We start from the raw sequence: 56,870 nt of genomic DNA, 5'->3' as shown, positions 1-56,870 counted from the left end.
CGCGCGCCCTGGTCCTGCCTGATGGCGTTCCGGCCGTGGCGGCGGATGGCATTGACTAGGCCTGTCCGGCCGCAAAGAGGCTGAACGGACGGGCGGGCGACATCCTCAGATCCGCCGCACAAGGTGCCTTCGATCACGCGTTCTTCGGAGTTATCCTTCTGATCGTCGTGCTCGACACGGTTTCAACCTTCGGTATCTGGAGAATGGCCAGAACATCAGGTGTCACGCAAACAACTCCTTGAATGCGTCCCTCAAAAGATTCTTCTGCACCTTGCCCATGGTGTTGCGCGGCAGGCTGTCGACCACCACCAGACGGCGCGGATGCTTGAACCGGGCGAGTGGCTTCTTGATCTTCTCCATGATCCCGTCCGTATCCAGCGACGCACCGGCGCGGGGCACCAGAACGCCGACAACCGTTTCGCCGAAATCGCGATGCGGCACGCCGATGACCGCGCTTTCCAGCACGCCATCCTGTTCATCCAGCACAAGTTCGATTTCCTTGGGATAGATGTTATAGCCGCCGGAGATGATCAGGTCCTTGCTACGGCCGACGATGCTGACGTAGCCATCGGCATCCATCTGCCCAAGATCGCCGGTGATGAAGAAACCGTCCGCGCGCAACTCGGCGGCTGTCTTTTTTGGCATTTGCCAGTAGCCCTTGAAAACATTCGGCCCCCGGACTTCGATCAGCCCAACCTCTCCCTGCGGCAGGGCCTCGCCTGTCTCGGGGTCGGTGATCTTCAATTCGACCCCGGGCAAGGGGAAGCCGACAGTCCCAGCCCGGCGCTCGCCCTCATACGGGTTCGACGTGTTCATGTTGGTTTCGGTCATGCCGTAGCGCTCCAGAATGCGCTGCCCGGTGCGCTTCTCGAATTGCACATGGGTTTCGGCGAGCAGCGGCGCGGAGCCGGAGATAAAGAGCCGCATGTGCGCCGCCGCCTCGCGCGTGAAGCGCGGATCGTCCAGTAACCGTGTGTAGAAGGTAGGCACGCCCATCATCGCCGTGGCCTTCGGCATCTGCTCCAGGATCTGGTCGAGGTCGAAGCGGGGCAGGAAGATCATGCTGCCCCCGGCGACCAGCGTCACGTTGGTCGCCACGAACAGCCCATGCGTGTGGAAGATCGGCAGGGCGTGCAGCAACACGTCCTCGACCGTGAACTGCCACTCCCGGGCGAGTGTCTGCGCATTCGACAAGAGGTTGGCCTGCGTCAGCATCGCCCCCTTGGAGCGGCCGGTCGTGCCGGAGGTGTAGAGAAACGCTGCCAGATCGTCCTCGCTGCGCGATACGGTGTCGAACTGCCGTGGCGCCTGCCCGGCCTTGTCGGTCATCGATCCGCTCCCATCCGCATTCAGCGTCTCGACCCTTGCGCCAAGACCTTCCACCACGGGAGCCAAAGCATCGCGTTTGCCGCCGTCGACTATGACCAGCGCGGCGCCGCTGTTCTCGATGAAATAGGTAAGCTCATCCGTCGTGTAAGCGGTGTTCAAAGGCAGGAAGACCAGTCCGGCCTGCGCACAGGCGGCATATACCGCCAGCGCCTGCGGTGATTTTTCAATCTGAACAGCGACCCGGTCGCCCGCCGAAAGTCCCAGCCCGATAATCACATGCGCGATCTGCGCGGCACTTTCGAGGAACGCACCGTAGGAGATCGTACTGCCGTCCGGCAGATGCAGGAACGGGGATGCGCGACCGACATGCGCACCGAAAAGCGTATCGTAGAGAGGGTTGGCCATTGTCTTACCTTTCCGCCGTCACCGCGTTGGCGCCTGTCCTGGCCAGCGAGGTGACCTCGGAGCTGGCCTTGATCTTCTGTTTGGTCTGGAAGTCTTCGTGATTGGCCGCGACCTGTGCGAGATCGTAGAGATAGTTGACCATCACCCCGCCCGATTGCGCCTGCCCGTTGGGCGAGGCGTCGGCGTCCGCATGAACCGCATGGACCAGCGCCCCGTTCCCCAGGTGGAACCGGGCAACGGGATCGTAAGGCGCATCGCCCCGCCCCTTGGCATTCAGCAGGTAATGCGCGGCCAGGGCGCGGCGCGCCTCTGGGTCGTCCGGCATCGGGATGCCTTCCGCCTCGGCCCATTTCGTGAGCAGAGGGATCGGCGAGAGCGTCACGAACCGGCTCAACCCCGGCAGCTCAGCCGACAGATCGGCCGCGACCTGCTTGATCAGCGAATTGCCGAAAGAGACGCTTGCCAGGCCGGCCTGACAGTTCGAGATGGAATAGAAAACCGCCGTGTCGCAGGTCTCGGGCGCCAGCGTCTTGCGGTCTTCCGCCAGAAGTGCCTGGACCGAGCCGGGGATGCCCTTGGTCAATGCCACTTCGACGAAGATCAGCGGCTCATCCGGCATGGCCGGGTGGAAGAAGGCAAAGCACCGGCGGTCCCGCGGTTGCAGGCGACGACGCAGGTCATCCCAGCTCTGGATCGCATGGACCGCTTCGTAGGCGGTGATCTTGTCCAGGATATGCGCCGGGCTTTCCCAGCTGATCGGGCGCAGGACGAGAAAGCCGCGGTTGAACCACGAGGCAAAGAGATGCCGGAAATCCAGATCGAGCGCCGCCAGCTCGGGATCGTCGCCCGCCAGCCTCAGAAGGTCCGCACGCATCCGCACCAGAGCCCCGGTGGCACCGGGCACCCGGTTCAGACGGCGGATCAACTCCTGCCTCGGCGGTTCTGCGGTCTGCATGAACGTGCGATAGCTTTGTTTCGACGGGGCCTTTTCATAGGCATCCAGGGCGGACCGGACTGCCTCCGGGTCGATGGCCATGTCATGCGCAAGGTGCCGCAGAAAATCGAGTTTTCCCGCGTCGTCGAGGCTGGCGTAATGGTCCAGGATGTCCTGCGCAAGGGCCAGCTCGGACATCTCGCCCGCACTTCCCAACAGATCCGCCATCAGGCGTTTCACCGGCCGTGAAGATGCCCGCCCCTGTCCGGTTGCGCGGGACCGGCGGTCAAGCATGGTGGACAGAAAATCGGCCAGTAACGTCATGTGGCAGGTCCTTGTCGCAAGGGCATGAAGCCTCCGGACCGCATCACGCCGTCGTCGGTGTCCAGGCACGACACCGACAACGGCAAACGCTGGCGGAAAGGCTTGTCGTGTCGATCATAGGAGACTCATGTTTCACAGGTCAATGTTTTTGTATACAAGAGTTTTATTATTGCGTGCCTACGATCACGCGGCTAGCTTCACGGCATGGAACAGCGCAGCGCGGTGAATATCGCCAACTCTCTTGAGCAGATGATCTTTGACGGCACCTTCGCCGACGGAGATCGCCTGGACGAAGTTCGGCTCGCCGACCAGTTCGGCGTATCTCGCACGCCCCTGCGCGAGGCGCTGCAACGGCTGGAAAGCTCGGGATTGGTGACGCTGATCCCGCGCCGCGGTGCCTTCGTGCGCCAGCCGGGGCCGCTAGAGCTGCTGGAGATGTTCGAGGTCATGGCCGAGTTGGAGGCGGTCTGCGGCCGTCTTGCCGCGCGCCGGATGTCCAACGCGGCGCTGGACGAGTTGCGCGAGGCCAACAAACGCTGTCAGGCGGCCTCGGATGCGCAGGACCCCGACCTTTATTACGCAGAGAATGAGCGCTTCCACGCGACGATCTACCGGGAATCCGGCAATGGCTTTCTTGAACAGGAAAGCCTGAAACTGCAGCGACGACTGCGCCCCTTCCGGCGTCAGCAACTGCGTTTCCGGGGGCGGTTGAAGCAATCCATGTCCGAACATGAAGTCATTGTCGCGGCACTGGCCGAGGGCGATTCCGTGGCCGCCGCCAACGCTCTGCGCACGCATGTGGCCGTTCAGGGCGAGCGGTTCCAAAGCCTGATGGCCAGCCTCAGGGCCGCCGCCTCCTAGGCGCGGAACACGTCACTCTGCGTGTCTCTGGTCGCGGGACTCCTCCCGACGATGGCGCTCACCCGCGCTGGGGCAAGGTGTGCCTCGACGCCAAATGGGCCACATGCCTAAATGGTAGCCGTTGCCTATCCATGAGGCACTGGTCGGCCAAAAAAGTTCAGGATTTGCTTGACGGATTATAACTCGTTCCTGTTGTATACAAGAATAACGATCAAAAATACACCCAACAGCTACGCCAACAGAGAGGACGACCATGGAACTGAAGACCCTGATGATGGGCACCGTGCTGAGCCTGGCAACCGCCGCGCCCGCCTTTGCCAACAAGGCCGATGACACGCTTCGTCTCGCTTTCCTCAAGGAGCTGGAATCGGCTGACAACTATTTCAACTCGGCCCGCGAAGGCATCCTGATCGCGCGCGCGGTCTGGGACGGACTGCTCTACCGCGACCCCGACACCGGCGAGTTCAAGGGCAACCTGGCGACGGAATGGACCTGGGTCGACGATGTCACGATCGAACTCAAGCTGCGCGAAGACGTCACATTCCACAACGGCGAGCCGTTCAACGCCGACGACGTTGTCTATACCGTCAACTTCGTGACCAACCCGGATAACGGCGTCAAAGTCTCGACCAACGTCAACTGGATGAAAAACGCGGAGAAAATCGACGATTACACCGTGCGCATCAACCTGGTCGCGCCCTTCCCGCCGGCCGAGGAGTATCTGGCCGGCCCGGTCGTCATGTATCCGGATGAATATTACGCCAAGGTCGGCCCGACCGGCATGGCAACCGCTCCCATCGGCACCGGCCCCTACAGGGTCGATCGGGTCGAGCCGGGCAAACTGTACGAGCTGTCCAGGTACGACGGCTACCACGACAGCCCCAAGGGTGAAGCGCAGATCGGCAAGGTCGAGATCAAGACGATCCCCGACATGAACACGCAGGTGGCCGAGCTGTTCAACGGCGGCCTCGACTTCCTGTGGAACGTCCCCGCCGACCAGGCCGAAAAGCTGGCCGAAATGGAAGACCGGTTTGACGTGGTCAACGCACAGGCGATTCGCGTCGGCTATATCTCGATGGATGCGGCGGGCGCCTCGGACCCCGACGGTCCGATGACCAATCCGAAGGTCCGCCAGGCGATCTACCACGCCATCGACCGTCAGGCGATTGTCGATGCGCTGGTCAAGGGCTCGTCCGAAGTGATCAACGCGGGCTGCGCGCCGATCCAGTTCGGCTGTGACCTGAGCGTGACAACCTACGACTACGATCCGGAAAAGGCCAAGGCCCTGCTGGCCGAGGCGGGATACCCGGACGGGTTCGAGATCGACTTCTACGCCTATCGCGACCGGCCCTATGCCGAAGCGCTCATGGGGTTCCTGAACGCCGTCGGGATCAAGACGAACTTCAGCTATCTTCAGTACGCCGCCCTGCGTGAAAAGCGCGAAAAGAAGGAGGTCCCGATCTCCTTCCAGACCTGGGGTTCGTATTCGCTGGCCGACGTGTCCGCGATCACCGGCGAGTTCTTCACTGGCGGATCGCTGGACGATGCGATGGACCCCGAAGTGATCGAGTGGGTCAAGGCCGCGGGAGCGACCACCGACCGAGCCAAGCGCGAAGAGCTCTACTCGAAGGCGCATGCCAAGATCGCGGACGAGGCCTACTGGGTGCCGCTCTGGACCTATAACGTGAACTACGTGCTGACCAAGGAGCTCGACTTCGATCCCACGGATGACGAACTCGTCCGCTTCGTGGACTTCTCCTGGAAGTAACTCCCGGACGGGTCGCGCCATGCTGCGCGCGACCCGTCGCCCTGACCTGTCCGGAAGGTGACGCACGATGGCCGTCTTCATACTCAAACGTCTCGGTCTGGCCCTTCTGGTCGCGCTGACCGTGTCTTTCATCAGTTTCAGTCTGCTGTTCATGGCAGGCGACCCGGCGGTGGCCATAGCTGGCGAAAATGCTACCGATGCGGATATCGCCCTGATCAACGAGCGTTTCGGCTTCGACCGGCCGATGATTGTCCAATACGGGGACTGGCTGGGATCGGCGGTCTCGGGCGACCTCGGCAACTCCTGGTATTTCGACATGTCCGTGACCGAGCTGATCGGCGACCGCCTGAAGGTCACGATGAAGCTGGGGATCCTCGCGATCACGCTGGCGCTGCTTGTGGCCATCCCGCTTGGCGTGGCTGCCGCAGCCAATCCCAATTCGCTGATCGACCGCTTCGCGCTGTTTCTGTCCGTGGTCGGACAGGCCATTCCCTCCTTCTGGTTCGGCCTGATCCTGATCGTCGTCTTCTCGATCAACCTCGGTCTTCTGCCTGCTTCGGGTAATGACACCTGGCGGCACTTCGTGCTGCCCACGGTGGTGCTGGGCTACTACGCGACGCCCGCGATCATGCGGCTGACCCGCGCCGGGATGATGGAGGTGCTGTCCTCGGACTATATCCGCACCGCAAAGGCCAAGGGTCTCGGCACCCGCAAGGTGATGTTCAAACACGCGCTGCGCAACGCGATCATCCCGGTGGTCAGTCTGGCCGCGGTGCAGATGGGCTTCATGCTTGGCGGCTCCATCGTGGTTGAGACGGTCTTTGCCCTGCACGGCGCGGGCTACCTGGCCTGGGAATCCATCGCGCGCAACGACCTGCCGACCATGCAGGCGCTGATCCTGATCTTCTCGACCTTCTATATCCTGTTCACTTTCCTGGCCGACGTCCTGAACGCCTGGCTGGATCCACGGCTGCGCGTGGGCTGAGGACTGACATGGCCGATATATCCAACACCACTCCGCTGGCTGCGCAGGAGACGCGCGACGTCCCGCTGACACCGGGCCAGGCGATGCGCAGACGGGCCCTGCATCACAAGGGCTTCATGCTCGGCTCTGTCGTGATGCTGATCGTCGTGGCAATCGCGGTCTTTGCGCCGCTGCTGACCCAATACGATCCCTATCAGCAAAACCTGCTCGCCCGGATGAAACCTCCCGTGTTTCTGGACGGCAGCTGGGACCATTGGCTGGGCACCGACGGGCTTGGCCGCGACTTCTGGGCCCGGCTGGCCTATGGGGCGCGGATCTCGCTGTTGATCGGCATCTCGTCCGCGGTGATTTCCTGCATCATCGGCTCGACCCTCGGGATCCTCGCCGGATATTTCGGCGGCAAGGTCGACATGGTCGTGACGTTCCTGATCAACGTCCGGCTGGCCATGCCGGTCGTTCTTGTGGCGCTGGCCGTCGTGGCGCTCTTTGGCGGCTCGCTCTTCGTGGTGGTCTCGGTGCTGGGCCTGCTGCTCTGGGACCGTTTTGCCGTGGTTCTGCGTTCGGCCACGATGCAGGTCCGCAAGCAGGAATATGTTGCCGCCGCGGAGGTTCTGGGCGCCTCGCTGCCGCGCATCCTGGTCAAGGACATCCTGCCCAACGTGATGAACCACCTGATCGTGATCTTCACGCTGGAAATGGCCCACGCCATCATCCTGGAGGCCGCGCTGTCGTTCCTCGGTCTTGGTGTGCAGCCGCCCACTCCCTCCTGGGGCCTCATGATTTCCGAAGGCAAGGAGATGCTGCTGTTCGAACCCTGGCTGATCACGATCCCGGGCGTGGCGCTGTTCTCGCTCGTTCTTGCCATCAACATGCTGGGCGATGGCCTGCGCGACATCACCGCACCGGAGGGCCGCAACTGATGACCGATCCCATCCTGTCCATCAAGGGCCTCACCGTCGCCCTGCCCAAGGCCGCCGACCGGCCCTATGCCGTCGACAATCTGTCGCTCAAGGTGATGCCCAAGGAGATCGTCTGCATTGTCGGCGAAAGCGGGTCAGGCAAGTCGATCACCGCCTTTACCACCATGGGTCTGCTGCCCAAGGCGCTGACCCCGACCGCAGGCGAAGTGCTCTTCGACGGTCACGACCTCCTGACCCTGCCCAAACGCACCCACGCCTCGCTGCGCGGTCGCCGCATGGCGATGATCTTCCAGGAACCGATGTCGGCGCTCAACCCGTGTTATACCGTTGGCGACCAGATCGAAGAGATGTTTCAGCAGCACACCAGCCTCAGTGCCCCGGAGCGCCGGGCGCGCACGATCAAGCTGCTGGAAGAGGTGCATCTGCCCGATCCGCCGCGGGTCTACAGCTCCTACCCGCACCAGCTGTCGGGCGGCCAGCGGCAACGGATTGTCATCGCCATGGCGCTGGCGCTCGACCCGGCGCTTCTGATCGCGGACGAGCCGACCACCGCGCTGGACCTGTCGACGCAGCAGCAGATCCTGCACCTGTTCAAGGAACTGCGCGAAAAACACGATGCGGGCATCCTGTTCGTGACACATGATTTCGACGTCGTGGCGGAGATTGCGGATCGCGTCGTGGTGATGCAGCACGGCAGGATCGTCGAGCAGGGCAGCGCCGAAGAGGTTCTCAATCGCCCGCAGCATCCCTACACGCGGCTGCTGATCGACGCCGTGCCGCGCCGCACCCGCGTGGCCCCCGCACCAATCACCACCCCGGACATGCTGAAGGTCTCGGGCCTGAACAAGACCTATCACATCACCGGCGGCATGTTTCGCAAGGCGCGCGAGGTCCATGCCTGCAAGGACGTGGATTTCACCGTCCGCAAGGGGGAGACCCTTGGTATTGTCGGTGAAAGCGGCTCGGGCAAGTCGACGCTGGTCAAATGTCTGATCCGACTGGAAAATCCCGAAAGCGGTGTGGTCGCGGTCGAGGGCAAGGACATCGCCCTGATGTCGCGCCAGGCCCTGCATCCCTATCGCAAGCATATCCAGATCGTGTTCCAGGATCCCTATGGCTCGCTCAACCCGCGCCGCACCATTGGCGACCAGCTGGTCGAGGGGCCGGTGAACTTTGGCGAGAACCGCGCCAAGGCGATGGACCGCGCCCGCGAATTGATGAAGATCGTGCGCCTCGGGCCTGACGTGCTGAACCGCTATCCGAACCAGTTCTCGGGGGGGCAGAGGCAGCGGATCTGTATCGCCCGCGCACTGATGGTCGAGCCGAAGATCCTGATCGCCGACGAAGCGGTCTCGGCGCTGGACGTCTCGGTGCAGAAGGAAGTGCTCAAGCTGCTGAACGAGATCCGCGACCGGATGGGCCTGACGGTACTCTTCATCACCCACGACCTGCGGGTGGCCGCACAGGTCTGTGACACGCTGATCGTCATGCAGCACGGAGAAGTGGTGGAACGGGGCACGGTCGAACAGGTCTTCGGCGCGCCGTCGCACCCCTATACGCGGATGCTGCTGGACGCCCAGCCCGGCCAGCACTGGACCGTGCCCGACGTGGCGACCCTGCCCCCGGCCGTCGCATGAGCGGGTCGTTCTCGCGCAGCCAGCGAACGCATAAGCCGGGTGTGACGGCGACGTCCCGTGGAGTCGTTGCCACCCAGCACGTCCGTGCCGCCGAAGTCGGTGCCGAGGTGCTGGCCGCCGGCGGCGACGCGGTGGATGCCGCGGTGGCCGTCAGCTTCGCCATCGGTGTGCTGGAGCCGTGGATGTCCGGCCCGATGGGCGGCGGGGCGATGATGCTCTGGCGCGCCGATGACGCCCGCGCCCACGCTCTGACCTACGGGATGCGCTCGTCCGCCACGCTGGACGTTAACCACTATCCGCTGTCGGGCGCAGGCAAGGCCTCGGACCTTTTCCCCTGGGAAGCAGTGGTCGAGGATCGCAACGTCACTGGCGCGGCCTCCGTCGCCGTGCCCGGCACCGTGGCGGGGATTTCCGCCGCGCATGGCCGCTTTGGCCGGATGCCCTGGGCCGAGTTGCTGGCCCCCGCCGTCGGCCTCGCCCGCGCCGGTTTGCATGTGGACTGGTACGCGGCGCTTGTCATTGCCTCCTGCGCCCGCGATCTGTCCCGCGATCCGGACGCGGCGGCGCTCTTTCTTGACGACGGGCAATGGCCCAAGGGATCGGGCTGGACGGCGCTGGCCGATCAGAGGCTGAACCAAGGCCGGATGGCCGACACGCTCGACCAACTCGCCCGCGAAGGCGAAGCCGCCTTCTACAAGGGCGCCATCGCCGAGGCACTGGTGCGCGATGTTACCGACAAGGGCGGGTTCCTGTCGATGCAGGACATGCGCGATTACGCGCCGCTCTGGGCGGACCCGCTGGCGATCCCCTTCCGCGACGCGACGATCCACGCCGTTCCGGGCCTGACCGCCGGGCCGACCCTGGCCGATACCCTGGGCCGCTGGCAAAGCGGCTATGACGCTGCGGACGCCGCCACCCCCGCCGCCTTTGTCGCTCGCGCCGACGGGCTGCGCGCGGCCTATGCCGAGCGTCTGGCCACGATGGGCGATCATGAGAACGACCGGGCCCCCGGCTGCACCACGCATTTCTCGATCGTGGACCGTGACGGCAACATGGTGGCGATGACCCAGACGCTGCTGTCGATCTTCGGCTCCAAGGTGGTCTCGCAAAGCACCGGCTTGATGCTGAACAACGGCATCATGTGGTTCGACCCCGAGCCGGGCAAACCGAACTCGCTTGCGCCGGGCAAGGCCTGCCTGATGAATGTCTGCCCGGTCATCGGCGAAACCCCGACCCGCCGGTTTGCGCTGGGGGCCTCGGGCGGGCGCAAGATCATGCCCGCGGTGGCGCAGATCAGCGGTCGTCTGATCGAACAGGGCCTGTCGATGCAGGACGCCATCGAAGCCCCGCGCATCGACGCCTCGGGCGGGGCGCAGGTTGTGGCCGACGAGCGGCTGGCCGGCGCGGTGACCGATGCGCTCGCCGCGCGTTTCCCCCTGGCGCAGGCGCAACGCCTGCCCTTCCCCTTCGCCTTTGCCTGCCCTGCGGGCGTCATGCGCGAAGGCGGCACAAATTCCGGCACCACCGAGACGATGTCCCCATGGGGCGACGGTGTCGCTGAACCCGAATCCACAAAGGCCCGAGAATGACCCTGCAAGACAGCGCCCGCGATCTTATCGAAGCCTATTTCGACGGTGGCGAGTTCCAGCGTGACCTGACCACGCTTGTCTCCCGCCCCACGGAAAGCCAGGACCCGCGCGGCAAGCCGCACCTGTGGGCCTATCTGGAAAACGACATGGCCCCGATGCTGGAGGCCATGGGGTTCACCTGCCAGATCCACGACAACCCGCAAGCCGACGGCCCGCCGATCCTGACCGCCGCGCGGATCGAGGATCCGGTCCTGCCTACCGTGCTGTGCTATGGTCATGGCGACGTGGTGCGCGCGCAGGAAGACCAATGGCGCGAAGGGCTGACGCCGTTTGACCTGATCGAGGAAGGCGACCGCCTCTACGGGCGCGGTGCGGCCGACAACAAGGTGCAGCACCTGATCAACCTGCGATCCATGGAGGCGGTGATCAGGGCACAGGGACATCTGGGTTTCAATGCCAAGGTCATCATCGAGATGGGCGAGGAAACCGGCTCCCCCGGGCTCAAGACCTTCTGCGAGACCAACAAGGATCTGCTCGCGGCCGATGTCTTCATCGCCTCGGACGGGCCGCGCCTGCGCCCCTCGGTGCCGACAATCTTTACCGGCTCGCGCGGCGGTCTGGGTTTCGATCTTCAGGTCACCCTGCGCGAGGGTGCGAACCATTCCGGCAATTTCGGCGGCCTGCTGGCAGACCCCGCGATGATCCTGGCCCACGCGCTGGCCAGCATCACCGATGTGCGGGGCCAGATCCGCGTTCCCGAATGGCGCCCCACCAGCCTGACCCCGCGCATCCGGGAGGTTCTGGGCAAGCTGCCGCCGCATGACACGGGCATCGCGCTGGATGCCGACTGGGGTGAGGCGGATCTCAGCCCGGCGGAGCGCGTCTTTGGCTGGAACAGTTTCGCGATTCTCGCCATGACATCGGGCGTGCCCGAAGCCCCTCTGAACGCCATCGCCGGATCCGCGCGCGCCACCTGCCAGCTGCGCTTTGTCGTCGGCACCGAGGTTGACGACATCCTGCCGGCCCTGCGCCGCCATCTGGACCGCGAAGGCTTTGACAAGGTCGAGGTCGTTCCGCATGCCCGCGGCAGCTTCCCGGCGACCCGGCTCGACCCGGATCACCCGATGGTGCGCTTTGCCTCGGAGGCGATCGAGCGGGCCGTGGGCGTGGCGCCGGACATCCTGCCCAACCTCGGCGGCTCGCTGCCAAACGACTGCTTTGCCGAAGTGCTTGGCCTGCCGACGATCTGGGTGCCGCATTCCTACGCGGGCTGTTCGCAACATGCGCCGAACGAACACGTGCTGAAGTCGCTGTCGCGGCAGGCGCTGGTGGCCATGACCGGCCTCTTCGTGGAACTGGCGGACAGGGGACTGCCGAGGGAATGAACGCCATGTCTGGGGATCTGGATGCCCTGCGCGACAGGGTGCGGGCGGGCCGCTCGGCGTTCTGGGCCAACCCGGACTATCTGCCTGCCGAGGATGCGGAGGCCCGGCAGGATCTGGACCAGGCGCTGAAAGACTGGACGATGCTGGCGCCGCTTCTGGCGCGGGTCTTTCCCGAGCTCGAGGCCAGTGGCGGGCGCATCGGATCGGAGCTGATCCCCGTGCCGGAGGGGGCTTTCGGCCCCCTGCCTGGTCGCATCCTGATCAAGGGCGATCACGCGCTGCCCGTGGCCGGCTCGATCAAGGCACGGGGCGGGATCTTCGAGGTCTTCATGTGTGCCGTCCATCAGGCGCGCACCGCTGGTTTGCTGGCGCCGGGCGAGCCGGTCACGCGATTGGCCGAGGCACGGGATTTCTTCGCACGTCGAACCATCGCGGTTGGCTCGACCGGCAACCTTGGACTGAGCGTCGGCATCGCCGCGCGGGCCTTGGGCTACCGCTGCACCGTGCATATGTCTCATGACGCCAAGCCCTGGAAGGTCGAGCGCCTGCGCAGGCTCGGCGTCGAGGTCGTGCTGCATACCGCCGACTATACCGCCGCCGTAGCCGCCGCCCGTGATGCCACGGCGCACGACCCCGAGGGTTATTTCGTGGACGATGAATCCTCCGAATTGCTGTTTCGCGGCTACAGCGCGGCGGCGGCGGAACTGGCCGATCAGTTGGACGCGCTTGGCATTGCCATTGGCCCTGACAAGCCGCTCTGTCTCTACCTGCCCTGCGGCATCGGCGGCGCGCCGGGCGGCATTGCATACGGTGCGCGGGCGGTGTTCGGCGCGGCGGCGCACGGGTTCTTTGTCGAGCCGCAGCAATCGGCGTCGGCCCTGTGCCAGATGGCGTTCGATGCGCCCTCCGTGCACGAGCTGGGTCTCAGCAACCGGACCGAGGCCGACGGCATGGCCGTCGCTACCCTTTCGCCGCTGGTGCCTGCACGGATGCGGCAGCGTCTGGCGGGCGTCTGTACGGTGGGCGACGCGGACATGCTGCGCTGGGTCGCCAAAGGTGCGGCACAGGGCCAGCGGTTCGAGCCTTCGGCCACGGCGGGTTTCGCGGGGCCACTCCACCTGATGACCAGCGCCGCCGGGAAAGCCTTTCAGGCCCGGCACATGCCCGGGGTTGCACCCGAAGACATCACCCATATCGTCTGGGCCACTGGCGGCCGCTTTGTCCCCGATGCCGCCCACACGGCGTTTCTTGACTCGGCCGCCATCCTCCCCGAGCCTTTCGATTTGCCGCAGGAGATCACCCCATGACCGAACTGGCCGCCCTTGGCGCCACCGAGGCCCGCCGCCTCATCGCCCGCAAACAGCTGTCGCCGGTCGAGCTGACCGAGGCCTGCATCGCGCAGGTCGAAGCGTTGGATCACGCGGTGAACGCGCTGATCGCGCGGGATTTCGACCGTGCCCTCGACGGGGCGCGGCAGGCCGAGACGGCGGTGATGACCGGAGAACCCCTGGGTCCTCTGCACGGGCTGCCCTTTGCGGTAAAGGACATGATCGACGTGGCGGGATTGCCCACCACCTACGGCTCCGAGGCCTTTGCCGACAACATCGCCCAAGGCGACGACGCCATCGTCGCTGCGATGCGCCAGGCGGGCGCGCTGCCCCTTGGCAAGACCAACACACCGGAATGGAGCGCGGGCGGCAACACCCGCAATCGCGTCAATGGCGTGACGGCCAACCCCTATGACCTCCGCCGTACCTGCGCTGGTTCGTCTGGCGGATCTGCCGTGGCACTCGCCTGCGGATATGCGCCGCTCGCGACCGGCTCTGACACCGGCGGCAGCCTGCGCAACCCTGCGGCCTATTGCGGGATCGTGGGCTTTCGGCCAAGCCCGGGCGTCGTCCCCGGCGATACCCGCGCGGCCGGGCTGATCCCGTTTTCTACCTCCGGCCCGATGGCGCGCAGCGTGGCCGATGCCGGGCTGATGCTGTCGGTCATGGCCCGGCCGGACCGCAGCGACCCGTTCACAACCGTCACCGACGGGCGCACGCCATGGGATGCGAGCGCGTTCGCATGCCTGCCAGCCCGTGACCTGACCTCGCTGCGCATCGCGGTGACCGAGGATTTCGGCTTTGCCCCGACCGAGCGCACGATCCGCAACCACTTCCGCGCGATGGTGGCGAAGCTGACGCCCTTCCTGGGCCAAGTGACCGAAGCCACCCCCGATTGCTCCGACGCCGACCGGATATTTTCGGTGCTGCGCGGGGTGCAATTCCTCGGTATCCATGCCCGGCTGCTCGACGAGAGCCCCGAACTCGTCGGCCCGAACGTGGCCGACAACGTGCGCGAGGGCCGCAGCTATTCCGCCGAGGACGTCGCGCAGGCGATGTTTGCGCAAAACCGCTATCACCGCGACTGGCAGGCCTTTTTCGATACGCATGATTTCATCCTCTCGCCCGCCGTCACCATCAGCCCCCGCCCCTGGCGCGAGCTCTACCCGACCGAGATCGACGGCACGCCGACCAAGAGTTACTACCATTGGCTGGCGATGGCTTATGCCTCGACCATTCCGGGCCATCCGTCGATCACGATCCCCTGCGGGATGGACGCGAACGGCATGCCCTTCGGTTTGCAGATCGTGGGCCGCAGGCATGACGATCTGGGCGTGCTCGCTGTCGCCGCCGAGCTCGAAGCGGTCATCGCAGGCAGCGACATGGCGGTGCCCGCCCCCGATTTTTCCGCGTTGCGCAGTGCACCGCCGCTCTCTGACGCGGACGAATTCCTCACCTTCAACTGAAAGACGGACATATGAACATCCCCCTTTCCAAGACCCGCCGCATCGGCGACACGCTCTACCTCTCCGGCGAGCTTGGCTTTGACGCCGAGCGCAAGATCCCCGAGGGTATCACCGCGCAGACCGAGAACTGCATCGCCAATATCAAGGCGACGCTGGCCGCGGAGGGGCTGGACCTGTCGCATGTGGTCTCGGCCACCTGCTACCTGACGGACCCGGCGGATTTCGCGGCGTTCAACTCGGTCTATGCGGCGGCGTTCCCCGAGCCCTACCCGGTGCGCACCACCGTGGCCGCCGCGCTGATGATCGACGCCAAGGTCGAAATCACCGTCATCGCGAAAGCCGGATAACCATGGCGGATGTCCTCGTCCTTGGCGCTGGCATGGTCGGGATCGGGACCGCGCTGGCCTTGCAGACGCAGGGCCACGCGGTTCGCGTACTGGACCGGCGCGGCCCGGGCGAGGAAACCAGCCATGGCAACGCCGGGGTCATCCAGGCCGAGGCGCGCGCGCCTTATGCCATGCCCCGCGATCTCGCGACCCTGATCCGCTATGCCCTGGGACGGAGCAACGATCTGCGGCTCAGCCCCGGCGCCCTGCCCGGCGCGGCCCTGCCGCTTCTTGCGTACTTCCGGCATTCCAGTCCTGGCCGCATGACCAAGGTGATCCCGCATTATGCCGCGATCATCAGCCGGGCCACACAGGACCACGGCCAACTGATTGCCGAGGCCGACGCGGAGGTCCTGATCCGCCGCACCGGGCTGGGCGAGATATTCGACGATCCCGCCGCGTTCGAGGCCAGATGCGAGTCCGCGCAGGACATGGCCGAGGCACATGGGCTGGATCTGCGCCTGATGACCGGACAAGAGCTGCGCGTTGCCGAACCTGCCCTGACCTCCACACCCGCAGGCGCGGTGGTCTGGGCAGACAGCTGGAGCGCGACGGACCCGTCGGCGCTCGTGCGGGCCTATGCCCGATTGTTCGTCTCGCGCGGTGGTGCGTTGCTGTCCGGTGACATCGGGAGGCTGGAAGAAGCCCGAACCGGCTGGCGGGTGCGCTGCGCTCAAACCGCCCACGCTGCGGACCATGTGGTGGTCGCGCTTGGCCCCTGGTCGCCGGCGTTGGTGAAGCCTTTGGGCTACCGGGTGCCGATGATCCTGAAGCGCGGCTATCACGGTCATTTCGAGATGCAGGGCAGCCTGACGCGCCCTTACGTTCTGGACCAGCACGGCGTTGTCCTGTCCTCGATGGCACGCGGGTTGCGCATCACCACGGGGGCGCATCTCGCCCGCCCGTCCAGCCCGCGAAATCTGGCCCAGCTGACCCACGGGGCCGAGGCCGCTGGGCGGCTGGTCGACCTGAAAGGTCCTGTCGCGAACAGCCAATGGCACGGCGTCCGCCCCTGCCTGCCACGCATGTTGCCCATGGTTGGCAGGGCGCCCCGGCACCGGGGTCTGTGGTTCAACTTCGGACACGGGCATCAGGGCTTCACCCTTGGCCCCACCACCGGCGCGTTGCTGGCCGAGATCCTCGATGGCCGCGATGATGCTCTGACGCGGGCGCTCAGCCCGGCGTAGGCCCAACGGTTCCGGTCCGTTCAGAATGCCAGCGGACCGTTCTCCTTCACCTCCCGCATGACAAAGAACGTCCTGGTCTGTCTGACGCCGGGCAGCGCGATCAGCTTTTGACCGTGCAGCTTGTTGAAGTCGCTCATGTCCCGCACCCTGATCTTCAGCAGGTAATCGAAATCGCCCGCGACCAGCTGGCAATCCAGCACCTCTTTCATGGCGTTCACCGCCCCCTCGAAGGCGGCGAAGCTTTCCGGCGTCGAACGGTCCAGCACGACCCCGACCATCACCAATGCCCCCAGCCCCACGGCGGAGGGGTTGATCGTCGCCCGCACGCCGGTGACGTAGCCGAGCTCGAAAAGCCTCTGCGTGCGCCGGTGGCAGGTCGCGGCGCTTACGCCAACCCGGCTGGCGAGTTCGGCATTGGTCAGCCGGCCATCTCTTTGCAGGGCACGCAGGATCCTGAGATCGATTCGGTCGGGATCGGCGGTGGAAGAGTCTTCCATTTTTTTGCATCCAATAGACAAGTTTGCATTACAAATACGGACCAAACTCATGAAACGCAAATAAATCAGGCGAAAAACGAGAGCACCTTTCGTTTCGGATAGTCTATCGTTTCCCAAACTCGCAGTATGGAGATCAGCCTATGTCGCTACTTGAAAAGTTCGAGCGTTACCCGCTCACCTACGGTGTCACACCGATCGAACACCTGCCCAGACTGACCGAAGCCCTCGGCGGCAAGGTGCAGATCTACGCCAAGCGCGACGACTGCAACTCCGGCCTCGCCATGGGCGGCAACAAGCTGCGCAAGCTGGAATACATCGTGCCCGATGCGATCGCGTCCGGAGCCGATACGCTTGTGTCCATCGGTGGTGTCCAGTCGAACCACACCCGCATGGTGGCTGCGACGGCTGCGAAGATCGGCATGAAGTGCGTCGTCATCCAGGAAAAATGGGTCCCCCACTATGACGCCGTCTATGACCGCGTCGGCAACATCCTGATGACTCGCCTGATGGGTGCGGATTCGCGCATGGTCGAAGACGGCTTTGACATCGGCATCCGCAAAAGCTGGGAAGATGCGATCCAGTCGGTCAAGGATGCCGGCGGTACGCCCTACCCGATCCCGGCGGGGGCGTCGGTGCACAAGTACGGCGCCCTTGGCTACATCGGATTTGCCGAAGAAGTGGCCGAGCAGGAAAAGGAACTCGGGTTCAAATTCGACTACATTGTCGTCTGCGTCGTCACCGGCTCGACCCAGGCCGGCATGATCGTCGGGTTTGCCGCGCAGGATCGCGCGGAGTCGGTTATCGGCATCGACGCCTCCGGCACCGTGGATCAGACCCGCGCCCAGGTCCGCAGCATCGTCGACAACACCGCTGACCTGGTCGGACTGGGGCGCGCCGTGCGCGACGAGGAAATTGTCATCAACCCCGATTACGCCTACCCGGCGTATGGGGTGCCGTCGGATGAAACCAACGAAGCCATCCGGCTGGCAGCGCGCACCGAGGCGATGATGACCGATCCGGTCTACGAGGGCAAATCCATGCAGGGCATGATCGACCTCACGCGCAAAGGCTTCTTCCCGGAAGGGTCCAAAGTGCTCTACGCCCACCTTGGCGGTGCGCCGGCGCTGAACGGCTACAGCTACTACTACCGCGAAGGCTGATCCACTGGCGTGCGCCGGCCACAAAGGTCGGCGCACCGCCCGGCGACCGGATCGAGGTCCACCCGTCCACTACTCCAGACGCGCGGAGTTTTCCTTTACCCGCCTGATCGGAATGGAAGATTCGAGAGAGGCGACGCCGTCGACCTTCGTCAGCTTGCCGGTCAGGAAATGCTCGAATTCGATCAGATCGGCGACGGCGATCCGCAACAGGTAATCCCTGTCGCCCGTCATGAGCCAGCAATCGGTCACCTCGGGGAATTTCCGCACGGCGAGTTCGAAGCTGCGCAGCCGGTCGTCGATCTGGTGATCCAGTTTGACGGAGACGAACACGCTGATCGGAAACCCCATCAGCGGCTCGTCGATGACCACCGTGTACCCGCGAATGAGGCCGCTTTGTTCAAGGTTCCGCACGCGCCGTGCACAGGGGCTGGCGGACAGGCCGACCCGGCTGCTCAGGTCCTGAATGGACATGCGCGCATCGCGTTGAAGCTCGGCCAGTATGCGACGGTCGATGGCATCAACATTCTGTTTGATTGCAGCGGAAATCACTACGATTTCTTCCCAGATTAGCGATAATCACCAAACAAACTACCAGAAGCGACGATTATGGCAACATCCGCTATCGCATCATCGCTACAGTCGCGCCGAAACGGTCTCTGCGAAGGAGATACCCATGACCGCACGCCCCTTTCACCCGGCCTCCACCGCCGACATCGACCCCACGGAGACTGCCGAATGGATCGAGTCGATCGACAGCCTGACCAGAAACAGCAGTCCGGCCCGCGCGAATTTCGTCCTGAACCGTGTTCTCGACCACGCGCGGCTGATCGGGGCGACGACCAGCGGTCTGCCCTATTCGGCCTACCGCAACACCATTCTCGTGGCGCAGCAGCCCGCCTATCCGGGCGATCTGGCGCTTGAAGAGCGGATCACCTCGATCATTCGTTGGAATGCGCTGGCCATGGTGGTCCGGGCGAACCGGGCTTATGGCGAACTGGGCGGTCATATCGCCTCTTACGCCTCGGCTGCCGAGATCTTCGAGGTCGGCTTCAACCATTTCTTCCGCGCGCAGTCCGAGGGATTCGGCGGCGATCTGGTCTACTTCCAGCCGCATTCCGCGCCCGGCATCTATGCCCGCGCCTTCCTCGAAGGTCGGTTGAGCGAGGAGGACATCGCCAATTACCGGCAGGAGGTTCCAGGGCCTGGCCTCTGTTCCTATCCGCACCCCTGGCTGATGAAGGATTTCTGGCAGGTGCCGACCGGCTCCATGGGGATCGGTCCGCTGAGTGCCGTCTATCAAGCCCGGTTCATGCGCTATCTGCAAGCCCGCGGTCTGGCGGACACCGAGGGGCGCCATGTCTGGGGCGTCTTCGGCGACGGCGAGATGGACGAGCCGGAATCAATCGCCGGGCTGACTCTCGCCGCGCGGGAGACTCTCGACAACCTGACCTTTATCGTGAACTGCAACCTTCAGCGTCTCGACGGCCCGGTGCGCGGCAACGGCCAGATCATCCAGGAGCTCGAGTTGTTGTTCATCGGGGCGGGCTGGAACGTCATCAAGGTGCTCTGGGGCTCCGAATGGGACCCGCTGTTCGCCGCCGACACCAATCACGTGCTGCTGCGCCGCTTTGCCGAAACCGTCGATGGCGCCTATCAGGATCTCGGCTCCAAGGCGGGCGATTACAACCGCGCCAGGTTCTTCGATCTCGACCCCGAAAGCGCCGCCCTTGTGCGGCACATGAGCGATGACGAAATACACAAGCTCAAGCGCGGCGGACACGATCTGAAAAAGCTGCATGCCGCGTTTGCCGCCGCCAAGGCGCACAAGGGCCGCCCGACCGTCATTCTGACCAAGACCAAAAAAGGGTATGGCATGGGCGGCGCGGGCGAATCCCGCATGACCGCCCACCAGGCCAAGAAGCTCGACATCGACGCACTGAAGGCCTTCCGCGATCGCTTCGATCTGCCGCTGACCGACAAGGCCGTCGAGGGGCTGGAATTCTACAACCCGGGCGAAGACAGCGACGAGATCCGCTATCTCAAGGCGCGGCGCGCTGCGTTTGGCGGCTATCTGCCCGCGCGGGCCGGGAATGCGACCGCTCGCGCCCCGGCCCGCCCCGAGCCCGCGAAATACGCAGGCTTCGCGCTGGAGGCAGATGGCAAGGCAATGTCCACGACGATGGCCGCCGTGCGCATCCTGAGCAGCCTCCTGAAGGACAAGGCGTTTGGTCCCCGGATCGTGCCGATCGTGGCCGACGAGGCGCGGACCTTCGGGATGGACAACCTGTTCCGCCAGATCGGTATCTACGCGCCGCAGGGGCAGCTGTACGACCCCGAGGACAAGGGGTCTATGTTGTACTACAAGGAGGCGGCGAACGGTCAGCTTCTCGAAGAGGGCATCACCGAGGCTGGCGCGCTGAGTTCCTGGACCGCTGCCGGCACCGCCTATTCCGTTCACGATACCGAACTGCTGCCGGTCTACATCTATTATTCCATGTTCGGCTTCCAACGGGTGGGCGATCTGATCTGGGCGGCCGCCGATCAGCGCACGCGGGGCTTCCTGCTGGGCGCGACCGCCGGGCGCACGACGCTGTCGGGCGAAGGTTTGCAGCATCAGGACGGCTCCAGCCACATGGTCGCCGCGACCATCCCGAATTGCCGCGCCTATGATCCGGCCTTTGCCTATGAGCTTGCGGTCATCATGGAGCACGGCATGAAACGGATGCTCGATGAGAGGCGCGACGAGTTCTTCTACCTCACCGTGATGAACGAAAACTACGCCCAGCCGTCCATGCCGGACGGTGTCGAAGAGGCCATCGTTCGCGGGCTCTACACGCTGCGGTCCACCCTGCCCGAGGCGGATCGGCGCGTGCGCCTTGTCGGCTCCGGCACCATCCTTCTGGAAGTGATCGCCGCCGCCGAGATCCTCGAAAAGGACTTCGGCATCGCCTCGGACGTGTTCTCCGCGACCTCTTACACGGAGCTGGCCCGCGACGCGATGGCGGCCGAGCGTCAGAACCGCTTCGCCAAACCCAAGGATCGGCGCACCAGCCATCTGGAGGCCACGCTGCCCGGCGACCGTCCGGTGATCGCGGCGAGCGATTACGTGCGCAATTTCCCGGCACAGATTGCGCCCTACCTGCCGGTCTCCATGACCATCCTCGGCACCGACGGCTTTGGCCGCTCGGCCAACAGAAAATCGCTGCGCCGTTTCTTCGAAGTCGACCGCCAGCACATCGCCTTTGCCGCGATCAAGTCGCTCGCGGAACGCGGCGAGGTCAGCGACGAGGTTATGTCCAAGGCCTTGACGGACCTCGGGATCGAACCCGGCACGGATGCGCCCTGGGACCTGTGAGAGGAGAGAGCGGATGAGCACCATCATCGAAATCCATGTGCCCGATATCGGGGATTTCCAGGATGTTCCGATCGTCGAGATCCCGGTCTCGGTGGGGGATACCGTGCAGATCGACGATACCCTGATCGTGCTGGAATCGGACTAGGCCACGCTGGACGTGCCCAGCTCCCGCGCCGGAAAGATCGTGGACCTGCTCGTCAGCCAGGGTGACAGGGTGCGCGAAGGCACCCTCCTCGCCCGGGTCCAGGCCGCTGACAGCAAGGCCAGCGAACCCGCGACGCCGAAGGACAAACCCATTGAGGCGGCCGTTCCGCCTCCTCAACCGGCTCCTCTGACAACACCTGCCGCCGAGCCGGCCAAGCCCGTCACGCCGCCCCCGGCATCTGGCAAGAGCCACGCCTCGCCTTCGATCCGCCACTATGCGCGGATGCTGGGCGTGCCTTTGACCGAAGTCACCGGCACCGGCCCGAAATCGCGCATCCTGCGCGCGGACGTGGAAGCCTTCGTCAAGGCCCGCCTGTCGGACACCGCCCCGCGCCAGACCGCCTCGCCGGGCATGGGTCTTCCCGACTGGCCGACGGAAGACTACGAGAAATTCGGTCCTGTGGAGCGCCGGAAACTGAGCCGGATCGCACGGATCTCCGGCCCCGCGCTGACCCGAAACGCCCTTGTGATCCCGCATGTCTGCAACTTCGACAAGGCGGACGTCACCGATCTGGAAGACTTCCGCAAGCTCCTGAACAAGGAGGCAGGCCCCGAGGACGCAAGGATCACCCTGCTGGCCTTCGCGGTAAAAGCCGTGGTCGCTGCCCTGAAGGCCTATCCAACGTTCAACAGCTCGCTCGACGGCGATGAGATCGTTCTCAAACGCTACTGGAACATCGGCGTGGCCGCCGACACACCGGAGGGCCTCGTCGTGCCGGTCGTCAAGGAGGCCGACCGCAAGAGCGTCGCCGAAATCGCCGCCGAAATGGGCACGCTGGCTGCGCAGGCGCGAGCCGGCAAACTGCGCCCTGCGGCGATGTCCGGGGCCACCTTCACCATCTCGTCGCTTGGCGGCATTGGCGGCACCGGGTTCACGCCGATCATCAACGCCCCGCAGGTTGCGATCCTCGGCATGACCCGCGCGGAGATCCGGCCGGTCTGGCGCGAGGACACCGTTCAGCCCCGCCTGATACAGCCGGTCAGCCTCAGCTGGGATCACCGGGTGGTCGATGGCGTGGCCGCCGCGCGGTTCCTGCAACATGTCTGCCGGAGCCTGACCGACTTCCGCCGCGTCTCGATCTGAGGAACCACGGCCACCAAGGAGGTACACAGCCCCGACATCGGCGGGGTCAGCGAGGTCCTCGTCATCGACGTGCGGGTTACCTCGGGCAACACGATTGCCAAAGAGAACGTGCTCGTCACGTTCGCAAGCGACAAGGCGGAACTGCCCCCGGCCCGATGCCCGAAACCGACCCGCAGCAAGGGAGCCCGGCGTCTGACCGCGCCTGTGCGCGTTCATCACCGTGACCAGCGCAGAGCGGATTTTGTCCGCTCCATGTCCTGTGCAGCAAGACAGGGGATGTGGCGCAACCCGGTCTGGACTGTGCTCCGCATTCATCCTCAATCGCGTAGATGGCTGTCTGACAACCGCATGGCGGTGCGCCTGAACGCGTGAGGAATCAGCTGCGCTTTCCATTGGGTGCCGGCGTCCTGAGACCGGGTGTTTCGAGGAAAGCCGGTGCGAAGATCATGCCGCACAACGGTGCGAAACGGTGCTCCAGTTCGTCGCGGTGGGTCTCGATCGACATCTCGGCCCGGGTGAGGAAGCGGTTGAACATCTGCATCCAGACGTCGAAGAACAGGTTCGCGATCACGCGCGGATCGCCATGCGATCCGTCTTTCAGGGTCAGCTCGTAAGGGGCGAGGATGATCTCGATGATGTCCAGCAGCGCGTCGTCGACATTCCGGAAAGACGTCGCCAGATCTGTCGTCGGGTGCCGCATGGCGGCGGCGTTCGCGTAGCGCCAGATGCGTTTGCTCGCAATGGCCATGGTTTCGACCGAGACGTCCATGAAAACCGTCATCAGCGTGGTCAGAAACGGTACATCGGTCCGGGGTTCAAGAACCTTGCTGTTTTCCCGGGCGTTCTGTGCGCCTTCGGCGATGATCGCGATCAGGATGCCGTCCTTGTTGCCGAAATAGTTGAACACGGTCGGAGTCGACACGCCCGCCGCTTCGGCAATCTCCGCCATGGTGGTTGCATCCACGCCCCTTTCGCCAAAGAGCGTGCGGGCGTGCTCGAGGATCTCCTCCCGGCGTCTGGCCTTCTTGCGCGACCGCAGACCATCGGTCGTGCTGTCGCTGCCTGTGTCCTGTGCTGAGAGACCGTGGGTGCTCGCCTTGGACCTGTCCATGCGGAATCTTTCTTTATTCGATAAAAAATTTTATTGACTAAAAGTTTTCAGTCAATAGCAATAGCGCCATCGACCAGCTTCGGGAGGTTTTCTTTCCATGATCCGACACGCTCCTGCATTTGGGGTCCGGTCTGTCCAGGCGCTGCGGCGCGCGACCGTCGAACCCGAATACGACAGCACTGGCCGGGATGCCATTCCCTGCCTGCTGGACCGTGTGATCACGGCATGGGGACAGGCTGAGGTCGTAACCGTTCTAGGCACATGAGAGGAGAAACACATGTACAACCGGAACACTTTCGCGGCGGGATTTGCTGCGGTAGCGGCGCTGACCTGCATAAGCGGTGCCGCCTTGGCCCAATCCGACGATCCCGGCCGCTGGCTGACCCCGACGATGATCGACGCGCGGGCAAGCATGTTCATGCCGAGCCTCAACTACCTGACGTTCCAGCACATGGATCAGATGTTCGCGACGCGCAGCGTTGCCGCCGGTGACAAGACCTGGGCGCTGCCGGAGGCCCCGATGTCGCTCGAGGGCGAGTACACCATCCTGGGCGAGACCTTCGACTTCGAAGGCGCGCTGGAACGGACCCGGACCAATGCGCTCGTGGTGCTCAAGGATGGCGCGATCGTCTATGAAAACTACCGGAATGGCAGCGGGCCGGAGACGCGGTTCCTGACCTTCTCGGTGGCCAAGTCCTACACCTCGACCCTCATCGGCCTCGCGCTGCACGACGGATTGATCGACAGTCTCGACGACAAGGTCACGAAGTATCTGCCCGAAATGGAAGGGTCGGGGTACGACGGCCCCACGGTGCGTGACCTGCTGCGCATGAGATCCGGCGTGAACTGGGAAGAACGCTACGAATTCGGGAGCGAGACCCAGCTGACCAAAGTCCATGACAATTCGCTGGTCGCCTACAGCTATCGCTGGTGCGACTATGCAGCGAACGAAAGCGAGCCGGGTCCGAACGCGCCCGACGCCGTCTTCAACTATGCCACGCTCGACACCAGCGTTCTGGGATGCATCGTCGAACGGGTCACCGGGCGCACCGGCGCCGACTACATGTCCGAAAAGCTCTGGCAGCCGATGGGCGCGGCAAGCGATGCGTACTGGATCATGGATGGTCCGGACGACGTCGGTCGCGAGTTCTTCGGGGCCGGGCTGGCCGTCACGGCTCGCGACCATGCCCGTTTTGGTCAGATGTTCCTGCAGGGCGGCATGGCCAACGGCCAGCAGGTCTTGCCCGCGGAATGGGTGACCGAGGCGACGGTGCCGGACGAGGGCTATGAACCCGTCGCCGAGGGCGAGCCGGTCGGCTACCAGTACCAGTGGTGGACCGATGCCGCGAGCGACGTCTACATGGCGCTTGGCCTGCACCACCAGTTCATCCGCGTCGATCCAACCAACAACATCGTGATCGTCAAGATCAGCTACACGCAGGAGCCGGTTGGCCGGGACGCCGAAAATGAAGAGCTGTTTGCCCAGATCACGGCAAAGCTGACGCAGTAAGAAGTGCGCTGGGGCCGGCGGATCGTCGGTCCCCGCCAGATCATCAACCGGCTCTGGTGTGTCCGCGTGCCATGGCCCTTGCCCTTGTCAATTCCGGGCTTTTTCGCCTCGATGAAATGTGCCGGTCAACGCCGCAGGGGCAAGGGCGCGACCTGTCCGGCCACCTCGGCCCGGTAGGCGCGCGGGCTGGTTCCCGTCACCTCGCGAAAGGCGCGCGAAAAGCTGGCCGTTTCCGCGTATCCGCAGCGGGCGGCCACCTCCAGTATACTGAGACGGGTTTCACCGAGCAGCCGCGCGGCCCGGTCGATCCGGTGCCGCCGTGCGAGATCGCGGAAGGAGGTGCCTTCCGCCGCCAGCCGCCGGCCCAAGGTGGCGCTGCTCATCCCCAGTTGCTTCAGCACGCTGCCCAGGCCGGGGACACCGCTCTCCGGCAGCGTGGCAAGGATCTGGCGGACCTCTTCGGAGAATGTCGTGATCGCGTGGCTGCGGTTGTCGAGAAGCTGCACATAATGTTGCATCAGAGCGACGAGGTTCGGGTCGGGACGCGTCCCGCGCCGGATCATGTCTTCATCGCGAAAGAAGATCGCGTTCATTTCCTGCTCGAAGAAGACAGGGCACCGGAACACGGCCTCGTGCCGCCCCAGCCGATCGCGGCGCGGATGTTCGAACCAGACCTCGAGGGGCGCATACGCCGGACCCAGAAGCATGCGCACCAGCCGGTCGACATAGCCCAGGGAAAATTCCACGTCCTGGCGCCGCGGCGTCATCTCGTCGTCGGTGATGCGATAACGGACATGGGCCGAGGGATCGGTCGAGACCTCGAAGGCCGTCGCATCCTGTATGGTGAAGACGCTGGAGGACAACGCCGGCACGGCGTGGTTCAGGTCAGGCGACGCGACGAAGATGTAGCCCGCCGCACCGACCAGTTCCGGCCCCATTGCGGCAGACAACTCGAGCCCGAAGCTGTCGCGGCCGATCGCCCCCGCAATCCGGTCGAAGAGCCGAAGGTACACGGCGAAAGGCAAAGTCGACTGCGCCTCGCGCAGGTCGCCGCGACGCAGCCCCTCGGATGCGAGCAGCGAGTCGACGGTGGCATCCGGCAGCTGCGCTCCGTTCAGAATACCGTTCAAGATCTTGGACTGGATCAACGGAATGCGCTGGGGATCGGTGTTTTCTGTGCTCATGTGACGAAATATATCAAGTCATTGCGTGAATATATCAAGCACAAAGGCCGGGCGGCCCTATCGTCAAGGACACGCGACGAGCCCGGACAATGGGCCGACAGGAACAGGGAACCGACATCATGAGTGAAACGCACAGTCGTTTTGCGACCATCGCCATCGTGGACACGAATGGATTGCTGCGGGGGCAAAAGGTGCGGGGGTCCGAAATCCCCTCGCTGCTGGAACAGGGGCCCGGCATGTCGCCGGTGCAGCTCGCCCTCGATCCGACCGACGACATCCTCGACATGCCCGGCGTCACCGACGACAGCGCGGACTTCCACGATGCGGAACTGTCCGTCGATGCGGCCAGTCTGCGCCACATCCCGTTCGAGCGGGACGAGGACAGCCCGCTCTACCTTGCGCAGTTCACCGGCGAGGCGGCGGATTTCTGCCCCCGGTCACTGCTGCGGCGGGTGCTGGACCGGGCCAGGGACATGGGGCTGACCCCGAAGGTAGGCTTCGAGCTGGAATTCACGCTGTTTGACGAAACGCCCCGGTCGCTCGCGGCCAAGGGTTTCGACAGGCTAGACACGGCGACCCAGCACCCAAGCCACGATCTGCTGATCTACCAGGCCGCACAGGCTGATTTCTATGCCGCCGTGGCCGACATGTGCGGCCCGCTGGGCATCGGTCTGGGCAAGATGCACGAGGAAATCGGCGGTGGCTTCATGGAAGCCTGCGTCGCGGCAACGACTGCGCTCGAAGCTGCCGACCAGTCCGCGCTGTTCAAGAACTTCATCCGCGTGCTGGCGATGCAGCGCGGCCAGACCGTCTGTTTCATGCCGCGCTGGAGCGAAGAGGCCGACAGCCAGTCCTCGCACATCCACGTCTCGCTGAGCGACCGCGACGGAACTCCGCTGTTCTGGAACGGCGACGCGCCCGGCAAGATCAGCGATACCTTCCGTTACTTCATCGGCGGATTGCAGAAGAACCTGCCCGCGATGATGCTGATCTTCGCGCCCACGGTGAACAGCTGGCGCCGCTTTGCCGAGGGCACCTTCGCGCCGCCCGCCTTCTCCTGGGGTGTCGAGAACCGGACAACCGCCTTTCGCGTGGTCGGCCATGCGCCCCGGTTGCTCCGGGTCGAGAACCGCCTGCCCTGCTCGGACGCGAACCCCTATCTCGCGCTGGCTGCGACGCTGGCCGCGGGACTGGCCGGGATCAGGGACAAGACCGAGCCGACCGACCCGACGCGTGGCAATGGCTATGTCCCCGGCGTCGCCGCCGGTCCGGCGCTGCCCGGCGGGATGACCGCCGCCATCGACGCCCTGCGCGGGTCATCCTTCGCGGCCGAGTGGCTGTCGCCGCGCTTTGTCGAAACCTTCACCGCAACCCGCACGCACCAGGTCAGCCGCTTCACGGGCAAGACACTGATCGACGAGCGGCGCCGTTTCTTCGAACTGGGTTGAGCCATGCGCATCGGAATTCTGGAATGCGGGACGAACCGCCCCGAATGGGCGGAGCACGGGCGCTTCGTTGACTGGTTCCCACCGCTCCTCGCGCAGGCAGGGCAGCCGTTCGACACCTTGGCCTGGGCCGCGTCCGAAGGAGAACTGCCCGACAGTCCCGATGCCTGCGACGCGTGGCTTTTGACAGGCAGTCCGGCCAGCGCCGTGGACGACGCACCGTGGCAGATCGACCTGTCCGGTTTCCTGTCGCAGGTGGTGGGACGTCAGCCGGTGATCGGCATCTGTTATGGCCACCAGCACCTGCATCGGATGCTGGGCGGCCGGGTCGAGGAACGGCACGTCTGGGGCGTTGGCGTTCAGACCTACGCCCTCGAAACCCTGCCCGACTGGCTGCCCGCGGGGATCGCCACGGCGTCAGAGGACGGGTTCGACCTGATTGCGTTGCACCACGATCAGGTGACGCGCCCTGCCCCGCAGACCCGGACCTTCGCGGGTTCGGCGTTCTGCCCCTACGGCGTGACCCAGATCGGCAGCCATATCCTGACGTTTCAGGACCACCCCGAGATGGACCCGGCCTTTGCCGCGCTCGTCTACGATTTCGAACGCCACCGGATTGGCGGTGCGGCCACCGATGCCGCGCTTGCGACGCTCGACCGACCCCGCGACACGGGGCTGGCCGCGCGCTGGATCATGGCGTTCCTTGTCCATCATCGGGAGGAGAGGACATGACCACACTCACAGCCCACGAAACCCGGATCGACCTGTCCGATGCCGCGCTGTGGCAGGACGGGCCGCCGCACGACGAGTTCGCCCGGCTGCGGGCCGAAGCCCCCGTGGCCTGGAACCAGCGCCACGACGGCCATCGCGGGTTCTGGGCCGTGACGCGGTATGACGACATCGTCGCGGTATCCCGGGATACCGAAACCTATTCCTCGCGCAACGGGGTCATCTCGCTCGACGATTTCGACGACGCGCAGAACGACAAGCGGCGCACCCTTCTGGAGATGGACCCGCCGCAACACGGCAAGATGCGCATGCTGACCCTGCCCGGGTTCACCCGGCGCGGCGTCGGCGCGCTGGAACAGGACGTGCGGTCGCGCGTATCCGCGCTCCTCGACAGGCTCACTGGCGCGGGCAGCTTCGAGGCGGTCGAGACGCTGACAAAGCAGGTTCCGATCATCACGCTGTGTTCGCTGCTCGGGATCCCGATGGATCGCACGGCGGACCTGATCCGCTGGTCGGACATGCTGATCGGATCGGACGACCCGGATTTCGTCGATCCGATCGTCGATCACTATACCGAAGCCGAGCGCCGGATGATGCCTTTTGGCCATCCTGCCGCGCTGCAGGCGTTCGAGATGGGCCGCGAACTGGCCGCCGACCGACGCGCCAACCCGCGCGAGGATGTCGTCACCATGCTGGTGCAGGCGCAGGTTGACGGGCGACCGCTGACGGAGGACGAATATCTCAACTACTTCCTGATGCTGGTGGTCGCGGGCAACGAAACCACCCGCCATACGATGTCACACGGGTTGCGGGCGCTGGCCGATCACCCCGAAGAATGGGAACGTTTCCGCGCGGGCGGCGTAAAGAGCCAGACGGCAGTGGACGAGATCCTACGCCGGGCCTCGCCCGTCCATTTCGTGCGCCGGATCGCGACGCGCGAGGCGGAGCTGGGGGGCGTGACCATCGCCCGGGGTGACAAGGTGGCCATGTATTTCGCCTCTGGCAATCGGGATGAGGCGCAGTTCGATGGTCCCGAGCGGTTCGACATCGCCCGCGCGCAGAACGCCCACATGGCCTTCGGCAAGGGCGGCCCGCACTTCTGCCTTGGCAACTACGTGGCCCAGTTGCAGCTCCGCGTTCTGATCGAGGAACTGGCGATGCGGGTGGCCCGGATCGAAACGACCGGGCGGGTGAACATCCTGCGCTCCAACCACATCCACGGGGTCAAGGCATTGGACCTCGCGTTTCATTCGGCCTGAGCGGACAGTGAAGTGCCCCCCGGACCGATCCGGGGGGCTCCTTGTCCGGGGCGAACCGACGGCGAGGTGGGCCGTCTCATCATGCGCGGCAGGAACAACACCAGCGCCGGGAAGGCGAGGATCAGCGCCACGCGCAGCACGTCCACCATCAGGAAGGCCCAGAGACCGCGGAAGATCGTGCCGAGCGACACATCCTTGACGACGGACTTCAGAACGAAGGCATTGAGGCCCACCGGCGGCGTGATGTAGCTGAGTTCCGTGACGATAACGACGTAGACGCCGAACCAGATCAGGTCGTATCCCAGCCCCGCGACGATCGGATAGAAGATTGGAATCGTCAGGGTAATCATCGACAGGCCCTCCAGCACGCAGCCGAGAACGATATAGATCGCCGTGATGATGAGGATGGCCACAAGCGGATTGTCCGTCACCGTCACCGTCACCAGATCCCTGATGTCTGCTCCCATGCCGGACAGGTTCACGTAATTCGCGAATGTGAGGGCACCGAAGAGGATCAGGAACATGCTCGCCGTGGTCTTGGCCGTGTCGTAGAGCGTGCGGATCAGTGCCTCGGGGTCCATGCGCCGTTGCAGAAGGACGAGCAGGAACGCACCCCCCGCGCCCATGCCCGCGCTTTCCGTCGGGGTGAACACGCCAAGGTAGATGCCGCCCATCACGAAGACGAAGAGCCCCAGCGCGCCGATCACGCCCTTGAGTGCCCGCAGCCGGTCCACGAGCGGCAGCTTTGGTTCGGTGGGAAGTTCGATCCGGCCGGTGACGATGGAGATCCGCACGGCGAGGACATAAAGCGCAATCCCGATGAGGCCCGGGACGATCCCGGCCAGGAACAGCTTGCCGATGTCCTGTTGTGTCATGATCCCGTAGAAGACGAGGATCACCGAAGGCGGGATCAGGATGCCCAGCGTGCCGCCCGCCGCGATGGACGCCGTTGACAGGCTGTCGGGATAGTTGAAGCGCCGCATCGAGGGCATGGCGATCCTGGTCATGGTCGACGCGGTGGCCAGCGAAGACCCGCAGACCGACGAGAACCCGCCGCAGGCGATGACCGTGGCCATGGCCAGCCCGCCCTTGCGGTGACGAAGCCAGGAATAGGCCGCCGTATAGAGGTCATTCGCGATTCCCGACTGCACCACGAAGTTCCCCATCATCAGGAACAGCGGCAGGATCGACAGTGAATAGGCCCGGCTGTTGTCGAAGAACGTCTGGCCCAGAAGTGCGAAAGACGGACTCCAGCCGAGGATCGCCGCCGTGCCGACCGTGCCGACGAAAGTCAGGGCAAGCCCGATGGGCACGCCCAGGAGAAGCATCCCGAACAGGATGAAGAGGCCGATTTCCCAGTCAGACATTGGCGCGACGCCTCTCGAAGACCTGGACGACGGTGATGATCGCCGCAACCGCGCTCAGCACCGCGACGCCGTAGGCGACAGGGGCAACGGGCAGTTTCAGCGTCGGCGTGATGCCATCATAGCCCGCGATCTGGTCGCCGATCTTCCACAGCCGCCAGGCGATGACGGCGAGGATGCCGCTGGAAAGCATGCCGACAAGCCTGTCCAGACCCTTCCGGTACAGCGGCTGAAGCCGCATCGTCAGGGCGTCGACGTTTATGTGATCGTGGTCGAGGCTCGCGGCGGGCAACCCGATGAAGATGACGGCGGCGAGCATCAGCTCGGTCAGCTCCGTCGCGCCCTTGAGGGGCGCATTCAACAGGTATCTCCCGAGTACGTCCGCAAGGGTCAGCGCCATCATGGCAAGCAGCAGCACCGCGCATATCGCGGCGATGGCACTGCGCAGCCAGCGGGTGATACCGCCGGCTGCGACCGTGGTGTCGGTCATTCCGCCTCCAGCTTCGCGATTTCTTCGAGCAGCATGGCATAGGCGGCCTCGCCGTCGACGCCCGTCTCGGACACCAGCGCGACATTGGCGTCGATCCCCGGCACGAATTTCTCGCGCAGCGCCGCGATGTCGGCTTCGGTCGCGTCGTAGATGGCCAGCTTGCCTTCCATCGCCGCGCGGCCCGCCGCATCGGCCTTGTTCCACATCTCGCCCGCCTTGCGCGCCAGCGGCTCGCCGATGATTGCCTCGATGGCGGCTTGATCCTCCGGCGCGATGCTGTCCCATTTCGCCTGGTTCATCACCATCATGAAAGCGGTGTTTTAGACGCCGCCATCCGCCACGAAGGCCGAGTTCAGCAGGTCGCCCGGCCTGAAGAAGTTGACCGACTCCCAGGGGAAAAAGATTCCGTCGGCGACTTTCTGGCTCAGAAGTTCATAGGATTTGGACGACGGGCCCTCGACCGGAACCGCGCCCAGAAGCTGTGCCAGGTCATGCGCCACGACCGACCCCACGCGAACCTTCTGGCCCGCAATGTCATCCACGCTTTCGATCGGTGTCGAGGTGAATATCTGGCCGGGACCATGGGTGTGAACCGCCAGCACCTTGACGCCGTCGTATTCGCCGGCTTGCGCCAGCATGGCGTCATGGACGCGCTGATACGCCACCGACGAGACCACTGCGTCCGAGGTGAGGAAGGGCATTTCCGCGACCGCCGACGTCTTGAACCGTCCAGGGGTGTAGCCCTGCACGGAATAGCCGATGTCGACGACACCGTTCTTCACGAGATCGAAGGTCGCGGGCGGCGGGCCCATCGGTGCGGGCAGCACGGTGACCTTGACGCGGCCCTCGGTCACTTCCTCGACCTGGGCGGCAAAGGGCAGAACCAGATCGGTGACCTGTGGATGTGATGGCGGCAGCCAGGAGTTGAGGGTCAGGACGGTCTGGGCCATGGCGGCGCCAGCGGTCACGAGGACAGCGAGGCTTGCGGAACCGAGGAGTGTTGAGAACCTGATCATGTGCGCATTTCCCTATGTTGGACGGAGGTGTTCGGATGTCCCGGTTCACCGGGATCTGGTCTTGACCGGAGACGGCGGGAGGAAGGCCGCCCCCGGAACGCCGCTGTGCGCGGGGCTACAGCGGCGGTGTCTGAAGGTGGTGATAGTCGCGGCTGAAATAGACGAGACCCGCACCGGGGCTGTCCGACAGATGCATCCCGCGCACCTCGCAGAACATCACCGAATGGGTACCCTGTTCGAGCAGGCTGCCAATCCGGCAATCCAGCGAGACATTGCTGTCCGTCAGCACCGGCGAGCCGGTGGCCAGCGTCGTCCACTCGCCATGGGCAAAGCGGTCGACACCTTCGACATAGCGGGCAAAGGTGTTGCACAGGTCCTGATGCTGGCTGGCCAGCACGTTGACGCAGAGCACGCCGTTTTGCAGAAACTTGTCGTGCACGAAACTGTTTCGGTTGATGCAGACCAGCACCGTGGGCGGGCTGTCGGTCACCGAACACACCGCCGAGGCGACAAGCCCGTGTTTTCCGCCCGGCCCATTGGTGGTGATCAGGTTCACTGCCGCACCCATCCGGCTCATGCCTTCACGAAAGGCGATCTGATCGTCGGTCAGCTCCATCGCGCGCCCCGTCATAGGTCCAGCACCAAGGTGCCGCGCCCGCGCGAACAGCAGACGCACATCTGGTCGCCATCGGCGCGTTCCTCATCGGTCAGGAACTGGTCGCGGTGGTCGATCTCGCCGCTCAGGACATCGGTGACACAGGTGCCGCAGACGCCCTCTTCGCATTTGACCTCGACCTTGATGCCATGCTCGGCCAGCTTGCGGGCGATGGTGTCCTCCGGCCCGATGGTCAGCGTCAGGCCAGAGGCGCGGGCCTCGACTGTGAAACTGTCGCCGGTCAGGTCCACATCCGCCGAGAAGTATTCGCGGTGGACGTTGGCGGTGGCGTGGCCCGCCGCTTCGGCGGTGTTGATCACCCAGTCCATGAAGCCCTGCGGGCCACAGACATAAAGATGCGTATCGGGCGACGGCGCGGGCAGGTCACGGCCGAGGTGGAGCTTTTGTGCGTCGCCCTGATCGTCGTGATGGAACACGATCCTGTCGGCAAAGGGCGCGGCGGTCAGATCGTCGTAAAACGCCGTCACGTCCTGCGAGCGGGTGCAGTAATGCAGCGTGAAATCCCGCCCAAGCGCGTGCAGCCGTCGGGCCATGGCGATCATCGGCGTGATGCCAATGCCGCCGCCAAAAAGCACCGTCCTGGCCGCGCTTTCCTCCAGCGGAAAGTGGTTGCGCGGGCCCTCGACGGTCAGGGTCGCGCCCGGTTGCGCGACGCGGTGCACCTCGACCGATCCGCCGCGCGAGGCCGGGTCCTTCAGCACGCCGATTTCGTAAAAGCCGGTCTCGGCCGGGTCGGAGCACAGCGAATATTGCCGCCACAGGTCGACCTCGGGCAGGTAGATATCCAGATGCGCCCCGGCGGTGACCGGCGGCAGGGCATCGCCCACCAGCCGGATGCGGGCAATGCCGCCCCGGTCGTCGATCCGCTCCGAAACGGTCAGGGTCATGGTCTGATTGTCGGTCATATCGAGGCTCATCTCATGTAGATCCCGCCATTGACGTCCCAGCAGGCGCCGGTGACGAACGAGGCCCTTGGCGCGGCCAGCATCGCGACCAGTTCGGCCACAAAGGCGGGGTCGCCCAGATCGCCCACGGGGATGTTGCGTTTGGCCGCGTCGATGTTTTCGCCCAGCACGTCGCGCACCATGGGCGTGTCCATCGGGCCCGGCGCGATGGCGTTGCAGGTCACTCCGAAGGGCGCGAGGTCGCGGGCAAAAATCTTGGTCAGCGTCAGGATCGCCCCCTTGGAGGCGGCGTAATGCGCCCCGGTGGCGGTGCCGCCATTCTGCCCGGCCAGCGAGGCCATGTTGACGATGCGCCCATAGCCGCGATCCTTCATGTGGCGGCCGAAGATCTGGCAGCCGGCAAAAGTGCCGCCGGCATTGGTCGCCATCACCTCGCTGAAGAAGGCCGGGTCGATCTCCAGCACCGGCTGCACGGCGGTGCGCGCGGCATTGTTTACCAGCACCTCGACCGAGCCGTAGAAATCCACGCACTTGTCCAGCACGGTCTGGAAATCCTCCGGCTTGGTCACGTCGAGCGTGGCGGTGGTCGCCGTCTCGCCCGACAGGTCCAGTTCCGAGGCCAGCGCCTTGGCCGGTTCCGGGTCCATGTCGGTGATCACGACGCGGAAGCCCTCGCGGTGCAGGGCACGGGCGACCTCGGCCCCAAAGCCGCGCGCCCCCCCGGTGATCACGGCGGTCTGTATCTGATCGGGCAAGGGGGCCACCATCAGAACAGATAGCTGAACGAATTCAGCATCCCGTCGGAGTTGAGCAGGCGGATCACCTTCTGATGCAGCTTGAACCCGCCATCCGTGACCTTGAGCACATAGTGCACATTGCCGGCCCAGCTGCGCTGACGCCCGAACTTGTCCTCGATCAGATGCTCGGCGGCCCGAACGGTGATCAGGTCGCCCTCGGCGCGGTCGATGACGATCCGGCTGACGGTGCGCACGGTGATCGCGGGCGGCGCCGAGGAAATCGAGAACCCCGCCTGAAACCGCCCGACCCGGTCGCGCCGCATCTTGGCGTTGTCGTAACACAGGTTCAGCTGGTTGGCGTAATCCTCGCCCGCGCCGATGGGCATGATATACATGCCGTCTTCGGTCCACAGGTCCAGCCACGCATCATAGTCGCGGGCGTCCAGCAGGTCGGCCTCGTTCGAGACAAAGCGGGTCACATCGGCCATCAGCGCATTTGCGTCGATCGTTGACATCTCGGTCATGCCATCATCCTCTTCCACATCCGGTAGGCGGCGCGCATGCCGGTCTCGGCGCTGATATGGCCGCGCGGGCCTGATTTGCCGGGTGCCTCATCGACCATGCCGCGGTTCACCAGAATGGGCAGTTGCTCGCCGCCCTTGGTGCCGCGCTGCACGCGTTCCCAGACCTCGGCATCGTCGGGGCTGCCAAAGCCCATCGGCCCCTGAAAATGTTCGTGCAGGCGCAGGCGCATCTGGTTGGCCGCCGCCGGGCCGCCCTCCGTCCCCAGCGCCATGTGGCGGATGTCGGTGCGCTCGACATTGACCGGGGTCAGCACGCGGAAGAAGGCAAGCGAGAACGACACATTGGGGAAGAGGTTCAGGTTGAACCCGGCCCCGCCGACCGCACGCACGATGCGCTTGACCTGATGCTCGGGGTAGCCGTCGTTGCGCAAGTCCTGCGCCAGGGCTTCGAACCGTTCGGGGACCGGGGCGTCGAGATTGGCTTCCAGATCCTCAAGCTCGGGGATCATCATCATGACGGAATGGCCGTTGCCAAGATCCTCGACCCAGCCGCGCCCCTTGTCGAGGAAGTCGAACATCTCGTTCGTCGCGCCATCCAGCGACTGAAGGAAACTCTTGTGCACGACGGGGAAGTGATAGGCGTCGGTGGTGTTTTCCAGCTGCACCTTCCAGTTCATCGGCACGGTGAACTGATGCTCGCCCAGCACCTTCACCGGGAAACCGCCGCCCTGCTTCATGAACAGGTCGATATAGCGGCAGACCTCGGACCCGAGGAACTCGGTCAGCGGTTCGATATCCTCGTTGAAGGTGGCGAACACCATCCCCTGATAGCTTTCGGTGCGCAGTTTAAGCAGGCCGTGCTGTTCCTTGTTGAAATCGTCGCCGTACTGCTCCGGGTAGGGCAGCGCGCGCAACGATCCGTCAAGGCCATAGCCCCAGCCGTGATAGGGGCACTGAAAGGACGCGGTCTTGCCCTTCTTGACCTCGCAAACCGTCGCGGCGCGGTGACGGCAGCGGTTGACCATGACGTGGATCACGCCCTTGCGGTCGCGCACCACGATCACCGGCTCAAGGCCGACATTGGACAGCTTGAAAGAGCCCTTGTCCGGAAACTCGCTTTCATGGGCGACAAACACCCAGGTGCGCTTGAAGATCTTCTCCATCTCTTCGGCGAAAAGATCGGGGTCTTCGTACATTTCGGTGGCGACTTTCGCGTTCTGCTCATCGTAGAGCGCGTCGAGATCGCTGAACTTCGGCATATCGAGCGACATGGTTCAGCTCCTGTGCTGTGCGGGGATTTCAAGCGCGCGGCCCATGCGCGCCTCGACGGTCATGTATTTCCACAGGCGGTCGTTGCCCTCGCCCACCACAATGGTGCGCAGGAGGTTACAGGCGGCCTGTACCGTGGCGCGGTCGGGGAAATCGGCCATGATGTACCAGGTGAAGGGAAAGCCCTGCGTGGCCCCCACCATGGTCTGATCGTCGTCGAACGTGCCGACGATCCGGACGCCCTCAAGGTCGGCAATGCCGCGCATCAGGGCCTGGGTCGCGGTCCAGACCGGGCCGATCTGATCGAAAGGCAGATTGAAGAACGCGGCGTGATTGTTGAAGCACAGAAGCGTGCGGATCGGTTGTGTCTCGGACATCGGGACCTCCTCAGGGGTAGCCGGGCATGGTGGGTTCGTCGAACAACGCCGCGCCCGCCCCGGTGAACGTGCCTTCGGACAGGAAAGCATGCTGCGCCGCCGCAGCGGCGTCGATCATGTTGCGGATCAGTGGATGGCCCTGCTCGATGGCAGTCGAGCCGCCGAGGGCAAAGGCCATGCGTGCGGCCTCGGCCCCGTCCTTGGCGGCCTTCGACGCCACAAGGCGCAGCCGCACATGCAGGTCGCGATCCACCTTGTCGTTGTCGTCCAGCTGCTCCCACGCCTCTTCGAGCGTGTCGTAGAACAGCGCCTGCGCCCCAAGATAAAGACTGCGCGCCTTGGCGTATTCGGTCTGAAGGTAAGGCCGGGCACCGGGTTTGGGCGCGCCGGTCACCGATTGGCGACTGCCGGTCTCGTGGATGAAATCCAGATTGGCCCGCGCCGCGCCCAAGGCGACAACGGCCAGCACCTGACTGGCCAGAGCCATGGAGGGATACCGGAACTGCTTGTCGTCCATCGTGGGTGTCGAGCCCCGCACGAACGTCCACTCGCGCGGCACCAAGACGCCATCGACCTTGATATCGTGGCTGCCAGTGGCCGCGAGGCCCACGGTGTTCCAGGTGTCGACAACCTCGACCTTGTCGCGCGGCATGATCGCGATCAGCGGCAGCTTGGTATCATTGCCTTCGACCTTGATCCCTGCCCCGGCCAGATCCGCGCCCATGATGCCCGATCCCCAGGGCCACTGGCCGCGCACTTCGTATCCGCCCGGCACTGTCTTCGCCGGCTGTGGCGGGAACATGGCGCCGGCAAAGACGGTGTCAGGGTTGTTTCCGAAGATCTCAGCATAGGTCTCGACCGGCAGGGTGGCCAGGTATGTGGCGGAAACACCAAAGCTCGCCACCCATCCGGCAGACGCGTCGGCCGCCGCGATATCCTCGATCAGGCGGCAGAAGACGGCGGGAGACACGGCGTTGCCGCCGAACCGCTCGGGGACAAAGGCGCGGTAGACACCAAGCGATTTGAACTGGTCCACCACGTCCCTGGGGATGTGGCGAAGCGACTGGAACTCGGCGGCGCGTGCACGGATGCCCGTGAGCACGGCGTCCTTCGTGTCGGGCTTTTGCGCCACGGGGGCTTGGGCGTTCATCAGAACTCCTCCTTTCGAAACAGGGGGCAGGTTTCGGCCATCCATTCGGCAATCGCGCAGAGTCGCGCGTCGCTGCCTTTGCGGCCGATGATCTGAAGGCCGAGCGGCACGTCGCCCAGCACAGGCAGGACGATCGCCGGATGGCCGGTGAGGTTGAAGGGGCGCAGGAACCGGGTCAGCGGCAGAACCGTTTTCGGGTTCCGGGCTTCGGTCAGCGTAGGTGGCAGCGTCGGCAGCGCCGGGGTGATGAGGATGTCGATGTCGGCCAGCGCGGCATCGACCTCGTCGGTAAAGCGAGCGCGAACCGCTTCGGCGCGGACAAGCTGATCGAGCGTGATCGCTCCCGCCGCTCCGATCCGGGCGCGTACGTCCGCGCCGAGGCGGGGGTCGTCCAGAAGATCGTGGCAGGCTGCATGAGTCTCGGCCCCGATGATCGTCATGGCCGCCTCGAACGCCTCCGCCATGCCGGGAAGCTGGACATAGCCGGACTCAGGCAAGCCTTCCATCAGGCCATAGACCAGCGGCTCGCCCACCCGGGGATCGAGATCGTCTGCCTTGACCCGTGCGATGCGCGGGGCGCGGTCGAGGGTCTCGGGCGCGAAGGTCGGGTCGATCACCGCCATCGCCTTGGTCAGCGTTGCCGCCGAACGGGCCAGCACCCCGACACAGTCGAGCGAGCTGTCCGCCGGGTGGCAGCCGTCGCGGCTGATCCGCCCGAAGGTCGGTTTGATCCCGTAGATGCCACAGCAGATCGCGGGCTGGCGCACCGATCCGCCAGTGTCGGTCCCGATGGCGGCATCGCACAGGCCGCCGGCCACGGCCACCGCCGAACCGGAGGACGAGCCGCCCGGAATGCGGTCGGGCCAGCGCGGGTTCACCGGCGTTCCGAACGCCGCGTTGATCCCGGTCATGCCGAAGGCGAGTTCATGCATCCTGGCCTTGCCGATCACCCGGCCGCCCGAGGCGAGCAGATCGTCGACGACGCGGGCATTGCGGCTTGCCGGGACGCGGTCGACAAGGGCGGGCGAGCCGGAAGACGTCACCTGTCCGGCAATGTCGATGCAATCTTTCACCGCAACCGCAAGGCCGCCGGCAGACCCGATGTCCAGCCGTTGAAAGAGTGCAAGATATGGATCCGTCGAAACGGTCATCGCGCAGTTCCCTGTTGAGTCGTGCCCCGTCGTTGATGCGGGATTTACAGTAAAATTACCGCGTAATTGATCTGCGTCAAGAAAATTCACGTGAATAGTGAATAAATATTCGACTTTGGAATCTTGCCGGGTATTTTACAGGAAAATTACCACAACAAGGAGGTTCCGGTGTCGGAGAATCAGATCGAAAATTTGCAGAAGCGGATTGCGATCCTGGAGGCGGAGGCCGAGGTGCGCCGCGTCCAGGCTCGGTACATGTTCCTGTGCGACACGCCGAACCCCGAGTTCGGCTCCAACGACGACGCGGACCGAATCGACCGGATCATGGAGTTGTTCGCACCCGAAGCGGTCTGGGAAGGCGTCGGAGAATACTATGACAGCCAGTTCGGCCGGGCCGAAGGCTGGGATGCGGTGAAGAAGCACTTTCAGGGCTTCTGGGGCGGCAAGACCGATCCCGCGCTGATCCTGAATTGCCACTACCTGACGTCTGAACAGATCACCGTTGCGGATGACGCCATGACCGCCGAGGGCAATTGGGTGCACATGCAGCCCTGGCTCTTCTCCGACGGCAAGGCGCTGTTGCGCTCGTCGCGGCTGTGGAACAGCTATCGCAAGTGTGACGATGGCAAGTGGCGCTTCACGCGTAACCGGACCGAGAACGTCTTCGTCGCTCCCCTGCCCGCAACATGGGCGTCGGATTACCCGTCGAAATCCGTGTTGATGACGCCCTGACCACGACGGCAAGTCCGCTGTGTGGCATCTTCGAGGGGGCCGGAGTCCAGATGCTCCGGTCTCCTTTTAGCATCTGTACCGCCGTCACGGAAGGACAGAACGGGACACCTGTAGAGAGAGACATGCTCGGACTCCGCGAATGCGCGCTGCCTCGCGGTATCATTCGGAACATTGGTCGATCCGTTTCCCGACATCCCCTTTGCCGGAGAACCTGAACGCGCAAGGCAAAACCGGGCAAGGCATCCCTTGCCCGGTTTGTTCCGCGCGTATTGCGGCTCAGCTGTAAGCCACGCATACCGACTTGGTTTCGAGGAAGTTGTCGAGGGCGCCCGAACCGTGTTCCCGGCCAAGCCCAGACTGCTTGACCCCGCCGAACGGCATGTTCTGATCCGGGATGTTGTGGCTGTTGATCCAGACCGTGCCGGCCTGCACCCTCGGCACGAGCCGCATGACGCGGTTGATGTCCCGGCTCCAGAGCGATGCGCCAAGGCCATAGCGCACATCGTTGGCCATGGCGATAACCTCGTCCTCGCTGTCGAACGGCGTGATCGTGGCGACCGGACCAAAGACCTCGTCCTGCATCAGCGCACTGCCCGGCGCGGCTCCCTCGAACAGTTGGGGAGCAACGAAATAGCCCTGCCCGGGCGCGCTCAGATCGAGCAATGGCACAGCACCGTCCGCAATGCCCCTCTCGATGGATGATTTGACATGCGCCTGATGTCTGGCGCTGACCAGCGGGTTTATCTGGTTGGCCGGGTCCATGCCGCTGCCCATCGGAAGCGAGGAGACGATGTTCCTGAGCACGCTCACCGCCTCGTCATAGATGCCGCGCTGGATGAACAGGCGTGCGCCCGCGCAGCAGGTCTGGCCGGTGTTGAGAAAGACGCCTATTCCCGTCGCCGGACCCAGAAGATTCAGGTCCATGTCGTCGAACATTACCATGGGAGCCTTGCCGCCCAGTTCCAGCGTCACGGGTTTGACATCCTGCATCGCCTGCACACCGATCTTCTTGCCGGTGTCCGTCGAGCCGGTGAAGGTGATCTTGCTCACGCCGGGATGCCGCACCAGTGCCGCACCCACCGCGCCACCGCCCGTCACCACGTTCACCACCCCGTCGGGAAAGCCCGCCTCGCGTACCAGTTCGGCAAGCCGCAACGCGGTGAGCGGGGTTTCCTCGGCGGGCTTGAGCACCACGGTGCAGCCCGCGGCGAGGGCCGGGGCGATCTTCCAGACCGCCATGTTCAGCGGGAAATTCCACGGCGTGATGGCCGCCACGACGCCCACGGGTTCCTTCCGGGTAAAGGCGGTGTATTTCGTGCCCGGCGGGATCGCGATGGAGACGTCCAGCGTCTCTCCCCGGATCTTGGTCGCCCAGCCGGCCATGTAGCGGATGTATTCCGCCGAGGACATCACCTCGATCAGTCGGCTCATCATGATGGACTTGCCGTTTTCCAGCGTCTCGAGCTGGGCCAGTTCCTCGCCGTTCTCCTCGATGAGCGTCGCGAGCCTGAGCATGAGCCCGGTGCGCTTGGCGCCGGGCATGTCACCCCAGGGACCCTCCATCGCGGCGCGGGCGGCGGCAACGGCGCGGTCCACATCCGCTTCGCCCGCTTCCGGCACCTGCGCAAGGCAGGTTCCGTCCGCCGGGTTGAACACGTCGAAGCTGCCCGCCGCGCCGTCGCAGCTCTTGCCGCCGATGAGCATTCTGGGGGATTTCAGGAAGTCGGTGACGGCAGCAGCGATACCGCTGGGGGCCAAATCCGGGGTGCCGATACGCATGGGGTCTCCTTCGTGCCTCTCAGGCACTTGTCTTGGGGTCGGTGAATGTGTCGGCCGACCATTCACGGATCGTGGTGCGGAAGGCCTGAACGATGATGAACAGGATGGCGAGGACGAGCAGGGCCGAGATCGGGCGGCTGACAAAGTCGAGCGGGCTTTCGATCCGGGCCGATGCGGCGCGCAGCTTCACCTCCATGATATTTCCCAGCACCATGCCGAGGATGACCGGCACCACCGGCAGGTTGAGCCGCTTGACGATGACACCGAAGACGCCGAAACCTGCCGCGACAAGGCAATCCACCGGGGAATTGCGCAGCGAATAGATGCCCACGAAGCTCATGATCATGATGGCCATGCCGAGGAACCGCGTCGGCACCCGGATCAGGTGGATCAGAAGGTTGGACGAGACCAGCATCCACAGGATGACGATGACGTTGAGCACGATCAGGGCAAGGTAGAGCGCGTAGACGAAATCGAGCTGGTTCTGGAACAGCCCCGGCCCCGGCACGACGTTGTGGACATAGAAGACCGAGAGCATCATCGCGGTCAGCGCTTCGCCCGGGATGCCAAGCGCAAGCAGCGGGATCAACGCGGCGGCGGGCACGGCGTTGTTCGCGCTTTCCGAGGCGACGAGACCCTCGGGGCTGCCGTTCCCGAACTCTTCGGGCGTCTGCGACAGCCGCCGCGCGGTGGTGTAGCTCAGGAACTGTGCGGTGAACTCGCCGACGCCGGGGATCATTCCCATGAGCACGCCGTAGGTCGAACCGGTGAGGGCAACGCGCTTGAAACCCAGCACTTCGCCAATCGCCTTCAGCATCGAGCCGCGCACGGGGGTGGCGTTCGGGGCGCTTTCGGGTTCGACCATCAGCGCGAAGGCCTGGCTGATCGCGAACAACCCGAGAACCACGACGATGAGGTCGAGACCGGAGGTCAGCCAGCCCATCCCGAAGGTGTAGCGCATGGTATAGTTGACCGGCTCCATGCCCACCGATTGCAGCAGGATACCGAACCCCGCCATCATGCCGGCGGCGGCCACCTGGCCCTTGTGCGCGACGATGACCAGCACGATGCCCAGCAGGGCGGCGAGGAAGATTTCCCGTGAGCCGAACATCGGAGCAACCTTGGCCAGCACCGGGGACAACAGGATCAGCACGAGGATCGAGAAGATCGCCGACAGGAAACTCGCCCCGTAGGCAAGACCGAGGGCGCGCAGCGCCTGCCCCTTCCTGGTCATCGGGTAGCCGTCATAGGTTGTCAGCGCGTTGACCGCGGTGCCGGGGGTGTTGATGAGAATGGCGGGAAGCGAGCCGCCATACATGCTCGACCCGTAGATGCCGAGGAGCAGGGTCAGCCCGACGAGTGGCTGCATGGAAAACGTCGCGGGCAGCAGGATCGCGATGGCGACGGCAGGGCCGACGCCGGGGATCGCCCCGATGATGACCCCGCCGATGGAGCCGATGAGGAGCGCCGCTATGACCTGCCACTCAAGCAGGTGGTCGACGGCGAGAGAAAGGGTCTCGAACATGGTCTGGCCTCAGAGGTGCGTCATGGCGAAGCTGCGGATCGAGGCGGGGAGGTGGTCATAGACCTCGCCCGCCGGGATTCGCACGCCCAGCCCGGTGCGGAAGATCAGGACTACCGCAAGTGCAAAAACCGCAGCGGCACAGAGCCCGCGCCAGGACCGGTATCCCAGCCGATACCCCAGCAGGAGCGACAGCATGAGCGTCGCGGGCAGGTAGCCGATGATCGGCACAGACAGGACATAGACCACGAACCACGCGACGTATTCGAGCGACCGGGTCCAGGCCATCACCTCCCTGAGCCGCCCCGGAAGCCGGGGCGCATTGACCGTGGACAACAGATGCGCCGCCCCGAAGACGACCATCATCGCCACACCCACGGCGGGCCAGAAGCCGGGTTGTGAAACCAGCATCTTGCCGGATACGAACCTGGCCTGCGTGGGCAGCACCGCCGCGGCGGCCACCGCGAGCAGGAAGAACCCGACGGCAAAGACCATGTCACCCGGTCGACGCTCGCGCTGGAACATCGCGAGGAAATTGAACACGCGCTTCATGAGGTCACCCGATTGGTGCAGGGGAAAACGGACGGGGATCGGGGGGCCGCCTGGTCGCGGCCCCCGCGCCGGATCATTCCCCGAGGAACGCGCCGATCCGCTGAAGCGTGTCCGCGTCCTTGGACATCTGCTCTTCCGACTGGGCGGCGTCGAGCCAGTAGATCTCGGCCCCCGTCTCTTCGGACAGTGTCTTGGCGGCGTCCGAGGCGATGACGTCCCGGGCGACCGCCGCGATGGCATCGCGCACATCCTGCGGCGTGTCCTCGTGGACAAAGAGCCCGTTCCAGGTCGAGAAGTCGAGCTCGGGCACGATCTCGCCCGCCGTGGGCACATCCGGCAACACCGGGATGCGATTGTTGGTGTCCGCCATCAGGATCGTCAGATCATCGAGGCAGGGCCGGATGAGCTGCAGCGTCGTGTTGATGACGTCGACATCGCCCGACGCCAGCGTGTTGCAATCGAGCGCATCGAAGGCCGCGTCCGATGCGAAGCTGAAGTCCAGCGCCTTGGCCATGGCGAGCGTGTGGCGCGCGGGGCTTGTGACGTCTCCGAAGTGACCGAGGGTCACCGGGTTCTCGCGGGCAAAGGCGGCCAGCTCTTCCATCGTCTTGTACGGCGCGTCGCCCTTGGCGGCGAGCACGAAGGGATAGGTCAGGAAGATGCCCACCGGTTCGAACGGGTTCCCTTCAAGCGGCGGAATGCCGATGTAGGGTCCGACCATGGGCACGTCGATCACGAACGAGCCGACAGTGTAGCCGTCCGCTGGGGCCATCGCCACCTCGACCGCGCCGGGGAACGGGCCGCCGCCGCCGCCCGGCTTGTTTACCACCGCCGCCGGAACGCTGTAGGTTTCCTGAAACTTGTCCGCGATCATGCGGGTCATGATGTCTTCCAGATCGCCTGGTGGCCAAGGCACCACGAATTCGACGGGTTTCTCCGGATAGTCCGCCTGTACAATGGCGGGGACGACGGCCAGCATGGCAACCGCGCTGGATTTCAGTAGGGTCTTCATGGTCAACTCCCTGTTCGCTTTTTGACTATGTCCGATATTGCGTGATTTTTCACGTCATTATTCATTATTAATCGCGCTTTTTGCGAGGATGCCTATGCAGGTGGCAGCACAAAGTCGTAATCTGCCTGCCAAAGCGGCGTTTCGGGTCCGGCCTCCGGCCCCGCATCGGTCCGCGCGAAGTCCACGATCAGCGGGGCCTTCACCCCGAAAACCGCGTCCGAGGCGAGGTAGTCGTCCCCTGCCACGAAGGTATGTGTGATCAGACGGTCGTAACCGGGCGCGGAGACCAGAAAATGCATGTGTGCGGGGCGCCAGGGATGGCGGCCCAGGTGCCCCAGCATCTCGCCCACCGGGCCGTCATCGGGGATCGGGTAGCTCACCGGCTTGATGCCGGTAAACCAGTAGCGCCCATCCGCGCCGGTCACGAATATCCCGCGGTTGTTGTGCTGCGGCTGCGTGTCCGGTTGCTGGACGTCATAGAACCCGTCGGCGTTGTCGGACCAGACGTCCACTGTCGCGCCCGCAATCGGCCGCCCCTCAAGGTCCACGACCCGGCCCCGGAACAGGCATGGCTCCCCCACCCCGTCGAGCGAGATGTTGGCGCCCATCTTGCGCTCCGGCACACCGTCCACGTGGAACGGGCCGAAGACGGTCGAAGGCGTCGAACCCGCCGGTTTCCGGTTGTTGACCGCATCGACAAGCATCGAAACGCCCAACACGTCGGACAGCAGGATGAACTCCTGCCGCGTGTCCGAACACATCTGTCCGGTCCGGGTCAGAAAGGCGATGGCGGTTTCCCACTCGGCCTCGGTCAGTGTCACGTCCTTGACGAAGGCATGAAGGTGACGCACCAGCGATGCCATGACAGCGGCAAGCCGCGCGTCTGCGTCCGGCGATATCCGGGCATTCACGGTCTCGGCAGAGCCGGTTTCGGTAAAATAGTCGGTCATGCGCTGCTCCCTTCGCTCGATATCTCGCTGATCGGTGCGGTGCCCGCCCAGGCTCGGCCAAGCGTGGCGCGGAGGGCTCCGGCCTCCAGCGGTCTCGGGTTCGGATAACGTGCCTGCAGGGCAAGCTCGGTCGCGCGGTCGAGGCTCGCCGCGTCGAGGCCGAGCCCCGACAGGCTGGTCGGGGCGCCCAGGTCGCGGGCAAGGTGGTGCAGTCCGAGCGCCGGATCATCGCCCAGGATCGGACGAAGCGCGTCGATCACTTTCGGCACCGCGGGCGCGTTGTAGGCGAGCGCATGGGGCAGAACGACGGTATGGGTCTCGGCATGGGGCAGGCCGAAACTGCCGCCCAGCGTGTGACACAGCTTGTGGTGCAACGCCATGCCGACAGATCCGAGGCAGGTTCCGCAAAGCCATGCCCCATAAAGCGCAGCCTCGCGGCCCGCGCCCCTGTGCGGATCGGCCACGATCAGTGGCAGCGCCCCGGTCAGTGCCCGAATGCCCTCCAGCGCGAGGGCATCCATCAGGGGGTTGCCGTTCACGGCGTAAAGGGCCTCGACCGCGTGGGCGATGGCGTTGATGCCGGAGGTCACGCTCATCGCGGCGGGCAGCGTATGGGTCAGTGCCACGTCATAGATCACGACCTCCGGCCGGATCTCGGGACCCGATCGTGTTGTCTTGAGCCCGTTTTCGGTTTCGCCCAGGATCGGGGTCATCTCCGAACCGGCGTAAGTCGTTGGCAGCACCACCTGCACCACGTCCGTGCGCGCGGCCAGCGCCTTGCCCAGTCCAATGGTCGAGCCGCCACCCACGGCGACGACACCATCGGCTCCGGCGGTGGTCAAAGCGTCCAGCGCTTGGGCTGTCACATCCGTCGGCGTATGCATCGCCGCTCCGTTGAATACCCCGGCAACCACATCGCCCAGGTCCCGCGCCACGGCATCACCCAGGTCCTTCTGGAAGGGTGTGGTCAGCACAAGCACGCGGGTGATCCCCGCCGCACGCACCTCCTTCGCCAGATGCGTGCGGGTGCCGTGACCGAACAGCACCCGCGTCGGCAGCGGCTCGAACCGGAAGGGATCGCGGGGCAGCGTGCCGATCACCTTACTGCTCCGCGTCAAAGCGGGCGCAGGCTTTGGTAAGCGCCGAGACGATGATGTCGACTTCCGCCTCGCCGATGACCAGCGGCGGCGACAGGATGATGACCGATCCGGCGGGGCGCACGATGGCCCCCTCTTCCCGGGCGTAGGACGCTATTCTCTCGACCGTCCCGTTTCCCGGGTCCATGGGGGCACGCGTGGTCTTGTCGGACACGAAATCGAGGCCGACCATGAGCCCCTTGCCCCGCACCTCGCCCACGATCGAGCAGCTCTCCGCCAGCGGCTTCAGCCCGTCGAGCAGGCGTGCGCCCATCTTCGCGGCATTGCCCGGCAGATTCTCACGCTCGACGATGTCGAGACAGGCGAGCGCGGCGGCACAGGCGACCGGGTGCCCGGTCGAGGTGTAGCCATGCATGATGATGCCCTGCTCGCTGAACCCCTGATACCACGCATCCGCGACCCGCTTGCTCAGGGCCGTAGCCCCGAGCGGCACGTAACCCGAAGAAATGCCCTTGGCGAGACACATCATGTCGGGTTTCACGCCCCAACCGCGTGCGCCGAACATGGCACCGGAGCGCCCGAAACCCGTGACCACTTCGTCCGAAATCAACAGAACCTCGTATTTGTCGAGCACCGCGCGCAGCTTCGGCCAGAAGCTCGCGGGCGGTACGATCACGCCGCCCGCCCCCTGCACCGGCTCGGCGATGAAAGCCGCGACAGTCTGCCGTCCCTGCGCCTGGATGGTGCGCTCGATCTGGGTGATGACGGCCTCCGCCAGGTCCTCGGGGTCCTCGGAATAGGGATTGCGATAGGTCCAGGGGCTGTCGATCTGGAAGCACCCCCCGAGCAGCGGCTCATAGGCGTTGCGGTAGTAGGGGGCGCCGTTGACGGACAGCCCGCCGAAATGCACGCCGTGATAGCCTTGCTTGAGAGACAAGAACTTCGTGCGCGTCGGCTGACCCATCAGTTGCCAGTATTGCCGCGACAGCTTCAGCGCGGTTTCCACCGCATCCGACCCGTTGGCCGAGAACATGACCTTGGTGATCTCCTCCACGGTCGCCATCTCGCAGATCCTGGCCGACAGCTCGATCGACGGGGCGGTCGCCGTGCCGGCGAACGAGGAGTAGTAGCTGATGCGCTCCATCTGATCGACGATCGCCTGCTTCACCTCGGGCCGGTTATGGCCGACGTTCACGTTCCACAGGCCGCCCAGACCGTCGACAAGCCGATTGCCGTCGATGTCGGTGACGTAACAGCCGTCGCCACGGGTGATGATCTGCGGCGGGTTCTGCGCACTGATCATCGGATGGGTCATCGGGTGGAACTGGTGGCGCGTGTTTTCGGCGCGCAGAAAATTGTCGTTATCGAGCATGACGGTCTCCCAAGTGGCGGCGTCGTGTTGGTCGCGGCTTCCAGCGCCTTTCCAACAGGCTGGGGCCGAACGCCCTCCATTTTCCATTGCATCTCACGTCACAAATCCGATATTTTGCGACATAATGGTAAACTTACCGAAAAATTCGACGCCGGATCGCGCGGCCCCGGGGACTGCCTTCTCCGCCGTGCGGGCGTCGTTCCTTGCCGCGCTCATCACGCGATTCGAGGCGCAGGGGCGTTCGGCGCAGCCGCTTCTGAACCGGATCGGCATCTCCGCCGCGCAGCTGTCGGACCCCTATGGCGCGATCCCACTGCCGCTTTTCGTGAAATTCCTCGAAGCGGCGGCGGACATGGCGGACGATCCGGTTCTCGGTGCCCGGATCGGCGCGGGGCTGACGGCGGCGGACATGGGGCCGGTCGGACTGATCCTGTCGCTTTCGGGCAGCGTGGACCGGGGGATGAACCGGATCGCGCGCTACGTGAACGCACTGCAAAGCGGAACGCAGAGCCAATGGGTCCAGGACGGCGACCGTTTCATCTTCTCCTACCGGATCGCCGATGGCGGGATCTGGCCCCGGCGGCAGGATGCCGAGTTTTCGTTGTCCTCGACCACGCAGGTGATCCGCGACAATTTCTCGTCCCGGTTCGCACCGCTCGAAGTCCATTTCGAACACTCCGCTCCCGACGATTCCCAGACCTTGTCCCGGATGTTCCGCGCTCCGGTGCGATACCTTCAGCCGATAAACCGGCTTGTCATCGCGCAGGCCGATGCGGTGCGGGTGTTGCGTCAGGAGGATGTGGGGCTTCTCGATACGCTCGAACGGCATGTGCGCGACCTGATTGGTGCGGTGCATCCCTTGCCGGAGGGCGCTGGTGGCACTTCCGCCGCCGCCCGCGCGGTGATCAATGCGAGCCTTGGCCTGTCCACCGTCACGCTGGACCGGGTCGCCGCCGCACTTCACATCGGGCCGCGGACCCTGCAACGCAGGCTTGCCGCCGAAAGCACGAGCTTGCGCGATCTTCTGGCGGACTTGCGCCATGCGCGGGCGGCCCGGCTGCTCGCCTTGCCCGGTGCGCGGGTCGGTCAAGTGGCACAGGCGCTTGGCTACACCGATCCCACGGCTTTCTGGCGGGCATGGCAAGGCTGGACAGGCGAAACCCCGACCGAATCCCGGCGCAGAGGATTCCTTGCCTAAACGGTCAAATTCACTTTCCATTCCGGACCGTCTCGCGGATACCTTGCCGTAGACACCAAGCCGACCGGACCCATGATCGACGCAACCAACGACCCCCAGCACTTCAAGGCCGATTGGCCGTTCTACTGGATCAGCCAATTGAACGCGGCCTATGCCGATGCGCTGGAACGGCGCATCAAGCCCATCGGAATCGACATTCCGCGCTGGCGTGCGCTGATGAGCCTTTACGAAGACCAGCATCTTTCCGTGTCCGAAATCGCCGATTTCTCGGCCCAGAAGCTCAACACCACAACCAAGGTCATCCAGCGGATGATCAAGGACGGACTGGTCTCGACCCGCGTGCGCCCGACTGACGGGCGGGTTACCGAGGTCTGCCTGACCGACAAGGGCGACCGCCTGCGCAAGCTCGCGCTTGTCGAGGCGCGGGCGATCTATGACCAGACCTTCGCGGGGATCGACCCCAGGCGGGTCGCCGAGATGAACCAGCTCATGTCCGAACTGCATATGGCCTTGCGCAAGCTCTGACCGCCGGGGTACGGGCGCGGCGGTCAATCGAACCGGGGCGGAACTGTGCGGTGAATGCAAGAATAGGGCATCGCCGGTGACCGTTTGAACGCACGGCTGTTCCGGGAGCGCACAGGGTCAGACCCGCGCCGGACCGCGTGTCCTGTCGTTCAGCCGGTCACGACATTCAGCCCATGTGCCCTGGCAGCGGCGCGGAGGATCGTCACGAAGGCTGCGGCCTGACGGGCAGAGCGGTCATCCGGCGTAAGCAGGCAGATCGTGCGGTCGGCGTCGGACATGCGCAGCGGCATGACGCGGATTTCGTCACGATGGACGGCCTGGCGCCGGGCGAAAAGATCCGGCAGGATGCCGATCCCCGCGCCGGTCGCTGCCATCAGGACAATCGAGTCGAGGCTGGTGCCCTCGTAGTCGTCCGTCACGATGGCCCCGCTCTTTCCGGCGATCCCGTAAACGATGCGCGCAAGGCGGTGCCCGGTGTCCAGCGTCAGCAGACGTTGACCCGCCAGGTCGGCAGCACCGACATGGCCGCGCCCGGCAAGCGGATGATCCTGCGCGACGGCGACCCACAGGGGTTCGACAAAGAGCGGATGTTGCAGGCTGTTCGGGTGGTCTTCGGGCGTTGAAATGACCGCGTCGAACCGACCATTCCGCAAGCCCTCATCGAGGCTGAGCGTGTTTTCCTCGCGCACGATGACGCGCAGCTCCGGCTGCGTCTCGTGCAGGACCTTCATGGCCTGCGGCAGGAGGTAGGGCCCGATGGAGGGCAACACCCCCAGCCTGAGGCGGCCGCCGAACGGCAGGTCCGACAGCATGGCGGTTCGCAGGCTCTCCACTTCCGACAGGATGCGGCGGGCGCGGGTGACGAACTCCAACCCGCGCGCGGTGGTGCGGACACCGGTTCTGCTGCGCTCGAACAGTCGGACGCCGAGGTCGGCCTCGACGGTTGCCAACTGGGTCGACAGGCTGGGCTGGCTGACGTTCAGCTTCGCGGCGGCAAGGCTGAAACTGCCAAGCTGGTGGACCGTGACGATGTACTCCATCTGGCGCAATGTCGGTCGCATCCATAATTCCATACTATCTGTCAGACCAGTTATTTGTATTTACACTATGCAAGGAAGTCGGGCAACAGGCGTGAAACTGTTCCGGAGTTTCAATCATGCACATCTTCGATAGCCTCGTGGGCAACCTCATGGTGCCAACGATCCTGTTCTTTGTCCTTGGCCTTCTGGCGGCCGCGGTGCGCAGCGACCTTTCGATCCCGGAAGGCGCGGCAAAGATCCTGTCGCTCTACCTGCTGCTGGCAATCGGCTTCAAGGGCGGCCACAGCCTCGCTGCGAACGGCCTTGGCGCGGATGTCTTTTCCGCACTGGCGGCAGGCCTGCTTCTGTCCTTCGCCATCCCCTTCATCGCCTACGCGCTGCTTCGCGCCATGACACGTCTGAACGCGCTTAACGCGGCAGCCGTGGCCGGGCACTACGGCTCGATTTCCATCGTGACCTTCGTGGCGGCGTCGAGCCTGCTGGACTTGGCAGGGTTCGCCTCCGACGGCTTCATGGTCGCGGTTGCGGCGATGATGGAGGTGCCCGCGATCCTTTCCGCTCTGTGGATCGCGCAACGTACCGCAACGCCTGGCGGCGCGGGCCGGGTGCCGATGCGTGAGCTTTTTGCCAATGGATCCATCGTGCTGTTGACCGGGGCCTTCGTGATCGGAGCCCTGACGCAGGACAAGGGAATGGAGATGATCGCCCCATTCGTGGTGACACCCTTCACCGGCATCCTCTGCCTGTTCCTTCTGGACATGGGACTGGCGGCAGGACGCAGCCTGTTGCGCAACCGGCACCTGTTGAGTGCGGGAATGTTCGCCTTCGGCCTCTTGATGCCGGTGATCGGGGCCATGCTTGCCATGGGTCTGGGCGCGGTCGTCGGGTTGCAGACCGGCAGCCTGTTCCTGCTGATGGTCCTGGCGGCCTCGGCATCCTACATCGCCGTCCCCGCGGCGATGAAGATCGCTCTGCCGCAGGCCGAAGCCGGCATCTACCTGACCCTGTCGCTTGGCGTGACCTTCCCGTTCAACATCACGGTGGGCCTGCCGCTGTACCTGTGGCTCGCCGGGCTGGTGTGACGGTCCTGGCGGAGGAGCACGGGCCGTCCGGCAATTACGGGTTTCACCGATTGGCACTCCATGGTTGAGTGTCCGAACAAGAACACCTCACCAAGGGGAGAAAGACCATGCGAATCCTGACAATCCTGCTGTTTGCGACCAGCCTATCCGGCGCCGCGCTGGCGCAGCAGGCCGCCGATTCCGTCGCGCCCGAAGCCGCAACCTCGAACGATCTGGCCGCGATTTCACCAGAAGTGGCCGCCGCGCTGGCCGCGAAAGCAGACGGCCGCCCCGTCGAGGCCAGCCAGTGGATGGTGGCAGCCGCCAATCCCCACGCCGTCGCCGCAGGCGCCGAGATACTGCGCACCGGCGGCACCGCGGCAGATGCCATGGTTGCCGTGCAGACCGTTCTCGGCTTGGTCGAACCGCAAAGTTCGGGGCTTGGCGGCGGCGCCTTCCTTGTCTGGCACGACGGCGAGACCGGCGAGATCACCACGCTGGACGGGCGCGAAACTGCGCCGCTGGCCGCCACGCCGCGCCTGTTCCAGACCGACGATGGCGAGCCCATGGGCTTCTTCGATGCGGTGGTGGGCGGGCGATCCGTCGGTGTGCCCGGAACGCCGATGCTGATGCATCGTGCACATGAAAAGTGGGGGAAGTCCGAATGGGCCGGCCTCTTCGACGCTGCCATCGGACTGGCCGAAGAGGGTTTCGCGGTGTCGCCGCGCCTTGCCGGTCTGATCGCCGAAGATGGCGAACGGCTGGCCCGCTTCGACGCCACGGCGGCCTATTTCCTGCCCGGTGGTCAGCCGTTGGCCGAGGGCGCGACGCTGTCAAATCCGGACTACGCTGCCGTGCTGAAACGCCTTGCGGCGGAGGGACCGGAGGCCTTCTACACCGGCGAGATCGCGCAGGCGATTGTCGATACCGTCAAGGCGGTCGAGGGCAACGCGGGAGTCATGGAGACCGCTGACCTTGCGCTGTATGATGTTGTCGAACGGCCCGCCGTCTGCGCCGACTTCCGCGGCTACGAGGTCTGTGGCATGGGGCCGCCCTCCTCGGGTGCGCTGACCGTCGGGCAGATCCTCGGCATGATGAACGCACTGGAGCCGGGCGCGCAGGACGATCCCGAGACGTGGCGCGTGATCGGCGATGCCTCGCGCCTCGCCTTTGCCGATCGCGGCCGCTACATGGCCGACAGCGACTATGTGCCGATGCCGACCGACGGGCTGGTCGATCCCGCCTATCTCGCGGATCGGGCCGAATTGCTTAAAGGCGACGACGCGTTGCCAGAAGTCAGCCCCGGCAATCCGGAATGGGATCACGCGCAACTGTGGGCCGATGACGAAAGCCTCGAACTGCCGTCGACCTCGCACATCTCGATTGTCGACCAATACGGCAACGCGCTCTCGATGACGACGACCATCGAAAACGGCTTTGGCTCGCGGCTGATGACCCACGGTTTTCTGCTGAACAACGAACTGACGGACTTCTCGTTCCGCTCCCATGCGGACGGTGTGCCCATCGCCAACCGTGTCGAGCCGGGAAAGCGGCCCCGGTCCTCCATGTCCCCCACCATCGTGCGCCGGGACGGCAAGCCGATGCTGGTGATCGGCTCGCCCGGCGGCTCGCGCATCATCGGCTATGTTGCGCAGGCCATCGTGGCGCATGTCGACTGGGGCATGGATGTTCAGCAGGCGGTGGCGATGCCCCATGCGGTCAACCGCTTCGGCACCTACGACCTCGAAGCCGGTACTCCCATGGCCGATATGGCGGGCCCGCTGGAGGGCATGGGGTACAAGGTCAACGTCGGGGATCTGAACTCCGGCCTTCATGCCATTGCGATCACCCCGGACGGACTGCAAGGGGCTGCCGATCCGCGGCGGGAGGGCATTGCGCTCGGCGAATAGCCCGCCCTGCAAGCGCTGGAAGAGATCACGGACCGTTCCCGGGGCGCACAGCCCCGGGTTTGTCGGAGGCCGCGACGCGGGCCGGGACGGAAGACTACCCCGACTGCCGAGGCGGGTCACTCTGGCGATCTGTCCGGCTATCGGCCTTCCACCGGCGCATGCACAAGTTTTTGTTTCGCAACGCTGACTCTTGGTCAGTCCTGATCCTCCCGGACCTGCGCTAGATTGGCGACCATCACATAGGGAGGGTTTCACCGGATGGACTTCAATCTGAACGCGGAACAGCGGGCGTTCCACGAAACGGTCAGCCGCTTTGCGCAAACAGAGCTGGCGCCGGGAGCGGCGGAACGCGCCGCGTCGGATAACTATCCGTGGGACGTGGCCGAGCGGCTCGCGGACATCGGCCTGTTGGGGCTGCTCTTCGACGAGGCGGACGGCGGCGCCGGCGGGTCGCTTGTCGAAGCCATTATCGCCCTGCAAGCGGTGGCCGAAGTCTGCCCGAAATCAGGAGACGTGGTCCAAGCCGCCAACTTCGGCCCGGTCAGGACCTTTGTCGAATACGCGACGCCGGAGCAGAAAGCGCTCTATCTGCCGGGCATCTTGGCGGGCAAGACACTGATATCCTTGGGGATGTCCGAGCCCGGCGCAGGGTCTGCCGTCACAGAGCTGACGACACGGGCGGTTCAGGACGGGGATGACTACGTCATCAACGGCACCAAGATTTTCGGCACGCACAGCGGTCTTGCCGATCTGTTCCTGGTCTATGTCCGCTTCGGACCCGGCACCGGCGGCATCGGATCGGTTCTGATCGAGCGCGGCACGCCGGGCTTCGAGGTTGGCAAACCCTCCACCTTCATGAACGGCGAGGACTGGTGCCAGCTCTATTTCGACGACGTGCGCATTCCCAAGGAAAACGTCCTTCTGGGCGAAGGCGGCTTCAAGAAACAGATCGCGGGGTTCAACGTCGAACGGCTTGGCAACGCCGCGCGGGCTGTGGCCGTGGGGCGGCATGCCTTCAACCTCGCGCGGGAGCACGCCCTGACGCGCAAGCAGTTCGGGCGGCCGCTCTGCGAGTTCCAGGGCCTGCAATGGAAATTCGCCGAGATGGCTTTGAAACTGGAGTCGGCGCAGCTGCTGCTGATGCGGGCCGCGGTGAACGCAGGCGATGGATTGCCTTCCGCGCATGAAACGGCGCTGGCCAAGCTGGCCTGCAACGAGGCGGGTTACTTTGCAGCGAACGAAGCCGTGCAGATCCTCGGCGGACTGGGTTTTTCCAGCGAAAGCACGGCGCAATACTGCCTGCGCCGGACACGGGGCTGGATGATCGCGGGCGGCTCGGTCGAGATCATGAAGAACCGCATCGCCGAGGGGATCTTCGAGCGCCGTTTCGACCAGCGCGCCCCCCGGGCCAGCGCGGCGGAATAGCCGGGCACAAACCCTGCCGGGATTTCGCGTCCTGGCAGGGGCTTTTGCCGTCAGGTGGCCGGAGTCAAGCCATGCGCTATCAGGATGTCCCGCGCCCGCGTCGACCGCAGGTGTTCGGCCAGTGCATCGGCGGCGGTGTGCTGGCCATCCGCGCCCTGAACCAGGGCAAGCCAGGTGTCGTTTCGGGCCAGATCCGGAAGGTCGTCAGTCACGGTGATCCCGCCCACCTCCAGAAGCTCTGCTTTCTGTTGGAACCCGAGCGCGACCAGCCCTTCAGCCACGGCCTGTCCGACAGGGCGGTCCGTGATCGTCCGCAGCTTGGCCGACAGGGCCTCGCCCAGCCCCGAGCGTGGCACCAGGCGGTCACGGAAAAACGCGCCGCTTCCTGCCGCCGACAGGCCGATGGTGGCCGCGTCCGACAGCGTCTGCCACAGGCCCGCCTCAGTCGACAGGTCCGGGACTGCGGCCCCTTCCGATACACAAAAGGCGACGGTCGAGGCAAAGACGGGCACCGGAGCACCGCTCAACCGCCCTGCCGCGATCTCCTTGTCCACCAGGGCCACCGGAAGGATGACGAGGTCGAAGCGCTCGCCGGCTTCCAACCGGCTTGTGATGCTGTTCGGCGCGGGACCGGTGGCAGGGCCGAAGGTAAATGTCACCAGCCCCGGCTCCATGTCCTGCGCCAGAAGGTTCAGCGCCGACGCAAAGGCCGCCGGAGCCAGAATGGTGATCGGCTGGCTCACAGCATGTCCTCGAGCATGGCAACCACGCTGTCCGGATCGTCGATCATCGGATCGTGTCCACAGTTCTCCATGACGATGGTTTTCCAGCTCGCGTCGGCCTGGCACCGGTCCAGCGCCGCGTCGAACCGCGGTTGCGGAAACAGCGGTGCCCGGACATAGAGTTTCTTTGCCACGCGGTCGCGGGCGCCGGTGAGCTCGAGGGCCTGAAGGGACACGCCGATGGGCTGCGGGGTGATCCTGGTATCGACCCA

51 protein-coding genes and 2 pseudogenes (1 of these 53 only partly in view) are annotated in these 56,870 nt (G+C 64.8%); 26 read left to right on the top strand and 27 right to left on the bottom strand.

Going from position 1 to position 56,870, the window contains the following annotated elements; genetic code table 11:
• Positions 1 to 222: 222 nt before the first annotated feature.
• Positions 223 to 1,734, bottom strand: a complete 1,512-nt coding sequence (locus ACP159_RS22665; RefSeq protein ID WP_425102007.1) for a malonate--CoA ligase — start codon at positions 1,732 to 1,734, stop codon at positions 223 to 225.
• 4 nt (positions 1,735 to 1,738) lie between these two features.
• Positions 1,739 to 2,992 carry a malonyl-CoA decarboxylase domain-containing protein gene (locus ACP159_RS22660; RefSeq protein WP_425102006.1) on the bottom strand — a complete coding sequence of 418 codons (1,254 nt, stop codon included), beginning with the start codon at positions 2,990 to 2,992 and terminating at the stop codon, positions 1,739 to 1,741.
• A gap of 204 nt (positions 2,993 to 3,196) precedes the next feature.
• Here ACP159_RS22660 and ACP159_RS22655 point away from each other — a divergent pair, with 204 nt between their 5' ends.
• The 11 genes from ACP159_RS22655 (at position 3,197) to ACP159_RS22605 (ending at position 16,504) form a co-directional block, all read left to right on the top strand.
• A complete protein-coding gene (locus tag ACP159_RS22655) occupies positions 3,197 to 3,853 on the top strand; it encodes a GntR family transcriptional regulator (protein WP_425102005.1) in 657 nt (218 codons plus the stop codon).
• Positions 3,854 to 4,106: 253 nt separating this feature from the next.
• Positions 4,107 to 5,621, top strand: a complete 1,515-nt coding sequence (locus ACP159_RS22650; RefSeq protein WP_425102004.1) for an ABC transporter substrate-binding protein — start codon at positions 4,107 to 4,109, stop codon at positions 5,619 to 5,621.
• A 67-nt stretch (positions 5,622 to 5,688) separates the two neighbouring features.
• Positions 5,689 to 6,606: an ABC transporter permease gene (locus tag ACP159_RS22645; RefSeq protein WP_425102003.1), complete on the top strand. Its 918-nt coding sequence runs from the start codon at positions 5,689 to 5,691 to the stop codon at positions 6,604 to 6,606.
• A gap of 8 nt (positions 6,607 to 6,614) precedes the next feature.
• The gene (locus ACP159_RS22640; protein WP_425102002.1) at positions 6,615 to 7,526 is read left to right on the top strand and encodes an ABC transporter permease; all 912 of its coding nucleotides are present in this window, start codon (positions 6,615 to 6,617) and stop codon (positions 7,524 to 7,526) included.
• Positions 7,526 to 9,163, top strand: a complete 1,638-nt coding sequence (locus tag ACP159_RS22635) for an ABC transporter ATP-binding protein (protein ID WP_425102001.1) — start codon at positions 7,526 to 7,528, stop codon at positions 9,161 to 9,163. Before ACP159_RS22640 ends, ACP159_RS22635 begins: the two co-directional genes overlap by 1 nt.
• Positions 9,160 to 10,752, top strand: coding sequence for a gamma-glutamyltransferase (locus tag ACP159_RS22630; RefSeq protein WP_425102000.1), 1,593 nt, complete (start codon positions 9,160 to 9,162; stop codon positions 10,750 to 10,752). The genes ACP159_RS22635 and ACP159_RS22630 overlap by 4 nt, the downstream gene beginning before the upstream one ends.
• Entirely contained in the window at positions 10,749 to 12,137 is a 1,389-nt protein-coding gene (locus ACP159_RS22625) for a M20 family metallopeptidase (RefSeq protein WP_425101999.1), read from the top strand. The genes ACP159_RS22630 and ACP159_RS22625 overlap by 4 nt, the downstream gene beginning before the upstream one ends.
• Positions 12,134 to 13,444 carry a D-serine ammonia-lyase gene (locus tag ACP159_RS22620; protein WP_425101998.1) on the top strand — a complete coding sequence of 437 codons (1,311 nt, stop codon included), beginning with the start codon at positions 12,134 to 12,136 and terminating at the stop codon, positions 13,442 to 13,444. The genes ACP159_RS22625 and ACP159_RS22620 overlap by 4 nt, the downstream gene beginning before the upstream one ends.
• Entirely contained in the window at positions 13,441 to 14,931 is a 1,491-nt protein-coding gene (locus tag ACP159_RS22615; RefSeq protein WP_425101997.1) for an amidase, read from the top strand. The genes ACP159_RS22620 and ACP159_RS22615 overlap by 4 nt, the downstream gene beginning before the upstream one ends.
• Before the next feature lie 11 nt (positions 14,932 to 14,942).
• Positions 14,943 to 15,278 carry a RidA family protein gene (locus tag ACP159_RS22610; RefSeq protein WP_425101996.1) on the top strand — a complete coding sequence of 112 codons (336 nt, stop codon included), beginning with the start codon at positions 14,943 to 14,945 and terminating at the stop codon, positions 15,276 to 15,278.
• Between the two features lie 2 nt (positions 15,279 to 15,280).
• On the top strand, positions 15,281 to 16,504 hold the full coding sequence (locus ACP159_RS22605) for an NAD(P)/FAD-dependent oxidoreductase (RefSeq protein WP_425101995.1): 1,224 nt from the start codon (positions 15,281 to 15,283) through the stop codon (positions 16,502 to 16,504).
• A gap of 20 nt (positions 16,505 to 16,524) precedes the next feature.
• Here the strand turns inward: ACP159_RS22605 and ACP159_RS22600 are convergent, their stop codons facing one another.
• A complete protein-coding gene (locus ACP159_RS22600) occupies positions 16,525 to 17,001 on the bottom strand; it encodes an Lrp/AsnC family transcriptional regulator (RefSeq protein ID WP_425101993.1) in 477 nt (158 codons plus the stop codon).
• 140 nt (positions 17,002 to 17,141) lie between these two features.
• Here ACP159_RS22600 and ACP159_RS22595 point away from each other — a divergent pair, with 140 nt between their 5' ends.
• A complete protein-coding gene (locus ACP159_RS22595; RefSeq protein ID WP_425101992.1) occupies positions 17,142 to 18,161 on the top strand; it encodes a 1-aminocyclopropane-1-carboxylate deaminase in 1,020 nt (339 codons plus the stop codon).
• Positions 18,162 to 18,230: 69 nt separating this feature from the next.
• Here ACP159_RS22595 and ACP159_RS22590 read toward each other — a convergent pair whose 3' ends face one another.
• Entirely contained in the window at positions 18,231 to 18,695 is a 465-nt protein-coding gene (locus ACP159_RS22590; RefSeq protein WP_425102011.1) for an Lrp/AsnC family transcriptional regulator, read from the bottom strand.
• 139 nt (positions 18,696 to 18,834) lie between these two features.
• On the opposite strand from ACP159_RS22590, the gene mdeB reads away from it, so the two are divergent.
• From mdeB to ACP159_RS22570, 4 genes and pseudogenes are all read left to right on the top strand, one after another.
• The gene (gene mdeB / locus ACP159_RS22585) at positions 18,835 to 21,516 is read left to right on the top strand and encodes an alpha-ketoglutarate dehydrogenase (protein ID WP_425101991.1); all 2,682 of its coding nucleotides are present in this window, start codon (positions 18,835 to 18,837) and stop codon (positions 21,514 to 21,516) included.
• A 13-nt stretch (positions 21,517 to 21,529) separates the two neighbouring features.
• On the top strand, positions 21,530 to 21,661 hold the full coding sequence (locus ACP159_RS22580; RefSeq protein ID WP_425101990.1) for a biotin/lipoyl-containing protein: 132 nt from the start codon (positions 21,530 to 21,532) through the stop codon (positions 21,659 to 21,661).
• Between the two features lie 12 nt (positions 21,662 to 21,673).
• Positions 21,674 to 22,804: a 2-oxo acid dehydrogenase subunit E2 gene (locus ACP159_RS22575; protein ID WP_425101989.1), complete on the top strand. Its 1,131-nt coding sequence runs from the start codon at positions 21,674 to 21,676 to the stop codon at positions 22,802 to 22,804.
• A 27-nt stretch (positions 22,805 to 22,831) separates the two neighbouring features.
• Positions 22,832 to 23,176: pseudogene (locus ACP159_RS22570) on the top strand (hypothetical protein); the annotation flags it as partial.
• Positions 23,177 to 23,180: 4 nt separating this feature from the next.
• On the opposite strand, the gene ACP159_RS22565 reads toward ACP159_RS22570, so the two are convergent.
• The gene (locus ACP159_RS22565) at positions 23,181 to 23,915 is read right to left on the bottom strand and encodes a TetR/AcrR family transcriptional regulator (RefSeq protein WP_425101988.1); all 735 of its coding nucleotides are present in this window, start codon (positions 23,913 to 23,915) and stop codon (positions 23,181 to 23,183) included.
• Positions 23,916 to 24,192: 277 nt separating this feature from the next.
• Between ACP159_RS22565 and ACP159_RS22560 the strand changes: the two genes are divergently transcribed.
• On the top strand, positions 24,193 to 25,425 hold the full coding sequence (locus ACP159_RS22560) for a serine hydrolase domain-containing protein (protein ID WP_425101987.1): 1,233 nt from the start codon (positions 24,193 to 24,195) through the stop codon (positions 25,423 to 25,425).
• Between the two features lie 125 nt (positions 25,426 to 25,550).
• Here the strand turns inward: ACP159_RS22560 and ACP159_RS22555 are convergent, their stop codons facing one another.
• The gene (locus ACP159_RS22555) at positions 25,551 to 26,609 is read right to left on the bottom strand and encodes an AraC family transcriptional regulator (protein ID WP_425101986.1); all 1,059 of its coding nucleotides are present in this window, start codon (positions 26,607 to 26,609) and stop codon (positions 25,551 to 25,553) included.
• A gap of 119 nt (positions 26,610 to 26,728) precedes the next feature.
• On the opposite strand from ACP159_RS22555, the gene ACP159_RS22550 reads away from it, so the two are divergent.
• The 3 genes from ACP159_RS22550 to ACP159_RS22540 are packed head-to-tail and all read left to right on the top strand — an operon-like array spanning position 26,729 to position 30,042.
• Positions 26,729 to 28,057 carry a glutamine synthetase family protein gene (locus tag ACP159_RS22550; RefSeq protein WP_425101985.1) on the top strand — a complete coding sequence of 443 codons (1,329 nt, stop codon included), beginning with the start codon at positions 26,729 to 26,731 and terminating at the stop codon, positions 28,055 to 28,057.
• A 3-nt stretch (positions 28,058 to 28,060) separates the two neighbouring features.
• A complete protein-coding gene (locus ACP159_RS22545; RefSeq protein WP_425101984.1) occupies positions 28,061 to 28,786 on the top strand; it encodes a glutamine amidotransferase-related protein in 726 nt (241 codons plus the stop codon).
• Positions 28,783 to 30,042: a cytochrome P450 gene (locus ACP159_RS22540; protein ID WP_425101983.1), complete on the top strand. Its 1,260-nt coding sequence runs from the start codon at positions 28,783 to 28,785 to the stop codon at positions 30,040 to 30,042. The genes ACP159_RS22545 and ACP159_RS22540 overlap by 4 nt, the downstream gene beginning before the upstream one ends.
• Here ACP159_RS22540 and ACP159_RS22535 read toward each other — a convergent pair.
• From ACP159_RS22535 to ACP159_RS22485, 11 genes and pseudogenes are all read right to left on the bottom strand, one after another.
• A complete protein-coding gene (locus ACP159_RS22535) occupies positions 30,030 to 31,409 on the bottom strand; it encodes a TRAP transporter large permease (RefSeq protein ID WP_425101982.1) in 1,380 nt (459 codons plus the stop codon). The two genes, ACP159_RS22540 and ACP159_RS22535, sit on opposite strands and share 13 nt — an antisense overlap.
• A complete protein-coding gene (locus tag ACP159_RS22530; RefSeq protein ID WP_425101981.1) occupies positions 31,402 to 31,896 on the bottom strand; it encodes a TRAP transporter small permease in 495 nt (164 codons plus the stop codon). Before ACP159_RS22530 ends, ACP159_RS22535 begins: the two co-directional genes overlap by 8 nt.
• A pseudogene (locus ACP159_RS22525) lies at positions 31,893 to 32,846 on the bottom strand (TRAP transporter substrate-binding protein). Before ACP159_RS22525 ends, ACP159_RS22530 begins: the two are co-directional and overlap by 4 nt.
• A gap of 181 nt (positions 32,847 to 33,027) precedes the next feature.
• Positions 33,028 to 33,528, bottom strand: coding sequence for a flavin reductase (locus ACP159_RS22520; RefSeq protein WP_425101980.1), 501 nt, complete (start codon positions 33,526 to 33,528; stop codon positions 33,028 to 33,030).
• 11 nt (positions 33,529 to 33,539) lie between these two features.
• Positions 33,540 to 34,493: a PDR/VanB family oxidoreductase gene (locus ACP159_RS22515; protein WP_425101979.1), complete on the bottom strand. Its 954-nt coding sequence runs from the start codon at positions 34,491 to 34,493 to the stop codon at positions 33,540 to 33,542.
• A gap of 8 nt (positions 34,494 to 34,501) precedes the next feature.
• The gene (locus ACP159_RS22510; protein WP_425102010.1) at positions 34,502 to 35,257 is read right to left on the bottom strand and encodes an SDR family NAD(P)-dependent oxidoreductase; all 756 of its coding nucleotides are present in this window, start codon (positions 35,255 to 35,257) and stop codon (positions 34,502 to 34,504) included.
• 2 nt (positions 35,258 to 35,259) lie between these two features.
• Complete coding sequence (locus ACP159_RS22505) at positions 35,260 to 35,754, bottom strand: aromatic-ring-hydroxylating dioxygenase subunit beta (protein WP_425101978.1); 495 nt, start codon at positions 35,752 to 35,754, stop codon at positions 35,260 to 35,262.
• Entirely contained in the window at positions 35,751 to 37,025 is a 1,275-nt protein-coding gene (locus ACP159_RS22500; protein WP_425101977.1) for an aromatic ring-hydroxylating oxygenase subunit alpha, read from the bottom strand. The genes ACP159_RS22505 and ACP159_RS22500 overlap by 4 nt, the downstream gene beginning before the upstream one ends.
• 3 nt (positions 37,026 to 37,028) lie before the next feature.
• Positions 37,029 to 37,400, bottom strand: coding sequence for a hypothetical protein (locus ACP159_RS22495; protein ID WP_425101976.1), 372 nt, complete (start codon positions 37,398 to 37,400; stop codon positions 37,029 to 37,031).
• A 10-nt stretch (positions 37,401 to 37,410) separates the two neighbouring features.
• Positions 37,411 to 38,550, bottom strand: a complete 1,140-nt coding sequence (locus ACP159_RS22490) for an acyl-CoA dehydrogenase family protein (protein ID WP_425101975.1) — start codon at positions 38,548 to 38,550, stop codon at positions 37,411 to 37,413.
• On the bottom strand, positions 38,550 to 39,701 hold the full coding sequence (locus ACP159_RS22485; protein WP_425101974.1) for an amidase: 1,152 nt from the start codon (positions 39,699 to 39,701) through the stop codon (positions 38,550 to 38,552). Before ACP159_RS22485 ends, ACP159_RS22490 begins: the two co-directional genes overlap by 1 nt.
• Positions 39,702 to 39,869: 168 nt before the next feature.
• Here ACP159_RS22485 and ACP159_RS22480 point away from each other — a divergent pair, with 168 nt between their 5' ends.
• Positions 39,870 to 40,433 carry a nuclear transport factor 2 family protein gene (locus tag ACP159_RS22480; RefSeq protein WP_425101973.1) on the top strand — a complete coding sequence of 188 codons (564 nt, stop codon included), beginning with the start codon at positions 39,870 to 39,872 and terminating at the stop codon, positions 40,431 to 40,433.
• Between the two features lie 276 nt (positions 40,434 to 40,709).
• Here ACP159_RS22480 and ACP159_RS22475 read toward each other — a convergent pair whose 3' ends face one another.
• The 7 genes from ACP159_RS22475 to ACP159_RS22445 all read right to left on the bottom strand — a co-directional run bounded on the left by ACP159_RS22475 (position 40,710) and on the right by ACP159_RS22445 (position 48,717).
• On the bottom strand, positions 40,710 to 42,212 hold the full coding sequence (locus ACP159_RS22475; RefSeq protein WP_425101972.1) for an aldehyde dehydrogenase family protein: 1,503 nt from the start codon (positions 42,210 to 42,212) through the stop codon (positions 40,710 to 40,712).
• 19 nt (positions 42,213 to 42,231) lie between these two features.
• Positions 42,232 to 43,737, bottom strand: a complete 1,506-nt coding sequence (locus ACP159_RS22470; RefSeq protein WP_425101971.1) for a tripartite tricarboxylate transporter permease — start codon at positions 43,735 to 43,737, stop codon at positions 42,232 to 42,234.
• A 9-nt stretch (positions 43,738 to 43,746) separates the two neighbouring features.
• Complete coding sequence (locus ACP159_RS22465) at positions 43,747 to 44,286, bottom strand: tripartite tricarboxylate transporter TctB family protein (protein WP_425101970.1); 540 nt, start codon at positions 44,284 to 44,286, stop codon at positions 43,747 to 43,749.
• A 73-nt stretch (positions 44,287 to 44,359) separates the two neighbouring features.
• Positions 44,360 to 45,298 (bottom strand): tripartite tricarboxylate transporter substrate-binding protein, encoded by a 939-nt coding sequence (locus tag ACP159_RS22460; RefSeq protein ID WP_425101969.1) that lies wholly within the window; start codon positions 45,296 to 45,298, stop codon positions 44,360 to 44,362.
• Between the two features lie 92 nt (positions 45,299 to 45,390).
• Positions 45,391 to 46,248 carry an intradiol ring-cleavage dioxygenase gene (locus ACP159_RS22455; protein WP_425101968.1) on the bottom strand — a complete coding sequence of 286 codons (858 nt, stop codon included), beginning with the start codon at positions 46,246 to 46,248 and terminating at the stop codon, positions 45,391 to 45,393.
• Entirely contained in the window at positions 46,245 to 47,348 is a 1,104-nt protein-coding gene (locus ACP159_RS22450) for a maleylacetate reductase (RefSeq protein WP_425101967.1), read from the bottom strand. The genes ACP159_RS22455 and ACP159_RS22450 overlap by 4 nt, the downstream gene beginning before the upstream one ends.
• A 1-nt stretch (position 47,349) precedes the next feature.
• Entirely contained in the window at positions 47,350 to 48,717 is a 1,368-nt protein-coding gene (locus ACP159_RS22445; RefSeq protein WP_425101966.1) for an aminotransferase class III-fold pyridoxal phosphate-dependent enzyme, read from the bottom strand.
• Between the two features lie 124 nt (positions 48,718 to 48,841).
• Between ACP159_RS22445 and ACP159_RS22440 the strand changes: the two genes are divergently transcribed.
• Together ACP159_RS22440 and ACP159_RS22435 are read left to right on the top strand one after the other, a co-directional pair.
• Positions 48,842 to 49,915 carry an AraC family transcriptional regulator gene (locus ACP159_RS22440; RefSeq protein WP_425101965.1) on the top strand — a complete coding sequence of 358 codons (1,074 nt, stop codon included), beginning with the start codon at positions 48,842 to 48,844 and terminating at the stop codon, positions 49,913 to 49,915.
• 72 nt (positions 49,916 to 49,987) lie between these two features.
• Complete coding sequence (locus ACP159_RS22435; RefSeq protein WP_425101964.1) at positions 49,988 to 50,440, top strand: MarR family winged helix-turn-helix transcriptional regulator; 453 nt, start codon at positions 49,988 to 49,990, stop codon at positions 50,438 to 50,440.
• 149 nt (positions 50,441 to 50,589) lie between these two features.
• Here ACP159_RS22435 and ACP159_RS22430 read toward each other — a convergent pair whose 3' ends face one another.
• Positions 50,590 to 51,501 (bottom strand): LysR substrate-binding domain-containing protein, encoded by a 912-nt coding sequence (locus tag ACP159_RS22430; RefSeq protein WP_425101963.1) that lies wholly within the window; start codon positions 51,499 to 51,501, stop codon positions 50,590 to 50,592.
• Positions 51,502 to 51,596: 95 nt separating this feature from the next.
• Here ACP159_RS22430 and ACP159_RS22425 point away from each other — a divergent pair, with 95 nt between their 5' ends.
• The 3 genes from ACP159_RS22425 (at position 51,597) to ACP159_RS22415 (ending at position 55,876) form a co-directional block, all read left to right on the top strand.
• Positions 51,597 to 52,562, top strand: coding sequence for a sodium-dependent bicarbonate transport family permease (locus ACP159_RS22425; RefSeq protein WP_425101962.1), 966 nt, complete (start codon positions 51,597 to 51,599; stop codon positions 52,560 to 52,562).
• 107 nt (positions 52,563 to 52,669) lie between these two features.
• The gene (ggt, locus tag ACP159_RS22420; RefSeq protein WP_425101961.1) at positions 52,670 to 54,451 is read left to right on the top strand and encodes a gamma-glutamyltransferase; all 1,782 of its coding nucleotides are present in this window, start codon (positions 52,670 to 52,672) and stop codon (positions 54,449 to 54,451) included.
• A gap of 258 nt (positions 54,452 to 54,709) precedes the next feature.
• On the top strand, positions 54,710 to 55,876 hold the full coding sequence (locus ACP159_RS22415; protein ID WP_425101960.1) for an acyl-CoA dehydrogenase family protein: 1,167 nt from the start codon (positions 54,710 to 54,712) through the stop codon (positions 55,874 to 55,876).
• Between the two features lie 50 nt (positions 55,877 to 55,926).
• On the opposite strand, the gene ACP159_RS22410 is transcribed toward ACP159_RS22415, so the two are convergent.
• Positions 55,927 to 56,619 (bottom strand): substrate-binding domain-containing protein, encoded by a 693-nt coding sequence (locus ACP159_RS22410; RefSeq protein WP_425101959.1) that lies wholly within the window; start codon positions 56,617 to 56,619, stop codon positions 55,927 to 55,929.
• Positions 56,616 to 56,870 carry the 3' end of an alpha/beta fold hydrolase gene (locus ACP159_RS22405; RefSeq protein ID WP_425101958.1) on the bottom strand. The gene runs 471 nt beyond the window's last position, so the window shows 255 of its 726 coding nt (coding positions 472–726); the start codon falls outside the window, past its right edge — the gene reads right to left on this strand; its stop codon occupies positions 56,616 to 56,618. The genes ACP159_RS22410 and ACP159_RS22405 overlap by 4 nt, the downstream gene beginning before the upstream one ends.

Origin of the sequence: Tropicibacter sp. S64, from assembly GCF_049803835.1 — a bacterium.
Classification (GTDB): Bacteria; Pseudomonadota; Alphaproteobacteria; order Rhodobacterales; family Rhodobacteraceae; genus Pacificoceanicola.
The sequence above is the reverse complement of the archived record's forward strand: the minus strand, read 5'-3'. Positions and strand labels throughout refer to the sequence as shown.

Coding starts and splice junctions, on each gene's coding strand:
- ACP159_RS22665 (WP_425102007.1), bottom strand. CDS start 1,734: ATGGCCAACCCTCTCTACGATACGCTTTTCGGTGCGCATGTCGGTCGC.
- ACP159_RS22660 (WP_425102006.1), bottom strand. CDS start 2,992: ATGACGTTACTGGCCGATTTTCTGTCCACCATGCTTGACCGCCGGTCC.
- ACP159_RS22655 (WP_425102005.1), top strand. CDS start 3,197: ATGGAACAGCGCAGCGCGGTGAATATCGCCAACTCTCTTGAGCAGATG.
- ACP159_RS22650 (WP_425102004.1), top strand. CDS start 4,107: ATGGAACTGAAGACCCTGATGATGGGCACCGTGCTGAGCCTGGCAACC.
- ACP159_RS22645 (WP_425102003.1), top strand. CDS start 5,689: ATGGCCGTCTTCATACTCAAACGTCTCGGTCTGGCCCTTCTGGTCGCG.
- ACP159_RS22640 (WP_425102002.1), top strand. CDS start 6,615: ATGGCCGATATATCCAACACCACTCCGCTGGCTGCGCAGGAGACGCGC.
- ACP159_RS22635 (WP_425102001.1), top strand. CDS start 7,526: ATGACCGATCCCATCCTGTCCATCAAGGGCCTCACCGTCGCCCTGCCC.
- ACP159_RS22630 (WP_425102000.1), top strand. CDS start 9,160: ATGAGCGGGTCGTTCTCGCGCAGCCAGCGAACGCATAAGCCGGGTGTG.
- ACP159_RS22625 (WP_425101999.1), top strand. CDS start 10,749: ATGACCCTGCAAGACAGCGCCCGCGATCTTATCGAAGCCTATTTCGAC.
- ACP159_RS22620 (WP_425101998.1), top strand. CDS start 12,134: ATGAACGCCATGTCTGGGGATCTGGATGCCCTGCGCGACAGGGTGCGG.
- ACP159_RS22615 (WP_425101997.1), top strand. CDS start 13,441: ATGACCGAACTGGCCGCCCTTGGCGCCACCGAGGCCCGCCGCCTCATC.
- ACP159_RS22610 (WP_425101996.1), top strand. CDS start 14,943: ATGAACATCCCCCTTTCCAAGACCCGCCGCATCGGCGACACGCTCTAC.
- ACP159_RS22605 (WP_425101995.1), top strand. CDS start 15,281: ATGGCGGATGTCCTCGTCCTTGGCGCTGGCATGGTCGGGATCGGGACC.
- ACP159_RS22600 (WP_425101993.1), bottom strand. CDS start 17,001: ATGGAAGACTCTTCCACCGCCGATCCCGACCGAATCGATCTCAGGATC.
- ACP159_RS22595 (WP_425101992.1), top strand. CDS start 17,142: ATGTCGCTACTTGAAAAGTTCGAGCGTTACCCGCTCACCTACGGTGTC.
- mdeB (WP_425101991.1), top strand. CDS start 18,835: ATGACCGCACGCCCCTTTCACCCGGCCTCCACCGCCGACATCGACCCC.
- ACP159_RS22580 (WP_425101990.1), top strand. CDS start 21,530: ATGAGCACCATCATCGAAATCCATGTGCCCGATATCGGGGATTTCCAG.
- ACP159_RS22565 (WP_425101988.1), bottom strand. CDS start 23,915: ATGGACAGGTCCAAGGCGAGCACCCACGGTCTCTCAGCACAGGACACA.
- ACP159_RS22560 (WP_425101987.1), top strand. CDS start 24,193: ATGTACAACCGGAACACTTTCGCGGCGGGATTTGCTGCGGTAGCGGCG.
- ACP159_RS22555 (WP_425101986.1), bottom strand. CDS start 26,609: ATGAGCACAGAAAACACCGATCCCCAGCGCATTCCGTTGATCCAGTCC.
- ACP159_RS22550 (WP_425101985.1), top strand. CDS start 26,729: ATGAGTGAAACGCACAGTCGTTTTGCGACCATCGCCATCGTGGACACG.
- ACP159_RS22545 (WP_425101984.1), top strand. CDS start 28,061: ATGCGCATCGGAATTCTGGAATGCGGGACGAACCGCCCCGAATGGGCG.
- ACP159_RS22540 (WP_425101983.1), top strand. CDS start 28,783: ATGACCACACTCACAGCCCACGAAACCCGGATCGACCTGTCCGATGCC.
- ACP159_RS22535 (WP_425101982.1), bottom strand. CDS start 31,409: ATGTCTGACTGGGAAATCGGCCTCTTCATCCTGTTCGGGATGCTTCTC.
- ACP159_RS22530 (WP_425101981.1), bottom strand. CDS start 31,896: ATGACCGACACCACGGTCGCAGCCGGCGGTATCACCCGCTGGCTGCGC.
- ACP159_RS22520 (WP_425101980.1), bottom strand. CDS start 33,528: ATGGAGCTGACCGACGATCAGATCGCCTTTCGTGAAGGCATGAGCCGG.
- ACP159_RS22515 (WP_425101979.1), bottom strand. CDS start 34,493: ATGACCGACAATCAGACCATGACCCTGACCGTTTCGGAGCGGATCGAC.
- ACP159_RS22505 (WP_425101978.1), bottom strand. CDS start 35,754: ATGACCGAGATGTCAACGATCGACGCAAATGCGCTGATGGCCGATGTG.
- ACP159_RS22500 (WP_425101977.1), bottom strand. CDS start 37,025: ATGTCGCTCGATATGCCGAAGTTCAGCGATCTCGACGCGCTCTACGAT.
- ACP159_RS22495 (WP_425101976.1), bottom strand. CDS start 37,400: ATGTCCGAGACACAACCGATCCGCACGCTTCTGTGCTTCAACAATCAC.
- ACP159_RS22490 (WP_425101975.1), bottom strand. CDS start 38,550: ATGAACGCCCAAGCCCCCGTGGCGCAAAAGCCCGACACGAAGGACGCC.
- ACP159_RS22485 (WP_425101974.1), bottom strand. CDS start 39,701: ATGACCGTTTCGACGGATCCATATCTTGCACTCTTTCAACGGCTGGAC.
- ACP159_RS22475 (WP_425101972.1), bottom strand. CDS start 42,212: ATGCGTATCGGCACCCCGGATTTGGCCCCCAGCGGTATCGCTGCTGCC.
- ACP159_RS22470 (WP_425101971.1), bottom strand. CDS start 43,737: ATGTTCGAGACCCTTTCTCTCGCCGTCGACCACCTGCTTGAGTGGCAG.
- ACP159_RS22465 (WP_425101970.1), bottom strand. CDS start 44,286: ATGAAGCGCGTGTTCAATTTCCTCGCGATGTTCCAGCGCGAGCGTCGA.
- ACP159_RS22460 (WP_425101969.1), bottom strand. CDS start 45,298: ATGAAGACCCTACTGAAATCCAGCGCGGTTGCCATGCTGGCCGTCGTC.
- ACP159_RS22455 (WP_425101968.1), bottom strand. CDS start 46,248: ATGACCGACTATTTTACCGAAACCGGCTCTGCCGAGACCGTGAATGCC.
- ACP159_RS22445 (WP_425101966.1), bottom strand. CDS start 48,717: ATGCTCGATAACGACAATTTTCTGCGCGCCGAAAACACGCGCCACCAG.
- ACP159_RS22440 (WP_425101965.1), top strand. CDS start 48,842: ATGGTAAACTTACCGAAAAATTCGACGCCGGATCGCGCGGCCCCGGGG.
- ACP159_RS22435 (WP_425101964.1), top strand. CDS start 49,988: ATGATCGACGCAACCAACGACCCCCAGCACTTCAAGGCCGATTGGCCG.
- ACP159_RS22430 (WP_425101963.1), bottom strand. CDS start 51,501: ATGCGACCGACATTGCGCCAGATGGAGTACATCGTCACGGTCCACCAG.
- ACP159_RS22425 (WP_425101962.1), top strand. CDS start 51,597: ATGCACATCTTCGATAGCCTCGTGGGCAACCTCATGGTGCCAACGATC.
- ggt (WP_425101961.1), top strand. CDS start 52,670: ATGCGAATCCTGACAATCCTGCTGTTTGCGACCAGCCTATCCGGCGCC.
- ACP159_RS22415 (WP_425101960.1), top strand. CDS start 54,710: ATGGACTTCAATCTGAACGCGGAACAGCGGGCGTTCCACGAAACGGTC.